Genomic DNA, 57,671 nt, shown 5'->3' with positions numbered 1-57,671 from the left:
CCTTGGACAGTCCGCGTCGGCAGAGGCGTTGAGCACATTCTCACAGTCAACTTAGCAACATGACCAGCATCATAAGAGACGTTCGAGCTGCGATTTCCGGCCCAGACCACACTGGTTTGACCTCCCCCGAAAGCCAACCGGCCAGCGCGACGCCTATTCATTTCGGACCAGCGGCTTCAGGCCAATCTGCGAATTCCATCTCGAATCGACCAAATCCGGCCGGCTTGGTCGTGAAATTGACGGTCTTTCCCGACAGAGCCGCCAATGAGCCGGATGCGAATTTAAAGACCATCTTACCGGACGCGGCTATGCCAAGAGATCTCTCGTCCCGCATGACAAGGAAGGCGATCCCCTCCAGGAGCTGTCCAACCGCAAATCCGTCGATCGTACGGTGAAGATCGAGAGACGCTAAAGATGTCCCTTTCTCACCGTTCAACTCGCTGACCGAAATCGCCGTAATGCCCGCATCTCGCAATGTCCCGTCGGCCACGTGACAGGTATATTGAAGGCTGACAATGACGTGCTCATCTCGATCACCTATTGGCTCTCGGTCAACCCCGTCTATCGAGCAGTCGTAGCGCCGGATCGTATCCGCAAGCGCTCCCCCGCCGAGCTCAAGCAAACTCAAAGCGGAACATAGCACGATCGCGAGAAAGGACGTCTTCATCTGCCTATGCCTTCGTGGGATATCCTCCGTTTGATGCGTACAACTTTACGCAGCGGCCGATTCAAGCGCCTTCGGCGGCTTGCGGCCCGGACGGTCGTCAGGTGCCCTCGGTCTCCGGCAGCGCCGCAGGATCGGAACGCGCCCAAGCGAACAGCTACGGTGAAAGGTCGCGTTCGGCCTGCGCACTTATGGGGTTTCCCGAGCTAGGCGTAGCACAGTGTTTTCGCATCGGACGCCAGACAACAAATGGCGGAGCGCGCCGCTTCCGCTGGCGTCACAACTCGGATGACGCGCAGCGATGCCGGTCTCCACGCGCTGACTTCCTCCATCGAGGCTGAAGTCCGCCATCGCTGCGGAAGAGCGGCGGCCCGCCGTTTTGGAAGGTCTCGCCAGTCTCGGTTATGAGGTCTCGGAAGGCTGATGACAGCATAGGTCACGGGCGGTCGGGTTGTTCTCCGAAAGCCCGCCAGTCCGAGATATGGGGTCCGAGCTTTCGGGCGTATCCCAAGCGGACAAGATGTAGGTAGCCGTCGGCATCGGAAATCCCACAGAGAGGCGCGATCCGGTCCGAGATGGGGACATGGAAACGACTTGGTACGGTGAGCTCGAACGCCTGCAGTCACTGGTCGCAAAAACGGGAGAAAACGTCTCCATTCAATCTGCCGGGCCCTTTGGCCAATATCCTCACAAAGTCGTTGCCGACCTCGCAACGCATCCGGCGGATAGTGACGCTATCGCGACGCGACAGCGTACGCGCTGAGCGGTTCATCGCTGATCTTGACCGTCGTGGGCGCGCGCGTAGTGTATGAAGCTGCTCGGGCCGCTCGATAGCGTGCTGCGATGTTGGCAATCCCCGCGTTTCCGTCATCGGTCGTGCCCCACCATGCTTGACTTTCGAGAATTAGGCTCCTCCTTTGCGGTCCGCCTCAAACGCTTGCTTCCCCTTTGCGGCCCTTCAGAGGAACGACGGTCTCCAGCATGGCCTCATCACTGCGCGCGCCGCCTTCCATGAAGAGGTCTGCCTGCCATTGGGCTCGCCCAGCCGCCGGCGATGAGTAAACAAGTCTACCTGCAGTCCAACGGCTTCGCGCTGATCATGCTTTGGTACGAGCCCGCGGACGATCCTGACTTCGACGCGGACGGCAAACGGACGGCAGAAGAACGCCTGCAGTATCGTCGGGGTTCTCCTGAATGCCGTCAGCGCCTTTTGGTCTAGGATGCGACGCGCCGGAGCGCGCAATCCGCAGCGATCGACTCTCGGTGCAGGTCACGGCCCCCTGAGTCCGACTGGCTCTTCTTCTAGATCCAACTGATTGGGAAGTAGCGGCTCTTCGCCGAACGGACGATTGATGATACTGAGCGCTTCGGTGGCGACATAAACGCGATTGCGCGAGTAACCGGTACGCTCTTTCAGAATACACGCTTCTTCCAATTGTGCGATCGCCTGATGGACCTGCGGCGGACTGATGTCCAGCAGTTCGCCAAGCCGCTTGGCGGTCACGATCGGATAGTTGTGAAGTTCGTCGAGAGCGCGCGCGGCCGCCGACGCCTTGCGGAATTTGCGGCGCTCCCGCCAGACATCGGATAATTCGGACAACGCCTCACGGGTCCGAATGAGTTCTTCAACCGTTCCGGTGACGGCGTCGGCCATGAAAGTGATGATCGGCTGCCAGTCCAACCGTTGTTGGGCATCCTTGAGCGAGGCGTAGTACATACCCTCTTTGCTCTCGATATATGGCCACAGGTACAACGGCACATGCTTCTCGGCCGCCATCATGAGCGGAAGGAGGAGACGACCGACACGGCCATTGCCGTCGCGGAAGGGATGGACCGCTTCGAAATGAGTATGCGCTATCGCCATTCGCGTGACGAATCCTTGTGTCATCTGCTGCATTCCCTCGTTCCGCAGAAAGTCGACGGTTTGAGCGAGGCAGCCGGGGACGTCTTCAGGCGGAGGAGGATTCACACTCGAATACGCGATGTCCTTATTTCCACCGATCCATACGACGCGCGTGCGAAGGTCGCCCGGAACGTCCTTATAATCCCGATCGTCCTTCATCACGGCGCGGTGGAGATCGCTGATCAGATCCATCGTGAACACGCCGTAACCGTCCTTTGCCGCCAGCGGAATGAATCCATCGAGTGCCACGGCGTAGTTGCGTACTTGACGCGCTTCATCCCTGGCGCCGTCGTCCCCCGTCTCCTCGACTGACAGCAGTTCGTCGAGAGTGCTCCGGGTACCTTCGATTGACGACGAGCTCACCGCCTCACGTCTGGTAAGCACGCGGCTGACGATGTAGGGGTCTTTCATCTGGGCGGCGATGGCATTGACCGTACCGAAGGCCACTTGAGCGGCATCCAAAGCTTTCGCCGCAGCGGCTACCGATACTCCCTCCTCCGGGGGTGCCGGTGGAATGATCCCGTAATGGGAATCGTACGGCGGCGGCAACCGTTTCAAGGTTTCCCGGATGGTATGGCTGAGGTCGCTACGGAAATCCAAATTAAGGGATATATTTTCTACGTATAATTAGGGTTTCCTGAAAAAGCCATAGCATGTTGCGATCTAAGGCCGCGAATGTAGGGGTCGGTTATAAGGTCTCCAGTTTTTGTCTGAAGATTGCCGCCGTTATAGTAGCAATCCCCGCGGTCAATCGGGATGACACCGATTGGAGTGACGCGTTACCCGCTCCCTTAAACGTCACGGTCCTACTTTGGCTGCTCTTCTGGGTATCGGATATCGTACGTGCACTTGCCGTTGACGTGCGCGTCAACCGCCGCATGGCGGAACTGTCAGGCAAGCTAAGATGGCAGGCAGGACGGCGGCTTAAGCTTGACGGTCGGAAACAGGAGATCGACACCGAGCATGCGAATGGAGCGGATGGCGCTGCATGCCGCCCACAAGTCGGAAGCGCAAAAGCCGTTTATCCGCGCTGCAGGCGCGATATTTGCTTTATTCGACCGTGTGCCAGGGCTGCGGTCGATGATCGCGCCGCTGCGCAGGAACCCAAGATCAATCCTGCTGAGCCGCGAGGCGCTTTTTCGTCCAGCGCAGCCAACGCGATGCCCGGTCATTGGCGGGATCCATACGCTTGGCCGGAGTGGCCCTATTGACCAGCTTCTGACCAATTGAACGTTTTTCACGAAATCTGCATTGGGAAATTGTTTTTCATGGGATATGATAGAAATTCGACCGGTGAGGGTTTCCGCGAAGGAAATTCGAGGTCAGAGATCCTTTTTCAGGAAACAACATGTGAGCGTGCATTTTTCAGGGACGGTGAGCGTTTTTCATGACCGGCGGCTGCCTGAAACGGCGGTCCCAGCGGGTTACTCTGCCCTGATCGACGCTTACAAGCTGCCCGTTCCCGTCCCTAGGACCCTTTCGGGGATTGGCACCAAGCACCGTATCATCGAGCAGGGCGGCTGGCGCATCTACACGCCGCGACACGCCCCAGAGGCATCCCTTGAGGGGCATCTGACTTTTGCCCTCAAAAACGAGGGGTTGGACCTGGCCGTTATGAAGCGGCTTTTCCTCGCCGTGAAGGAAGGAGAGGTCGCGGAGCTCGTACGGCAAAAGCCTACCGGCCTCTACAGCCGCCGCATCTGGTTCCTGTACGAGTGGCTGCTTGGCCGTGAGCTGAAGCTGCCGCCCGCCGGCAAAGTCTCATATGTGGACGCGGTCGATACCGAACTCCAGTTCGCAGGGACCGGCGAGAATTCGGCCCGGCATCGTGTCCGTAACAACCTTCCCGGTACGCCGGAATTCTGTCCGCTCGTGTTCAAGTCTGCTGCGCTGAATGAGTTTATTGCGCAGGACTGGAAGGAGCGCGCGCGCGCGGTCGTCAGCGCAGTTCCGAAGGACCTGCTCGCGCGGACGGCTGCGTTTCTTTTGTTGAAGGATTCGAAGTCCAGCTACGTGATCGAGGGAGAAAGGCCGCCACAGGATCGCATTCAGCGGTGGGGCCGTGCCATCGGCGAGGCGGGCCGTGCGCCGCTCGATGAGCAGGAATTTCTGCGCTTGCAGACCATCGTCATCGGCGATGAGCGCTTTGTGAAGATGGGCTTCCGCCAAGAAGGCGGCTTTGTCGGTGAGCACGACCGAGACACGCAGCGGCCCATTCCCGACCATATTGACGCCCGGCATGAAGACATTCCCTCGCTCATGGCGGGTTTGATTGCGTTCGATCATAGCGCCGAGAACGATCTTGATCCCATCATAGCCGCAGCGGTACTGGCATTCGGGTTCGTCTACATCCATCCGTTCGAGGATGGCAACGGACGCATCCACCGTTACTTGATGCATCACGTTCTCGCGCGTCGAGGGTTTAATCCTGCTGGACTACATTTTCCGATATCGTCGGCAATCCTGGACAGGATCACCGAATACAAGGGCGTGCTGGAGAGCTATTCCGCACGACTGCTTCCCTGCGTCCAATGGGAAGCTACGCAGAAGGGCAATGTAAAGGTCCTCAACGATACAGCCGACTTTTATCGGTTTTTCGATGCAACGCCGCACGCTGAGTTTTTGTACGAATGCGTGCGCCAGACGATTGAGCAGGATCTGCCGAACGAGACGAGCTTTCTCCGTAACTTCGACGCTTTTCGTGCAGGCATCGAGAGCATGATCGACATGCCGGAGCGAACGCTCAATGACCTGTTCGGCTTTCTGCGACAGAATGATGGAAGGTTGTCGAAGCGGGCACGAGAGAACGAATTCGCCGAGCTCACTCAGGACGAAGTCTCTACGATTGAGCAACTATACACGGACTCATTCGGTCAAAGCGGAGCCGCAAGTGGCTGACGGCGCATCTGGTTCAGATACAGGAAAGCCCACTCTTTCCAGCGGTGGCACGTCCCTTGAAGGGGATGGTTCGTCATTGGAGGGGTGATAAACGCATCAAGATCGACGCCGTAAAGCCAGGGGACATTCTCTTTACAGCGCTCCTGGAAAGATCAGCAAGACCATTCGGGTCACGACGATGTAGTATCTCACGCAATGATCTGCGTGCAGCATGGTTCCTTTATCGACTCGACTTCTAGCGGAGTGCAGGCACGTAATCTGCAGCGTGAGTTATTTGAAAACGATGAAAAGGCGTTTCACTTCCGTCTGAAGAATCCACCTGATCGCAAGGTGCTTGAGCAGATTGTTGACTATGCTCGATCTGAAATCGGTGCGCGCTATTCCATAAGCGAAGCGGCACGGTCAGTCGCCGCAGCCATCACCGGACGTATGAACTCCCGGATTTCGGACTTCGATGCGGGCGTGGCCGCAGCTTTATGAGCATGGCATTGCTGGCACAGATGCGGGACGCTCAAAATGAGCTGGGCAAGCGCGTTGATCAGCGGCTGGAAAGCCAGCGATGACCGTCGTGCCGGTGCAAAGCGACTGGGCCGCCTTTGTCCGAGAGCTCGGCGATGACTGGAAACAAGGTGAGCAGCGGGGCATTCATCGGCGCCGCTATGTGCGGCGCAAACCTGTGCCACGTCGGCCATCGATGCTCGATCCTTACATTTCCATCATCGAGGCTCGCCGCGGCCCCGCACTTGTCCGCGGTCGATCTTCTCTCCCGGCTGGAAGCGCATGCGCCCGGTCAGTTCAGCGGCCATCAGCGGCGTACGGTGCAGCGGTTGGTGAAGAATTCGCGATCAAAGGCCAGTCGACAGCTCAGCAGCACAGAAACCATACTATCGGTCCAAGCTTCGTGCCTCGGTGTCTAATCCCACGGGTTGCTTCGCCGAATCACCGCAAGCCGCTCGCTCGCTACGGCGCTTTGGAGGGCGCGCTTCGCGAGCGGCTTGCTCGGACTCGCGGCGTCCAATTCGGGCGACGGCAGGGGGCACTTCGGTAACATTGTCATCTGAGGCAATATGAGGGGGCAGTTCCGGGTGACGTTTGACACGCAGAAGTGGACGTTGCCTTTCAGTTTGTGGGGCAAAAGAATCTTTTCATCCCTTTGGCCTTCACCAACAAGTTGCTTTGGATTGACGGAACATCAAACACCTGCTCGCGATTGCTAGCATCGTCGAGCAAGGCGTAATGCCCATTCACGTCGCAGCCGGTTCTTCGGAAATGGCGTGATGGGAGCCGCCGCGGCGCGGCGTCACTTCGGTCGAGCAGCGTCAGGCCAATCTGTGAACTCCAACTCGAATCGACGGGAACCGACGGGCTTGGTCGTGAATTTGACGGTCTTCCCTAAAAGAGCCGCCAATGAGCCGGATGCGAACTTAAACACTGTCTTACCTGAAGCCGCGATGCCCGCGGCTCTCTTGTCCTGCATGACAGAGGAGCCGCTCCCCTCCAAGAGCTGTCCAACTGCAAATCCTTCGAGCGCTCGGTGAACGTCGAGAGAAGCCAAATACCTCCCTTTCTCGCTATCCCACTCGCTGACCGATATTGCTGTAATACCGGCGTCCTTCAACGGCCCATCCTCGACGCGGCAGGTATATTGAAGGCTGACGACGACATGCTCGATCCGATCGCCGATTGGCTCCCGATCAGTCCCGTCGATAGTGCAATCGTAGCGCCGGATTGTGTCCGCGAGCGCACAGCGCTTCACCTCGAGCAGACCGAAAATGAAAAGCACTACAATCGCAGAAAAGAGCTCCTTCATTTGCCTATGCCTTCGCGGGTAGCCATACTTTATATGTACAACTTGACGCCACGACCGATTCAAGCTCGTTCCAATGGCTCCTCGCGTGTGGACATCTCGCCCAACCTCGAAATCCTCGGCGCTGCGGCAATCGAGACGCTCGAGGGCTTTGCATAGTGAGAATGAGAGGTTAGTGGGGCCGGCCTGCAATAGTGCAGACATAGCTTTCGCAGATGTACTGACCACGCTGTCACAGCGTAGTCGGCGAATGAAGCATGCTGGATTTCATAGCAATACGACGCAAAGGCCGGCGCCACATTGTAAATCGTGACGGCGCGTTCAAACCATTCGAGCTGCTGGGTCAGCCGGTCCAAGCACCGGCTGAGCACTGCCTCCATTCCTCCGAAATGTCCGGCGACAAGAATCTTCGGGATGTCGCCTCAACAACGAATGCCTGGGAACTCGCTTGCGGCAGTACTTAACCTCAATTGTCCTAGCTTTGGGTGTGGCAATTCCCTAATTCGTCCTGAACGGCCTAAGTCTGTTCCTTGTCCTCTTCACGGTTGCCGGCGTTCGGCCAACTTCAGTTCATGTCCGAACAGACTAGCCCGTTATACCTAAGCACTCACGAACTTTTAGCGAACGCGAGGGTCCGCCAAACGTACAGTCTAATTATTTCCGGCGTATGGTAACTCGAGCGGCGCAGACCCGAGCTCAGCCCCAAGAGATCGACGTCCCCGACTTTGATGAAGCGTCGCAATGCGCCGAGATGAGCTGCTACCCCCTGCGAATCGTAGGCGGTTGCTCGAATCTCGGGCCTCGCGCCGGCCCAGCTTCGACCATCTTTGAACGGGTCTGCGTTGAACGCGCCGGTTGGCCCGTAAGTCTTTCGAAGAATTCGGACAGTTCGATGTGGTCGGCGAGCACCACTCGTTCTCCCAGCGCAAACTCCACCGCACCTGAGAGGAGGTGGACAGCCCCCTATCGCACTCGACATCGGGATGTTCATAGCTGGTTCCTGACCACTGCTGGGCGTCCAAGGGCAGATTTGACGAACGCGAGCAGTTCCCGCGGAAGCGGGCCCACCGCGTGCGCGGCCGCGAAAGCAGTGGGCACAGCGCGCGAGTTGTCGCTGAATGGCTTGCTGCGTAAATGTGTGGTGCAACCTCGCAGCGCCCGCGCACGCTGATGATCAAGAAAACGATCCACGAGCAGAATGGTCGGGATGGCTTTTCCAGATGCCACCAGATGCTTGTAGAGCTGGAGCCCGCTCATTTCGGGCAGTTGCATGTCCGCGATCAAACAGGACGTTCTAAGACGGCATTCTGATTCCAAGAACTCCTTCGCCCCCTTGAAAGGTTCTGCGACATAGCCTGCCGAAAAACAAAGCGCCGTCAACTCTTCGCGCAGCTCTGGGACGGCATGCACGATGGAGACGACCTCCAGCGAGTGTGCCCTTCGCACCAGATCCATGAGGGACTTCCCGGGCATTTTACACTCGGCCCTACTGCACAACCCACGAAGCAATCGACAGGGCCGGCGCATATGGTACGCGCGATCGGCTCCGGACTGGTCGCGAACCTGCGTCACGCGGGAGCGGTGCCTCAATCGTACGGACGTAAGTGGGTTTTATAAAAAGGGTTGTGAAAATCATACCCTCGTTTGGTCGGAAGCGCCTACCAGAGCAAGCGCACCGTCGTCGCATTGCGCGGGCGGCATGCAGGCTACATCGGAGCCAGACGGGAGTGAATGAAGTGGAGCTGCGCCTCCGGCTATACTCGGCGCGCAACCGAGAGCTTGCCCCCGACCCAGAGCAACGATCGACGATCATTGGAACCTGCCTCAGTTCAAGTTCTCTAAACTGGCGTTTGCTATCTCCTTTTGGTTGAATTGGTAAAATCGATTGTTTGGATGGAGCACATCCAGCTAACGGATAAACCAAAACAATGCGTTTCAACGGCCTCGATGTTAACCTTCCCGTCGCGCTCGATGCTCTGATGACTGAGCGCAATCTCACGGCTGCGGCCCGCAGCATCAACCTCAGTCAACCCGCAATGAGCGCCGCAGTCGCAAGACTGAGCGCTCATTTTGGCGATGAACTATTCACGATGAGGGGGCATGAACTTGTCACGACCGCGCGAACTGAAGGGCTTACTGCTCCCATTCGCGAGGCCCTGGTGCACATTCGGCTGTGCATTATTTCGCCTGATGCATTCAATCCAGCGAAGTCGAATCGCCGCTTTCGAGTCGTTCTCTCTGATTTCATGACTGTCGTATTCTTTCGTACGGTCGTGGATCGTGTGCGAGAGAGGTTCCCTTCGTCAGCTTCGAATTGCTAGCACTCACTGATGAACCCAACGAGCTACTCCGCGAAGTGACGTCGATTTTCTTGTCATGCCGGAAGTATTCATGGCGAATGTGCCCCCTAAGCGGCCCTATTCGAGGAGACGCTAGTGTGCGTGGGCTGTCATACAAACAAGCAGCTATCCGGCCAGCTCTCATTTGACCGATACGTGTCGATGGGACACGTTGCGGCGAGATTCGGGCGGACACTGAAGCCTTCGATTGAGGAATGGTTCGTGCTCGAGCACGGCATCAAGAGCCGCATCGAGCTAGCCGTACAAGGCTTCAGCATGATCCGCCCATGCTGTCGGGGAACAGAGCGTATAGCAACCATGCCATCTCGGCTGGCCACCATCTTGCGAAGACGATGCCTATAAAGATCGTCTCACTTCCGCTTCCCCTTCCCGCATTCACCGAGGCTGTCCAATGGCCAGTGATTCACAACAGCGTTCCGGCCAGCATTTGGACGCGCCGGGTTTTGTTGGATGAGGCATCTAAGATGACCGCGCCGCTCGAGCCCGTCAGACCTCGCAGGCGGCGCTGATTCGGAAAATACTTTCGTCCCTGGCAAGGCTCGAGCTGCTCTTGAGTGCACGAGGGGTCGTCTGCACCCTCCTGGTTGGAATGCATTTTCGTCGACAGCAGAAAGCTACAATTCGCCGCGGCAGCAGCGGAGCAGTCGGTCCTGCGTAAAGTGATGATCGATTCGGTCGTGCTGCCCAACGAACCGGTCGCAGCCCGAACAGTTTTGTCGCATGAGATTAGTCAAGCCGCGACAGTGATCCGATTCTCTTTAATTCATGCGAACGGTCTTTTGGCGTTATCGTGCCACAGCTGGCGCAAACTGTTTTCGGACCCGGCGAGATCGAAAAATGACAAGGCTCCGAGGATTTGGCGGACGGTCATGTCCGCCTAGCTCTGCCGGCGAATGAGGACACTTCATGTCAAGCGGCCATAGATTAGGATAAAGTCGGGCCACTCGAACAAAATCCCTTGAATCGGACGCTGCGTCAGGTTGTAGGACAGCCCGGCATTCGCGATGATCAAAGCTACAATGGCGCAGACGAAGACAACTTCGAGAGGCTGCCGGCACACTATTCCTAGCGGATCAGCGCCGACGTTCATGAGTGATCATGAATCGAGCAATCGCACCGTTAAGGGCGCACTCAAGACTAAGAAGCAGCCTGTCTTGTGGTCGCGCGCTGCTGCGAATCGGGCCGGTCTGACTAAAGCTGTCGGCGAGATGGCGCATGCGACGACAGTGGTCCGCCAGGAACCAACCTCTGTCCTACGCTTTGGGCGCTCTCGGCCATGAGACTGCAATCGCAAATGCAGGCGATTGAGTTGCTCAAACGTGCGACGCACCGCGATAAAACGGAGCAAGAGACGTGCGTTTTAAGGGTCTTGATCTAAATCTTCTGGTCGCGCTCGACGCTCTGATGACAGAGCGCAATCTCACCGCAGCAGCGCGCAGCATCAACTTAACGCAGCCGGCCATGAGCGCCGCAGTCGCCCGGCTGCGCGTCTATTTTTGTGATGAACTATTCACGATGAGGGGGCGCGAACTTGTCCCAACTCCGCGCGCCGAAGATCTCGCCGCTCCAATTCGGGAGGCTCTGGTACGCATTCAGGTCTCCATTATCTCCCGGACCGTGTTCAACCCAGTGGAGTCGACCCGCCGCTTCAAGATTATCCTTTCCGACTTCATGACGGTCGTCTTCTTCCGTAACATCGTCGACCGGGTCGCGCGAGAAGCCCCCGGCGTGCGTTTTGAATTGCTCTCACGCGCCGACGAACCCGATGAGCTTCTCAGGCGCGGCGAAGTCGACTTCCTGATTCTGCCGGAATTGTTTCTGTCCAGCGCGCATCCCAAAGCGCAACTGTTCGAAGAAACTCTGGTGTGTGTGGGCTGCCGCATGAATAAACAGCTGGCAGGCCAACTTACGTTCGAGAGATTCGCATCAATGGGACATGTTGCGGCCAATTTCGGACCGACCCAGAAGCCCTCCATCGATGAATGGTGCCTGCACGAGCATGGGCTCAAGAGGCGCATTGAGGTCATTGTTCAGGGCACTAGCATGATCCCGGCTATGCTATCGGGGACTGAACGAATAGCGATGCTGCCGTCGAGGTTAGCGAAGCTGGTCGCAGAGACGGCACCCTTGCGGGTTTTGCCGCCCCCATTGCCGTTACCAGCTTTCACCGAGGCCGTTCAGTGGCCTACACTTCAGAATGCAGATCCGGCAAGCATTTGGATGAGGCGCATATTATTGGATGAGGCGTCCCACATGGCTTGCGGTGCGTGAGACCAGTCAAATAAGTAGCCCTCCTAACGCAATCGAAGCGCCTCGTCACGCTCTATCGTCATACAAGCTCTAGCCGTTCGAGCGGCTCGAGGAACAACTATGTTCAAAAAGCAGACTCTTAGGAGACGATCAGAGAACGGCTTCGTTATTAGCAACATTTCCCCTTTCTGGCTTCTTTCGGATAATCGTCATTTTCGAAGCTCACGTTCGCGAAACACTCGCCGGGATCGGTCACAGGGCTCGGAAACTCTCGGAAGCATTCCTTGTGCAAGTGCAACTCTTCCGCCCAGAAGGTTGTAGGCGATGAGCTCGCCGCTTTGCACCTACCATTTTTTGGTGTTCTCTCGTTTAGAGTTCCGAGTGCTTGTGAACACAATGGTGCCGCGGCCGTGCGCTCTTGTTAATGTTGAGTCGCACCTCAGGAACCTGCAATAAGCGTCTTTGAAGCGTGCTATTCAGGTTATCGATCACAGCATCTCCACTCATGTCGAGCGCGAACTCGATTTGGGGTTAGCCGCTAGGTCTGAGGGAAGGCAAAAAACGCTCTGTTGCACGACTGCCTCACTCGAGCAGTGCTGCCGTGTTATTGGTGTACGCCGCAAGTCTGACTTGTTTTAGCCCTACCGGAGCCAAACGCCTTGGTCAGGTGCGCTATCGCGCGTTGGTAAGCAAGGACGCGAGCGTGCAGCAACGCATAGGTGTCTACGATCCAGAAAACCTCTCGCTCTTAGGAAAGATTTTTGACGAGACAATCGCCGCGCTGCCTTGTTGCCTCCCGGTCCTTGACGGGAGTCGACCACAGTTTTGGCGGAGTTCGAGATTCCACCTATGATGTCGCCGATTTCGGCAAGGGCAGCCACCGACTAAGACGCCGCTGCCTGAATGCCGTTGATGTGTTCGCTGATCTCAAGGTTCGCGTAGGCGGTTTGTGCAGCAAGAGATCTGAGTTATTCGACCACGACTGCAAACCCTTTGCCAGTACCCGCGGCTTCAAATCGCCGCGTTCAGTGCGAGCAAATTGGTTTGGCGCGCGATCGCGTCAATCAGCTGCACAACGTTTCCGATTCGCGCCCGCCCCTGCCGTCACACTCAGTATGCACTTGTCGCTGAGTGGCCTAGCGGACGGCTTCGCCGGCCAGATTGGCCACTTCCTCAACGGTCGGCCGATGTTGGTTATCGTGGCCACCATTTCGTCGGTCGCGGCCGCAACACGCTGAACATTAGCGGACGCATTCTCCGACGAGGAGGAGACTTCGACCGAGCTGCCGGCTCGATCCGCTGTCGAGGCCAGGTCGTGCGGAGCCTTCAACTTCTGAAGATGCAAGCTTCGGCCATTTGCCCAAGCTCATCTCTTCGGCCCAAGGCCCTGAACGACATCGGTGACCGTTGTCGAGCTGGCGCATTGCCGCTGCCATGGAAGTTCTGCCGGTGAGCTGACCAGCGTCCATTTCGACTAGTCTGGAGCAACTCGAGGAGTACGCGCGGAAACGTTCGCAAAGTTCCGGTTGAGATGCTGGTGGAGGGACTCCGTCGACTCTCAACCGATTCGCCGAGGCATTATTTCGAGAGCGCTCGTCAGCGCGGATTGCAGAACGAATCAGATTTCTCGCTCATTAATGAAAGCGCTCCAAAAGTGCAGCCTGTCCATGGCATCTGAAACTCCGAACGAGAGCATCCGGCAGGGTTTTTTACGACGAGCATAAGCAAGCATTTGAGCTATCATATCTCTTTACACGAAAGTCGTTTCTGATGTCACCAAGCCCGGTACCGGTCTCGATTCACCCACGATTGTTCTTTGTTTTGCGGAACTGGATCATTTGCTTCGCTTCTCGCAGTAGCCTTTGGAATCGACCTGAGCGCTGGAGCCTTTTAGCGGCGTTCGCGGCAACGGCGACGCCCCGAACTCGCGGAATAGATTTCATTCCTCAGTCGAACCGCTCGGCGTCACGAGCCGGTCTCCCGAAGATGATGCCCGAATTAGAAGAGCGCCGTGAGCCAGCCAAATGATATCGAGCGCGTCAAGCCGGCATCAAGCTTCGTGGTGCATAGGACTGACCGGGGGACATCCCCATACTAAATCCCGTGTGAATCGTCCCAGGTCGATCGGTGTTCCGGCTCGGCAAGCCGATACTGAGCGGTGCCGCTAAGCACAGTGGGCAACAAGGACTTGCAGAATGCAGGTGTGAGCTTGCCGCGGTGGACCACGACGTCCTCGTGACCCGTGGCGGCCCGGGCGTTCTGCCACTGCCGATTGAAGCCGCGTTGTGAATTGGACTTGACGTGGCAAGCGACGAAGTCAGCGTCGTCCAGCGTCGCTAACTGCCACCCATGTACCGGCCGCTTCGTATGGATGTGCACCCACATGGGATTCGGCATTGTACCATTGCGCAGCGCCTTGGGTTGCAGCTTGATCTCAAACAGCGCCCCAGGCTCGCCCTTTAGCGCGCGCGGTAGATCCGGGGATGCCAACTCCTCGGCCGTCCGCAACTGTTCAAGGTATTTCTGCGAGGGGAAGGCGTAGGTCTTCATGCAATCAATCCTGGTGGTGGCCTTTCGCTTTTCCAAAGAATCGGCAATCCCCTGAACTTGGGACGACACCTCTCTGAGTTCGACTATCTTGCTGTGTACTTGGGGCAGTTGTGCAGGCGTGAGTAAGCGCAGTCGACCTGGCTCCTGCAACGCGCCCACACAGGCCTGCATCTCGGCGACCTGCGTCTGCAGGCGCTCGACGACTGTGTCCACGACGTGGTCGGCATCCTCTGGTTTCATCTGGCGCGCTTCCGAGGCTGCCCGTTGCTGACCAGCCAGATCGAATTGCAAAAGTTCATCCAACCGGTTGAGGAGTTGGGGCAATTCTTCGATCGAAGGCGAGGCCTGCCAGATCCCCAACTGTGCCGTCAGCGACGATGATGCCCGCGCATGCGCTTCTTCCGCCCTCACGAGCTTCTTCGTACCTAAATCCGTGAGCACGACAACCTTAGCTGGTGGCGCGGTTGCCTCGTCGGCTGTAGCGGCCTGCGATTGCGCGCGCCCGTGAGCCGAGCTTTTGGCGCCACCGGCCGACGTGCGCTTGCTTTTCCCTTTTCGGCGCGCTGTTGCGCCTTCGGCCACTACAGCCTTCTGGGTAGTGTTGGCCGGTATCGCAGCTCCAGCGTCGGCCAATGGTGCGGTGGCCGGCGTCTTCGGCTGCAAGGCCAGGAGGCGCATGACCTCATGCGCAGTTACCCACGCGCCTTCGACGATCTGGCCCGAAAGTTCCGATGGGAGGACGGTATCTTTTCCGAGATCGCTTACGTTGGCAACGATGTCGTGCCACGCGGCCCCAAATTCAGAAAGCCGCTCCATGACTCCTTCCAGAACGGCACAGTGCTCTGCGTCGAGTGCGCGTCCTTTGCTCTGTAAGACAGCATCGCTCGTCGAGTTGAACGCCGGGAAAACGTCTCGGACGAAGGTCCCCAGCAGACGCGCCCGCCCGTTCTCATCCATGAGGATTTTTTCCGTGGTTGGTTCGAGCGTGCTCGCCAGCGGCTCAATCATGACCTGCGCGAGAGCGATCCGCTGCTGCAGATGCATGCACTTCGTATTGAGTGCCCAACCCGTTTGCAGGCGGAGTGCGGCTTCTTCAGCCTGCCGCATCTCGGCCGTTGAACTCGGGAAATTGGCAGTGGCGGCGCAGACGGACTGCATCCATTCCGAGCGCAATGCCTTCTTTCCCCACCACTCCATACAGGCCGCATAGTGCTTTGCTACACTGGAAACCGCTCGGCTCAGCTGGTCGGATGGAGCATCGGATTTGCGCAACCGGTCGAGCACGGTTGCCGCACTCACCCTCTTCTGCTCCAAGAGGTAGATTGTCGGGGTGGCCAGCTCGTTGCATCGGTCCGCCGCACGGAGCGCCTCGTCGCGGATTCCGCGAGCCTGATCGTCGGGCAAAATCCTACGCGCCACATGCGAAGGCAGGCTCGCGCGGTACTCCAGAACGTTTGAGCTTGCTTTGACAAGCTTATCGAGCTGCTCTTGCATCTCTGACGAGTTCTGCGGTTGCATGGCCGCGGTACGGCAAATGTCGAGCTCCTGAAGCAGCCTTTCCATTTCTCGCTTTGCCGCCTTGATATCGTCGGCTGACGACGAAATCGGGACTGCCATTCCCGAGCTTCGCGTCGTTGTATCTTGAGGCCCAGAGCGCATCCGCTCGACGACGGAATCGAAAAAATGGCTAGCTTCCCCAGGGGGACGACCCGACTCCGAGCGCGAACTGCTCGATACCCATGTGCTGTCGGCTCCAGTAGCCTCACCGTGCGAGTTGCCAGCTTGGCCAATGCCCTTCATACTCCACTCCGATGCAAGCGAATGCGCAGCCTGTTTAGATAAGGCGCCTGGCTGACAATTAGCTGACGAATGAGCCCGCCCCGTCACGGAAATCTCGTTCCTCCTCGTACTCTACGGAACCGCTCCTGGGTCTGCCCGGTCGAGGGGCGGACGAGCCTTTTGGTCGGCCGACGGGACGACTTTCCCCAAAGGAGGAGCGTCATTCCGTGAGTCCATTCCGCTATGCTAAATGCAGGCGTCTCGCTCTCGGGCGCAAGGTGCGAAACATACCAGTTCGCCTAAACTGAAGGCGACTGCGAGCAGGCTCGGGCAGAGCAGCACGAGGCCGGTCGCAGTCACTGCCAAGAGGCTGTCGGAGACATAGAGAATGCGCGTTTGCCCTTTGTGGAGCACTGTCGGCGTCATAAGGTCATGGCTTTTGCTTCAGAGCAAGCATGCAATCCAGCAAAACCGATAACTGAATCGTTGGCTCTTTAAAGAAATATGTCTGCACGCAACGAACAAAGCGCATCGTTATTTCAACGCTGCAATCGGAACTTTCGTGCGAAAGCGTTCCGGCTGCTTTGAACGGCGGGCCCAGGCGAGAATTGAGACGGCCCGCAAATGCCGAAGTGATTCACGATCTGCGAATGCGCATTCGTGCTCGCGCCGATCGCGACGGCGTGAGGTTTGGTTTCTTCGCGCTGCCATTGAGGTGTTCTCGCTGTGGGGTACCGCGACTGATCCCTCCACGAGACGAAGACTGGCTTTTACGTTAGCATGACCCTGGGCACTTGAGTCGCATTACCCGGTGGCCCCTTTTCCGCCCATGAGGGCGCGCTCACGATGGTTCAGCCCGCGCGAGCGCTTAGCTTGCGAGCTTGATCCTTGGGCCGATTTCGACCTCTTCGGAACGTGCTCTCGGACGCCGCAGATAAGATGGGCGTGTTCAATGACCCACTCGCGCCTGAGTGGGGTTAACTCGCCTCGGACTCATCCACATGACGGATTTAGTCCTGCCGAACGTCTCGCTAACCCGATTTGAGGGCGTGGGAAAAACGGCTGATCTGAAACGGTGATATGGCCAGAGCATTTGGATTGGCCGTAGGGCCCTTCGATTGGGTGCGATGAGAGAGAAATGACCGGTAAAGATTCAAAGCGGCGCGTGGCCCGCTCCGGCAGATCGCGCCAGGGATCCCCGCTCTGTGCCGGTACAGAGCCGCGTCGACGAACAGTCGATTGTCGGCGGCGGTTCCACCGACATGCCTTCGCGGCCCAGCACAAGATTGATCCGATGCGTAGAGTCGCATCGGCCGGTTCCTCCAAAAGCCGACACTCATAAATCACTCATTCCCTGATTGGGAATCCCTCAAGACAGGTTCCAACCTGAGAGACATCACCCGATCGCTCGCATTCGCCCGAGTTGGGGACGTTTGAGTTGCCGTTAGCGAATCGCGTGGCTTGGATCAGCAAACCGCGGCGCAAGGATCGAACACTAGATGAGATAAATGCAGACCACGCGTGTTTGGAGGCGGCAAACCGTGGCACCTCTCAGCGTAATGCATGGCAGACACATCCCTGCCGAACCTGTGGCGCTTATGATGATCCGCCTAAGCGCGCTCATCTGGGCTGCCGCCTAGTGGCTCTTCTGCCCGTTCCCATGAACGAGACCGCAGCTGCGCACCAAGAGCGCGCCATTGTGGACGCGTGAGGACTAAGTGCCAGGGGGCGGCCTGAGGTCCTCGGCTGACGTTTCCCACCCATTGCCGCGTGAGAGTGCTGGGCAGCATGCGTACGCGCGCTGTTCTGGTTCTGCGAATCATTGTTCTCGTCTAGGACCGCGCGTAAGAGCGGCCCTGGCAAAAAAGAGGCCCAACTTCGCCGTTAGGCCGAACAGCGTCGCCGACGCGGCAAGCCTCGTATCTAAAGGGGAGCCCGCCGCGATCGGCTCTCTTGTCGCACCATTCGAGTAGCGCTGATGAATGAGTCCGTCCAGCAGCTTATAAAGGTATCTGGTGCGCAAGCGCTCTGACTTGCGGTCCATGCGTGCGAACGCTGAGATACCCGGTGGGAAGCGACGGTTTTCATTGTGGACGGCGATGTCTCGGTGCGCCGCTCACTCACGGGCCTTCTTCGGTCGGTGGGCTAGATGTCCTTGCATTCGGTCGGCTCAGGAGTGCTTCAGAGCAAGCTCCCGCATGTCACCAGCTGCCTCGTCCTTGACGTCTGCCTGCCGGGAGTAAGCGGGCTCGAGCTCCAAAATGAACTTGCGAAACTGAACATTTCACATTCCAATAATCTTTATGACGGGGCATGGTGACATCCGAGGAGCGTCCAGGCCATGAAAGGCGGAGCCGTTGAATTTCTTGCGAAGCCGTTCCGCGGTCAGCAGCTGCTTGATGCCGTAGTCGCTGCGACCGAGCGGATCGCCAAAGTCGGGAAGCCGAGAAGATGACCTCAAAGCTGCACTCGCTCTTCTTTAAGCGGCCGCGAACAGGGGGTTTGAAACTGGTCGCTCGTGGCCCTATGAACAAGCAAATAGCCGCGGAAATAGGCTCGCGAGATTACCGTCAAGATCTATCGCGGACAGATGATGAAGAAAATGGGTGCCCAGTCTGTGGCCGATTTGATCAAATGACTGAGCGGCTGGGAATTGAGGCCACCCATTCCAGCACCCAAACCTGAGTACGATTTTACAATCTAGCCCCTTGGGCCACTTTCGGTCCAGGCGGCTTTACTCAGGCAAGTTGCCTTCTCCCTTGAGACGATCGTTTCGTCCACGCGCTCGACTACCGTTGTAGATGATGACGCGTCTATCCGTGCTGCAAAGAACATATTTTAAAGTCGTGCGGATACATCGTCCATACATTTGCGTCGCTGGACTTTTTGGTCCCCCGCACATGAACGAAACTGCATGTGTGATCACGGATGTGCGGATGTTCCCATGAGCGGTTGGACCTGCTGGCATGCACGTGCTCGTGGGTACCGCGTTCATTTTCATCACTTCCTTTCCAGATGATGACGTTCGCGCGATCCATTCGCCGGCTGGATGCATTACATAAAAACAATAGATTTTTCTCACCTTACCTGAAGGTCCATAAGGCAGTCGCCATTCTTTACAAGTAGGAGCAGGAACGTCGTGCGAACCGATTTCCCCTTCAGTTGGGCGGCTAGTTCGACCAGGTGGCCGATTCGCCAGACTTCACTGTCGACCGCAACGCGCTCGGATTTCGCTATGGATGTACGCTAGGCTATCGAATGCGAGTTCTCTTGGTTGATCGTGATGCGGCTTTTGCGCGCGCCGTAAAGACAGGGCTATTGGACCGCGGTTTTGCCGTCGATGTAATCGAGACTCTTGACGAGGCGCAGACCGCGCTAGATTGCGCGAACTTTCATATTGTCTTACTCGAATTGGTCTTGCCGGATGGAAATAGCTTGGACTGGCTGAAGCAGCTGAGACGCCAGGGATGTCCAACGCCAGCCATGATGATCAGCAACCTGAACGATGTAGCCACGCGGATTGAGTTCTTCAACGGCGGTGCGGACGATTTCCTGCGAAAACCGGTGTCTATTGATGAGCTTATCGCCCGTATGCGCGCCATTTTGCGGCGATCGACGCAAATGACGGCACCTGTCGTAAGCTTCGGCAATCTACATTTCGATCCCATCGGCCGGCAAGTTACAGTTGAAGGTCGGCCATTGCGGATTGCGCGCCGCGAAGTCTGCATTCTTGAACTTCTGCTCAGTCGGGCAGGCCGCACCGTGCCGCGAGCCTCTCTGGAGGAAGGTCTCTATGCGTTTAACGAGGAAGTCTCGACCAATGCTTTGGAGGTCGCGATCTATCGCTTACGCACACATTTGAGCCAGGCGGGTGCGACGCTACGAATTAAAACCGCGCGCGGCATCGGCTATGGACTTGAACTGAAGGTAGCATGCGCTTCCCAGCCGATCACCTTGAACACGAAGCAGCTACCTTGAAGTTCGCCCTTGATCCTCGCATAAGCGGACGGCCAATCGCCGTCACATCCGCTATTCTGCTCCGACTTCTGTATGCCTTTTGCACGGTCGCCCCCATATTTCCTCTCACTGCCGCAGCTCAGATAAAGCGGAATGGCAGTCAGGAGGAGCCGCGCGCAACTGCCGGCAGCGTTAGCGGAACTTTAAATCTTACCTCCTCTCAGGGAAAGACCGTCCATCTTTCGGCGGCGGCGGCCAGCATCTTTGTTGCCGACCCAACGATCGCCGACTACCAGGCGCCGTCGAACACAACCCTCTTCGTCTTTGGCAAAAAGTCGGGACGGACCAGCCTGTTTGCTTTGAACGATAAAGGCGAGGCGTTGGCCGAGCTTCGTGTTGTGGTCACCCAACCTGTCGAGGATCTTAGAGCCACCCTTAAGGCCGAGCTCGGAGACTATCCGATCCAAGTCACCTATACACCACGCGGCGCGATTCTGAGCGGGACAGCACCTAATGCCGAACTAGTCGACCAGGCGAAGAAGGTTACGGAGCAATTTCTGGGTGCTGGCGCGCTGGTCGTCAACAAGATCCAGGTGGCCGGCTCACTACAGGTCACTCTGAGCGTGCGCGTGGCCGAGGTATCGCGCACCGCCATGAAGGAGCTTGGCATTAGCCTCTCTGCGAAGGCGCAGAACGGGGCGGTTGTTTTCGGCTTCAACAGTGGCAAAGCGAGCAGTTCCGGCAGCAGTGGCGGTTCCACCACGAGCGGCGGCTCCGCCACGAGTAGCGGTGGCGGCGGCACGGCAAGTATCGGATTTGGCGTTCCCGGTGCGAACGTTAGTGCTGTTCTTGACGCACTCGCCGACGACCATCTCGCTTCAGTACTGGCTGAACCGAATCTTACCGCCATGTCAGGCGAATCAGCAAGTTTCCTGGCAGGTGGCGAATTTCCAATTCCGATCATGCAAGACAATCGGCAAGTCTCAGTGCAATTCCGTCAATTCGGGATCAGCTTGGAGTTCGTTCCGACCGTTCTAAGCAATAATCAAATCAATATTCACGTGAAGCCTGAAGTCAGCGAGCTATCAAAAGAAGGTGAGGTCAACGTCAACGGAATATCCGTGCCTGCTCTCTCGACGCGTCGAGCCAGTACTGTCGTGGAGCTTGCCAGTGGTCAAAGCTTTGCAATAGGAGGCCTCATCGGACGCAATTTCAACACTGACATTAGCACGTTTCCTTGGCTGGGCGATGTGCCGATTCTGGGTGCACTTTTTCGCTCCTCCTCATTTCAGAAGCAGGAGACCGAATTGGTCATTGTTGTCACTCCCTACATCGTGCGACCGGCATCGACCCCCGGCAACATGAGCGCGCCCACCGACAGAATCCGACCGCCCTCAGACGCGGGGCGTACGTTGACGAACACGCTGGCAAGTCCGCCGCGAGGCCGCAACGCGCCCCGCACGCCTAACCCAGGCGCGACAGAGGGAGCCGGCTTTATTATCGAATGAGGACCATGAATGAGCTTTCGACATCTGTGCCCCTTGATCGCTATTGCGGCAAGTGTAGGCGGATGCACAAACAGTGCTCCGATTTATTCTGCGCCAGCTGAACAAGCGATTGAAGTGGAGCAGAAGACCAGTGTGTTGCTATTGCAGCGCCTTCTTCGCAGCGAAACGTATCGTCTGCGGGATTTTATCGCAAATGCCAGTCGCGGTCGGCGGGATGCACTCCATCTCGAAGTCTCCGGCTCACCCCGACTTATGGCGCAGGTGGCCCATGAAGCGCGAGCGATGGGCGTTGCCCCCTACAATATACATCTGATGCCTTCCTCAGCCGATCTGTCTGGTCATTTCGGGGTACGAATCGAGGCGATTGTCTACCAAGCACGTCCTCCCGTCTGTCCATCGCGTCCGATTGTTGGCCCTTCCGTAGACGACAATTCTTTCGATCCAACGCTTGGCTGCTCGGTCCGAAGTAATCTCGGAGCGATGGTGAACGATCCCCGCGACTTGCTGGGCAATAGCGCAGTCAGGCCAACCAGCGGTGATCGTGCGGTGCTTCCCCTTAGCGCACACGAAAGCCTCCCGGCCGCCGACAAAAGCAACTTGCAAGACGATGCTCACAAGTCACAAACCCAATGAGCGGCCGAGCCCGCGAGCAGCGCTAAGCCATAGACTGGTCAATGAAGGTGTCGCGGAGGGGACTAGTCGCCATAGAGAGTGCGTTTCGCTTTCCACTTTTTTAAGAGTGCGCCGCTTGCATTTCAGGTTCCGCAAGTTGAGGTTGGTTGCTAAAAGGCCGGATTGAAGCCACTTTTTGCGCGCCGAGCTAAGCCAAGCCCGCGGCAAAGACTGCCTTTGCGACCCTCTCGAAACATTCGATCGGAACGGCCTTGCCCATCGTAGCCTTTCGGATCAGTTGCCGCGCCAAAATGGGGTCCTCGACGATACTCAGATTCAGCCCTCGCGCACGTTCAAGCAACCGTGAGCCAAGTTCGCCCTCACCGCGACACACTAATACAGGCACTCCAGTTTCGGCGCGAACGTAACGCAGCCCAACCAACAGTGCAGGCCCCGTTACGATCATTGTGGCGCGATGCACGCCAAGCGGCGACTCTTGCGCCGTCTCCCGACGGAGACGGCGATGTTCACCCTTTATCTGCGGATTTCCTTGTTGCTCCTTAGACTCGCGCTTCGCCTCACTCTGCGTCATGCGCATGTCGCGCAAGAATAACCACCGCTGGATTAGCAGATCGATCAAGCCGCCGATCAGGAACGCGCCGGCCGCAATTTCGATCAGAGCTCTGATATCCTTGAACACAAGGCCAAAACAATCCAAACCGCAGGCGGGTACGTATACCAGTGCTCTCCAACTTGCGAGTGCCGTGGAAAGAAGAGTAACACCGAGTATGAGCACTTTGATCAGCGATTTACCAAGCTCGAGAAGCGCTTTCTGCGAGACAATCCGCTTTAGCCCTTTGGTAGGATCCAATTTCTGAAGATTTGGCTTCAGCGACTCCAGGGAAAAGGTTAGCCCACCGGCAGCCAAAACACTGGCCAGAATGGCTGCAGCCACGGCGGCTGCGATGGTTGGGATGACGGTGATCATCGAAAGTTGGATCAATCCGAGCACTGCTCGCTGGACCGCACTGTTGAAGGGCTGCCCCTGGAGCTTGTCAATGAGCCGTACTGCTTCATGCCACTCATCTTCGATTGAGCTCGCTGTCAGGCAGAGGCAGCCGAGACCGGCCGATACGCTGAGCGCGCTCACAAAATCGGCGCTGCGCGGAATCTGCCCTTTCTTACGCGCATCGCGCAGCTTCTTGGGAGTTGGCGGAAGCTTTTTCTCTTCGCTCGAATCGTTCATCTCAAGAACTTCTCGAGCCACCCCAGCACGCCATGGAACTGGATAATCTCCGCTCCCATGTAGTCAATGAGGAAGACGGTGTAGCTGGTCATGACGATTCCAAAGGCGACATTCTTGATAGTCGGCGAGAGATCGTTCAGCTTGATTTGCGGCGCAAACCGCCCAAGCAACATAAGGCACACGTCGACCAGGAGCAGGAGAGCGACCACCGGCCCCGAGACGAGCAAGGCCGTATGCATGATATGATCGAGAAGGCGTAAGAATTCCATTGCCCCTTGCGTGCTCAGGGTAGGCAGTGCCCGATAGACAGGCCAGATCAGATAGCTGTCATAAAGGCATGTGACCACTGTCTGCAGACCGCCAGATACCACGAAAATCGTAACTGCAGCCGTCCCGAGAAAAAGGGCTGTGGCCGAGACTTGGCTGCGTGTCGCAGGATCGTCCACCTGGCTTGAAACACCTCGCTGGGTGTCGATGATGTCACCAACTGCCTGGATGCTCCATAGCGGCGTGCTCAGTAGGAAGCCAAACAGCAAGCCGATGAACATCTCCTTGAGACCGAGGAGCGCGACGGCGACCACACGGGTACCCGGATCTAGCGTCTGTAAGCCGTCCTTGATATGTGGCAGGCATGGCAGCCCGATCGCGATCGCTAAGCTTGCGCGGATCATCCCGCTAATGCGCGGGCGCGTAAATACCGGGAGCACGAACATGATGCCTAGGGCCCTAGCCGAACAAAGCCCTGCTGCAGCGGCGTAGTCGATAGCAGCCCTGACCACAGTTTGCGTCTCGGTAGGTGACAAGCCATCCATTTGAGGTGCTAGTTGCTTGCTTGTGGCAATAAGCCGGCTCCGCTCGACGTGCGGAGATGTTCGACCTCGAAGGGCTGAGGACAATCGGTTGCTGAGTTGCCATAACTGGTCAACAGAGCATCAGCCAAACTGCCCCTACGGGGGTCCGACGGTCTCTATACCCGCATGCTACTGACCCTACCTTTGCACTATCTGTCTCTTGGCAATTCATCACGGATGACTCTGACCAGACACTCAGCGGCCTCCTTCGAGGCATCAATAGTTCGCAGTGAGGATAGGGAAATCACTGAAAATCCGCTGAGCTTGTTCGATAAGCGGGGCGCTCAGTACCGGAGCAAACATCACGAGCACGCCGAGAACGACGAGAAGCTTGACAGTCAGGGGCAACGTTTGGTCCTGCAGCTGCGTTGCGGCCTGAACGATGCCGATCACCAGTCCGGCCACGAGAGCGGCGACGAGCGGCGGCAGGACCCAGATCATGAAGACAACGAGCGATCGGCTCAAGTGAGTGAGGATGCTAGCTTCATCCATGTTAACCTCCCGGCGTTGCGTAGCTTAGGACCAGCCCGTGCATGAGCCGCGACCAACCGTCGATCGTGACGAACAGAAATAGCTTGAAAGGAACAGAAATGAGTGTTGGCGTTACCATTGACATGCCCATAGCCATCAAGATCGTCGTCACGATCAGATCGATCGTGATGAATGGAAGATAGAGCAGGAAGCCGATTTCGAAGCCACGCTTAAGCTCGGAGATCAGAAAGGACGGTATAAGGATCGCGAAATCATCAGCGCTTGCGTTTGCGCGCATGTCGTCCGACCAGACACGTTCAGCGGATGACAGGAAGAACGTGCGCTGCTCCTCATTGGTAAACTTTTTCAGGTGGGCGCGCAGCGGCTCGCTCGCCTGCTTGGCTGCTGTTACCCAGTCGTCTAAACTTTGATAGTGAAGTTGCGGGTCGCTGACGCGGCTGTAGATCCCCTCTAACAACGGAGCACTGATGAAGACGGTAAGAATCAGTGCAGCGCCATACAGAACGATGTTCGGGGGTATGGACTGTGTCCCGAGCGCGTTACGAACGAGGAAGAGAACGACCGAGACCTTTATAAACGCCGTCGTGGTGACAACGGCAAACGTCAGTAGACCAAGGCCGACTGTTACCGAAATAAGCGCAAGGATGTTCGGTTGAATCTCAGTCATTGACCGCCAACTCGCCGCGTAGCCTGATAGCCAGTTGTTCACCGACACGCACGATATCGCCGTGGCCGATCACTCTTCCATTCGCAATAATATCGATCGGGCGATCGATGGAGCGGCCAAGTTCGAACACGTGGCCTTCGTTGATGGTTCTCAACGCACCCAGCGGGATGGGCCAACGGCCGCATTCAAAGACGAGCGTGATCTCAATGCTATCGACATCGGCTTCCGAGGGCGGCATTGCTGGCTGTGTTTGCGGTTGGTTTGTCATATCTGCGCACCTTAGTGGGTGGAATTGCCGGCGGAATGGGCCCCGCAGAATCGCTCCTCCACCAGCGACCTGCGAGGGGGCCCACAGCGTTCCGGCAGTGAGGATGAGCTGGCCGCGTGCAAAAGGAATGACGTCCGGCAAAAGCGCGTCGCCAGTTCGTGCTTGGCGAAGTAGCGCGAGGGGAATGCGCAACGAGCCAATCTCTGCGGCAAGCATCACAGGCAATTCCGGAGAAAGCTTGCGCCTCTCTTGCGGCAATTGGCCAAGCAACTTTCGCATCATAGAGAACGCGGACGGAACCAAACCGTCTAGTGACGAGAATAGGAACAGGCGCGCATTGCCCGTAAGCGGTCCACAGGCGATCTCGAGCTCCAGATACGGGCCTTGCATCGTTGCTTCGTCTATGCGGATTACTTGTACCTCCTCGGCTAGCAAGTTCTCCAGACGAGTGAGCCACGCTTCTAGGGCCAGTTCGAGAAGGAGAGAACGGGCTGGATCGGAAGGTAAATCAAGGTCATTCTGCACAATCGAGATCAGTGTCTCGACCATCGGGCGAGGCAACGACAACACAAGCTTTTCGGCTCCGACGCGGAATACACAGTCAAGCATGGACATGGCAGATGGCTGCGGTTGCCACACGATCCGGTTCACCCGAACTGACAGCGGCTTATCAGCAAGGCGACTCTGCAGGACCATCCGCTGATGCGCGATATCGTTCAGCCACAAGACCACCTCATGGGACAGTCTGAGCGCTGGCTCGAACGGTGCAGAGTCACCCCGCATACTCGCCGGCCTCATTCTGACACCGATACAAGAGGAGCAGTCATTAGATGGACTTGCCGAGCGTCTGGCTACGCGAACCATTCTGATATCGGACCAAGATCTCATCCTCTGTTTCGAGTTCAGCCGCGAATTCCGAATGCGCGGTGCTCGTGCGCTGAACGTCGCACTCGATCTGCTGCCACTTTTGACTCGCCGCCGAACGCGTGGCCCAAGTTGTCTGCGCCTCAACAAGCTCTGCCGTGACCTGCTCTTGAGCGATGCGCGCCTGCTCAACTGCTTGGCGTGCTAATGTGACCTCGGCTGTGAGCCTCTCAAGGGCGCGATGGCAGCGACGATCGAGTTCCGTTGCAGACATCGTGTCACACGATGTCAGCTCCAGATAAAGTTCAGTTTCGAATCTTGCGCGGCGCTGCTCGACCTTTGCAAGATCCTTTGAGGCACGGTCCATGGCATCGACCGCGATGCGGCGCTTGGCTTCCATGTTGGACAACTCACGTAGCGCGCTGCGCTCCCTCATGTCCTTCACACGCCGCAGTTTCGACGTTTGAACGGAAGTCAGGCGGTCAGATGCGACATCCACGTGATGGTCTCCTCAAAAGTGGACGGCTCGTCCTGCCCCTGGCGCAAGAACTTGTGTAATTCCTCGATGGAGGCGATTGCCCGATCAGTTAGCTGATCGGAACCCGGGCTGTATTCACCGACCTTGATTAGGAACTCAGTCTCGTTGTAGCGCGAGAGCAGATCACGGAATAAAGAGGCCGCCTTGCGATGTGGCACAGAGACGACGGCATCCATCACGCGACTTCGGCTCGATAGCACGTCGATGGCCGGGAAATGCTCACGGGAGGCGAGCGCGCGTGAGAGAATGATGTGACCATCGAGAATCCCCCGCGATTCCTCGGCGATTGGATCGCCCGTACCGTCTCCTTCGACAAGCACGGTATAGAAGGCGGTGATCGACCCGGTCTCGCCCATACCGGCGCGCTCTAACAAACTAGGCAGCATTGCGAAGACGGAGGGAGGAAAGCCGCGTCTGGTGGGCGGTTCTCCTGCGGCAAGGCCGATTTCGCGCATCGCGCGGCTAAAGCGCGTCAACGAATCCATCAACAGAACGACGCGCAGCCCCTGATCACGAAAGTACTCGGCGAGTGCAGTGGCCATATGAGCACATTGCGCGCGCTCCATTGCCGAGCGATCGGACGTTTCGACGACCGCGATTGTACGATCAATGGCATCTCCAATATGGCGCTCGATGAACTCGCGCACTTCACGCCCACGCTCTCCTATAAGCGCAACGATGGTCACGTCGGCAGCCGCGCCTTTTACGATTTGCGACATCAGCGTGGACTTGCCGCAACCGGCGTCCCCATAGATTCCTATCCGCTGGCCTTCGCCGCACGTCAGAAGCCCATCCAGCACACGGACGCCTAACGGAAAGGGCCGCTCGATGCCACGCCTCGTCATTGGGTTAGGCGCCCTGCCGCGGAGGGGGCGAGTGTGGGCCGTCTTTATTGGACCCTTGCCGTCGAGCGGACGGCCGAAGCTATCGATGACGCGCCCGAGCAAATTGGGGCCGACTGAAGCTTCCTGCATTCGCCCGGTGGGAACCACCTCCGCGCGGCTAGACAACCCCACCATATCGCCGATTGGCGTGAGTAATACCCCATCCGGCAGCAGACCAATGACCTCGGCTTCAAGCGACCGTCCGGTAGCTTGATCCTGCAGCAAGCACAGCTCTCCAACGCGGGCTCCTGGCAATACGGCGTGAATCAGCGTACCAATCGCCCGCGTGATGCGTCCGCGTACCGCACGCGTGTCGATATGCTTTGCTGTAGACCTCAGAGATGATAGCGCCGCATGCACAGATCCTTCGCCAACCGCATCGTCGTAGCTTGCTTGGTGGGTCGTCACGGTGCGCCCTCCTGGGAAGACGGATTAAGGCCGAGGCGCAATTCCCGGAGTTGGGCCGAAAGCCCTAGATCGACATTGCCAAACTCACTCCACAAGACGCACTGGTCCGGCGACAGAGCGGGGTCAGCATCAATGGTAACTTTTGGCCGACCATCCCTTCCATCGAATGCCGCGAACTCGCGTGTCAGTGCATCCGTTTTCACAGGAGACACACGAAGACACACTTCGCCACTGCCATATTTTTGGTCAATGGCGTGGCGAACGGCCTTCACCAGCATCTCACCGGGATCAAACGACCCTAACAAGTCGCTCAAGATTTCAAGGACGAGCTGGGGCAACGCCTGTTCCAGAGTGGCTTTCCGACGCGCCACCTCGCAAGCGGCTCGGGCAACGAGCCGCGCCATTTCGTCCGAGCCTGTCTTGAGGCCCTCAGCGTGGCCGCGCGCTCGCTCGCGCTCATAGGCTTTCGCTGCCCAGCTGCGAACCTGTCGTATATACCGCTCTGCTAGCGCGCCCGTTTGTACCGCATCGTACCAAATCCGCAGTTCCGCAGCTGGTATGAGTGGACCCAGCGGGCGTATCTGCGGGCTTTCCGGCAATCCAGGCTCGTTGGCGGTCATTCTGTCCCTGCCTCTCCGGCTAAATGGGCCATCACCAACGACAACAGCTGGCCTGCGGCCTTCTGGTGCTCGGCTGCCGGGGCGTCAGCGGCCGTTCCTACAGGTAAGCGGAGAAGCACGCGCCTACGGTCAAGCTCCGAGGCTTCCGCGAGCCAAGCGCCCAGGCAGGCATAACCGTCATGTTCAATCTGGTGCGTAAGTTGCTCCGGATCGACAATCGATTCCGTTGCGACGGCGTTCGATAAGTGTCTGATCGCGAACGCATGTGCTTCCGCACCAATGTCTTCGATTAGCAGTTCGAGATCACGCTTTGACACTCGCTTTACCAACGAACGAGCATGCCAAACACTGCCGGCTAGGAGTGCCGCCCGATGCGGATCATGCCCGAGCAGTACATCCCTTCCCCAGCTACCTTCATTGACCACCAGTTCACCGCCTAACAGCAATTTGGCTAGTCTTTCCTGCAACCTGGGAGTTTTCTGCAACTGCAACACTGTGGAAGGCGACAGCCGCGGATCAAGACGGCCGGCAATACGGCTCGGATCACTCAAAGCTGTAACCTCACGAAGGAGTTTGGAGCGTGGGTTGGGTGGATGGCTTGATTCCTTGGATGTCATCGATACCGACACTGGATTCCGCTCATCGCGCATCAAAGTTCAGCTTTTGCCGGGGGCTTGGGTGCGGGCATCCTCGCGCCTATGCCAAGATTTGCCAGTTTGCGCCAAGATTGACTGAGCCGGCGCGCACGTGTGCTCAGCAGGACGTAAGACAGAACGCCGAACGCAGCGCCAGCACCTCCGACGCCGACTGCAACAAAGGGAGTTGAGATGAACTTCGTTGGTTGAACCGAAACAGCTGCCGGCGCAGACGTGAGCTCACGTTGAGTCCGCTCGACCGGCACGAACACAACCGCCACTTTGTCGTATGCCAGCCCCTCAATGCTGTTGGCGACGAGCATCTTGATCTGGGGCAGCAAGGCTGAGAGCTTTGCATTGGAATCATGTCGGATGAACACCGAGGCCGAGGACGGGGTGGCATCTTGCCGCAAAAGGTCGTTCTTCGGCAGAACAACATGAACACGCGCGGAGATAACCCCGTCGATATCGCTGATCGTGCGCGATAATTCTTCGCTAAGGGCATAAACGTAGCGGGCGCGCTCCTCAACCGGGGATGCGACCAGGCCGGATCCCTTGAACACCTCGCCAAGGCTCTTGAAAGGTTGGCGGGGCAGGCCCTGGTCATTCAGCACGTCGATCGAAAAAGCCAGTTGCTTTGCTTCGACTTGAATCGTGCTGGTACCATCCTTGCCAACAACACGGACGGCATCGACCCCCTTGCTAAGGAGAACAGCAAGCATCTCGTTGGCTTCACGCTCCTGGACCTTCGTATAAAGATCGGTCTTGCAACCGCCTAACGACAGCAGAAGCGGCAATAAGGCTAAACCATAAAGCCGCCTCCCCGTGGCCACGCTACGGCCGATCTTTGTTTGCGCCAAGACAATCATCACCCGCCGCTCAGCCCGCTGACATCAGCTTATTCATAGAGGAGCCGACAGCACTGGCACCCTTGGAGATGAGCGACACCTGAATGACCCCCTCATAAACATTCCGCAGATTCGCCAATGTCGATTCGAAGTGATCCACGCCTTGCGACCCGCCGACCGGATGCACCTCGACTTCGTGCGAGCGCAGGACGGGCTGCGCAGCCGGCCCAGGCGGAATGCCCGCCACAATCGGCTCGCCACTTACCTGCGAGGGAAGTGCGCTGGCTGGCAATGGTGCGGCTCGGTGCACTGCAGAAAGATTCTGAAGAAGGCGATCGCCAAGCGGGCCGGCGTGCGGAATTGCACGCTCAAGTTCCGACACCGGCGCTGCGCTATGCTTCACGGAGACTAAACTCTCTTGAAACTTTGCCTGCGCGGACGAACAGGCATTGGAGAGACATTCGGCGGGGTTGGCAGAGATCGGCGTAACGCCTAACGTTGTGGATGAGATCATGCTCGCACGTGATGAGATTAGCTGTTCGTTGGCGTGAACGGGCACCCTAGAGACGCCAGCTGACAAAAAGCTGACGAGAATCAGGATCCAAAATTCACGCGCCGGTCCACCTAGCGACGAATTCTCCGCTCCCAATTTTGGACGAATTTTGGTGCGTCTTCTCGCGCGCGAAATGAGGAATCCTTACCGAGCCATGACGCTGCACATATTCAAGAACGTTCTGAATGTCGGGGTTTTCCTTTTCGTGGGCCTCGCCGGGCTGCACGGTGCTGAGCTGGCGCTCCCAACGACGCCTTATAGCTACACGGTCCTGGATCAGGATCTCGCGTCCGTACTGCAGGAATTCGGCAACAACCTAAAAATTCGAGTCAATGTCAGCCCAGAGGTCAAGGGACGGATTCGCGGGCGCATGCCGGATCTTGCACCGCGAGAGTTCCTCGAACATTTGGCCAATCTCTACAATCTTCAGTGGTACTACGATGGACTCGTACTTTACGTATCCGATGCGCACGAGGCGCAGAGCCGTCTATTTGTCTTGAATCCGATCACGTTCGATGCATTCAAGTCGGCACTGGATTCGCTTAAGATCTCCGATGAGCGCTATGTCGTGAAAGCGGCAACCGGAGATGGCGTCGTCTTTGCTTCCGGTCCGCCTCGGTTTATGGCGCTTGTGGAGGAAACGCTGAAAGGCCTAATGGCGGAGGCGCAGGCGCGGCGGAACCCTGCGCCAGTCGAAAAGCCGCGCGAATCGGCCTTGATGTTGTTTCGGGGGTCCTCAAGCATGATCATTCGTGGTGGACCGGAGAGTTTTCTCTCGCCCGACGCGCCGCATCAAGACAGCGTGATTCACGGGCCTGGTCTCAGCGAGAGATAAGCTGACGCCAAGACTGACATGCGAACGAACTCAATGCGCTCGCCTACCCTCTGTCCCTTCTTAGAAACCCAGTGCTGGCCTCACGATGGAGCGTTATGTACAGGATGATCAGCGCGGGCGCACAATGACGTTAACGTCGGGCCACGGATGCTCCAACTGGAACTCCGCCAACTGGCTGAGCATATATGAACGCGAAGTGAGCCCAATCAGCTTCGATGACTCAAGAGCTACTTCCTTCGCCCATTCCACAGCGCCAACGATCGCAATCATTAAAGCTATACACCGCGAACATCTCACGATGCCGAATTGCGCTGATTGGAAGGGCAGTAAAACAGCCTTGCAGGATTGCGCAGCCCTTGCGACGGCTAATCGGGCCTACCAAGAGGCCCCGCAGCTTCGGGCAAGACCGGTTTTGTGTCTCAATTCTTCTGAGCGCCGTCAGCTTCTGGAAAGCTAACTGGTCCTATCATAGCCAGAGGACGATCTAGATTGTAGCGGGACTGAGAGCTTAATCGGAAGTATCTGAGCTCTTGGACTCTGCCCGTCCACGCTATTTCTTCGTCTCGAGCTCCGGCCGCACCACATGACGGGATGTGGTGCAATTTCCTGTCAAAGGACACATTGATGTCAGTCACCAACTTATCCGTGACCAACGCAACTACGGCTTTCTACGGGCCTGCTCCCTCGGTGCAGGAGGTTTCGAGTTTCGAGGCGATGCTGGCCGGTTACTCCTTGAAAGACACGAGCTCCGATCATTCCGCACCGCCTGACGATGGCGCAGCAGAGTCGATCAAAGAACTTACGGCGGGGCTCTCGCAGGAGGCGCAGAATATCCTACCCCCAGATCTCAGGGCTGCACTGGAAGCATCTGCCCAGGCCCCGCAGCCATCCCCTGCTGCGAGCCCAGCTCCGATTGCGGCCGCGCCAGTGCCCAGCTCGAGGGTTACGTGGAACGGCGGCACCTTGACCAATTCCGAGTTGCAGATTGTATCCATTCTGAACCGCCACAAAGACAAATGTCCGCTCGATTGGAACTCTCTTGGAGATTTGGCCAATGATCCCACCACGCCTTCGGATCTGAAGGCGGCGATCCAGGGACTGCAGCAGGACCCGGAGCTCTTCTATGCCATAGGCTCGCAAGGCGACGGCCGTTGTGGCGGGAAGATCAAGGCAGGTGATCTCTCCGCCTTCTCCGATCATCACTCACAGGTTGCCGCATTCCAGGAGCAGCGGGCGCAGAACTACGAAAATAACTACATTCCTTCGGACGGCGCAGGCAATGGCCAGCCATCGGTCATGGCTGAAACCGATGCATTGCGTGAGCTATATCGGTATTCCGACAACCTGCCCAAGAACCTAAGTCTCGCCGATTTCAAGCAGATCGTCGATGGCGATGCCAAAACCGGTAAATGCCCGCCTCAGGTTCTCGCGGCCGCTCAATACTTCCTCAGCCATCCCGACGAGTGGAAACAATTGTATGGCGGCTCGGTAGACAAGGTCCACAAAGAGGACTTCTTGCAGGTTGCCTCATCAGCGATGAATCTGACGCAAGCCGAGCTGGACACGCTCGCTACGATCGACAGGAACCAAGGCGCCTTTTTTGGAAAGGGCGACCTGACCCGGGACAAGCTGGCGAGCATGGCCGATGACAAGAGGCTTGCCCCGGATGTGCGAAAGGCCGCCTCACAGCTGCTCTCGGATCCTCTCTTATTCGGATTGATCAACAATTCGATCACAGGCTACAAAACCCACCACAAGTTCTTCGACTTTGGCGGCGGCCATACCGTCGATTCCGGCAACATCAGCAATAAGGATTTCACGCACTTCTTCAACAATATGTCGGCCGCAAACCGCACTGCTCACCTGTCGAAGACGCACGTCGCTCAAACGACTGCCGAGCAATCTGCTGTTGCGGACATGGAGATGGGCGCGGCGGATCAGCCCGACATCAAGTCACCAAAGAAAAATGGAGGCGCCTTCATGCACGGACTTGATGACGTGCTGAAGGTTGGCTCAAAGGTCCTCGACTGGGCTGCCACGGCGGTTGGTGTACTTGGCTTCGTTCCAGGCCTAGGCGAATTAGCCGATCTGGCGTCAATGGAGCTCGAGAGCGAGGCGCAGATAGCAAATCTACTGCACACCGCGATCACAGGCGGAAATATCAAGCAAGCACTGGAAGAAGCGGGCCTCGGTATTGCAGCGCAGGCGGTCGGCTGCATCTCCGGACCGGAGGTCAAGCTGGCCATGCGCGAAGGCTTGGCGAAGCAGGCAATTCAAGAAGCCGCGACGGCCGGCGTCGACCTGCCGGTTTCGGTGGCCCAGTCCTACGCGGAGAATTATTTGCAGAACCTGAAGGAACGCGTTGCGTCCGAGCGTACCCAAGCTGTAGACGCTTACACCTAGTCAGAGCGACGCAAATCGTCTCAGATCACCGCCTGACAAAGACAGCTTGCGGAGCTCCGCCCGGTGGGTCCGCGAGTCACGCAAGCTTTGCCAGTCTCACGTTCTTTCGTCCAGGCCAGACGATTTTTTATCGCCCGTTGCGCGCCGCGTTGCTGTTAGCTGTATAGATCGCCGACTTCACGATCAGCTTCAACGCAGTCCACCGTTGCCACGATTCTTTGGAAGCCCGTCCGAAACCGGTCCCTTGACTATCGGCTCTTTTAGATGCGCCGAGGTAGAACTCGAATGAGCCAGTGTCGAGGACGAAGCGCCCAACAAAGCGGTCCGAAGCCGAATGTCACCACATGAGTTTTAGACGTCTGCGGCGGAGCGGCAAGCTGACCCATCGCAGTTCGGTTGATCGGGAACTATCGTTCTTCGCGCGCGGATCGTCTGAGCAAGCCTCATAGCTCATTTCTTATCGTATCGAGACAATTCGCTGGTTCTGGGAAGCAAATTCGCACAAGAGCTGCCACCGACGCCGGCCACGCTGTAATGGAGCCAAACGCGGCAATTAACCCTCGGCTCGATTGTATTTTCTTCGGAGCTCGTCAGCTTGCCGAAAGCTAACACGGACAGAATAGGGACAGCGGAGACAGCCTCCATCCGCATGACTTAAATTGCAAAGGAGAACCCGATGCGCATTTCCGGCTTAGGCCACCCCGCGCCAATTGACAGCGAGCTGCGTGCGGCTCATGGGCACAAAGAGCCTTCGCACGCAGCTGGCGCGCATGAGGGGCATCCCAAATCGCCTGTTGCAAGCAGCCCCCCTGCAAATGGCGCGTCGGGTCCGGATAGCAACAGCAACTCGCATGACGCAGCTATGCGCCAAGCATTCAACACCGTTCTCGGAGCCATTGCTTTCCAAATGGTAGATAGCCAAATGGCTTCTTTGTCAGATGCCATGACCGAGACGGAAGAAGATACCTGACGTCGCATGTCGTCGCCAGGTTATACGAGCCGCTACTAGCGGCGAACTCTCGATAAAACAGGAGAAACGATATGCCTCACTCACCCGTCAGCGGCTCGACTGCAGCCGAGACAGCTAACACAGCTGCCGCCACTGTTGGTTCCACGGCTTCCGACGTTGCGTCACAGGCTGCGTTCCAAAAGGAGCTCGCCGCTCTCACCGCCACGAGCTTGCAGGCCACTCAGCGAGATGTGGAGCTTCGCGTCGTCTCGACGAACCTTACGACCATCAAGAAAGTAGCCGACGAGCGCGTGCAGTAACAGACAAGGTGGGAGACACCGTCGTCCCACCTTTCCCGAGTAACGTAATCCGCCAAGTCGTAACGGGCCGTGCGGCTTCGCCGCACGGCTTCGTTCGCTCTTCAGGAGATCGACCGTGCATGAAATGAATTCCCCGCATTTTGAGGTGCTGTCGGGGCTTTACTGCGGGGTTACCGGCAAAACTGGTATGGGACCGAGCCTGATTGGTAGCGGCTTGGATGCTGACCTAGTCTTTATCGAGCAAGGGCTCGAACCGCATCATGTTCGTGTCACGCCATATCGCAATTCGATCGAAATCGAGGCTTTTGCGACGGAAGTTGGGATCGAGGGACGCGAGACCATTTCCCCGAACGAGCGCGTTCTTGTTCCTCTTCCGACGGTCATGCATTTGGGCGAGATGTCCATTCGCTGGTCCATTGAGGGTACTAAACAAACTGCCTCTACTGGTCGCTGGCTCGCGACCATCGCACTCGCCTCAGTCCTGATCAGTTCTGTCGCGGTCGGCGCAGTCTCAACCAGTTTCTCCCAGTCGGACGAGGTGGTTGGTTTGAGCGCCGATGTGGGCCGTGGCAACGAAGTTGCAATGAAGCCAACCCCCAAGGCTCCCTATGCTCTGATGACCGATGCAGCTGCCGAAGAGCTGCAACAGGAGGTCGAGCGCGCGGGGCTTTTCGATATCAAGGTCGGGTCTGGGGCGGGAGTTGTTACCGCTGATGGCACGGTTACGCCAGCTTCGCTGCCTAAATGGCAAGAACTCCAGCAACGGTTCGATGACCACGGCAACGGCGCTTACGTGCTCATCAACACAGTAGCGGTAAAGCAAGAGAAGGCGCCCTCCTCCATAGCTGTCGAGGCTGTCTGGCGCGGAAGTGACCCTTATCTGGTCATTGCTGGCCAGAAGTATTTCGTGGGCGCGCTGCTGAATAATGGATGGACCGTCAATGGGATCGAGGAGGGACGCGTGCTCCTTAGCCGGAATGGCCGGCTGGTTGCACTCCCCTATTAGAGTTTCCGGCCCGCAGCTCAGAAGGAAAGTGTCATGACTAGGCTGTCCCAGCATTCCGTCGCGCCTGGCGCCTCGTTTCAGGGGCTTACGGTGGACGATCATCTACCTGCCGCCTCGCCCACTATACGTCAAGCGAAGGGCACCGAACTCAAGGGAACGCATGCAAATAGCGGCCAGAGCTACAAGACTTTTCAGGATAGCCCCCCGCAAGTTCGGCTTGTAGACGCGACGGTCGAGACCGCATTGGAGCTACACTCGATTGATCGTGTCTCGCGCATCAACGTCAACGAGGCTCAAGTCCAGTCCGGTGAGATCAAGTCAGGCTCAGAACTTGCTTGGCTTACTGGTCCGAGTCTTGCGGAGAACCTGCTCTCCTTCGTTACACCGCGTTTACGCGATACGGGCGTCCTACGCCCAGAAAAACACAGCTTACTTGTGCAGGGTTTAGCCGATGCACTATCTACCGTGCCAGAAGCACCGATGGCGCGTGAAGGAATAGCGATTTTGCAAATGGAGCTGCGCCATTTGATCCTACTCCGGCAGAATAAGAACGGCTTGATCGAAGGCTAGAAAATGGGCGAGCCAGAGGAGCGCAACACATCTGCCCCGGGGCCACGCGGTTCAACAGCCGGTGATGTCTTGCTGATCTCGACCAACGAACGCGATTTACTTTGCGCGCTTTCGTATGTCCATCTTGCGTGCGGGCAGAGCGCACAGTGTCTCGCTTTATTGCGACTCGCAGCTCACGAAGGTTCTCAAGACGTCGACCTGCTTCGCATTCTGGCTTACGCTCTAATCTCTGAGGGCCACGGTGACGAGGCATTGGTAGCTTTGGATCGGCTGGACGAACTTGACGACCAGCCGTCTTCCCGTCTGCCTTTGATGCTCTTGCGCAGTCACGCTCTGCGTCAGGCCGGCCGCATGGCTGAGGCCCATGCCACATTCAAGAGCTATGTATCACTACGGGGCAGCACCGCTCCAATCAAGGAACAATAGACCCTTTATGCCCAACCTCCTGCGTAGTTTCATCGTACGCGCGCCGGCCAATCCGGACTTGATGGTCGCGTTGATGCTCCTTCTGGCGGTCGGAATGATGATCATGCCGATCCCGATCGTAGTGATCGACATGCTGATCGGTTTCAACCTCGGTTTTGCCGTACTGCTGCTGATGGTTGCGCTCTATCTCAACACACCAGTTGACTTTTCGTCCTTACCGGGCGTCATCCTCATCTCCACCGTCTTTCGTCTGGCTCTTACGGTGGCAACAACGCGCTTGATTCTCGCGGAGGGTGATGCGGGCAGCATCATTCATACGTTTGGCGATTTCGTCATATCAGGCAACATCGCCGTTGGAATTGTCATATTTCTGATCGTGACCATGGTGCAATTCATGGTTCTCGCCAAGGGGGCCGAACGGGTCGCAGAGGTATCAGCGCGTTTCACGCTTGATGCATTGCCTGGGAAGCAGATGGCCATTGACGCCGAGCTGCGCAACGGACACGTCGATCAGCACGAAGCTCGCCGTCGGCGCGCTGCGCTAGAGCAAGAGAGCCAGCTTCATGGAGCCATGGACGGCGCTATGAAATTCGTGAAGGGCGACGCCATCGCCGGGCTCGTAGTCATCTGCATCAACATGCTGGGCGGCATCACAATCGGTTTGCTCTCCAAGGGCATGTCGCTTGAAGATGCGCTCGATCAATATACGATCCTGACCATAGGTGATGCGCTAATTTCGCAGATTCCGGCTTTGCTGCTGTCAATTACAGCCGCAACCATTGTCACTCGTGTCAGCGGTCCTTCCAAGCTGAATCTTGGTGCCGACATCGTGAGCCAACTTACGGCCAGCACACAAGCGCTACGGCTAGCCGCCTGCGTGCTGGCTTTGATGGGCCTCGTCCCCGGATTCCCCTTGCCACCGTTCATGATACTGGCCGCACTCTTTGGCGGGGCGAGCCTTGTCAAGGCTGGTGCGCTGGGCGCCAACACCGCGGCCAAGGCGGACGCCAAGACGGGCACCGATATCACTGGTTCGGCTCCAGCTGCCGCACAGACTCAGACTAAAACCGTGCCTGCGGAGGCACTTCCGATCACACTATTCCTCGCACCAAACCTGACACATGCAATCGACAAAGAGGAGCTCGAGGGTTCCATCCGAGACGTTTCTGCGCTGGTCTCATCTGATCTTGGCATCACAATCCCACGTATTCCCACCCGAGTCGACCAGCGCCTATCGGACTCGCAATTCAGGGTAGATGTCGAGGGAGTGCCTGTTGGCGGGGATTTTGTTGACCCCACGCAACTCGTGCTCGACGACGACGTGGCGAACATTGAATTGAGCGGTATCCCCTTTCGGCAAGATCCAGAGAAGAACCGGATTTGGATCGAACAAAGTCATGCGCCAGCTCTCAAAGCTGCCGGAATAGGGCATCGCGCTCCAAGCGAAGCCATCGCCTTGCGAGTAAAGTCGGCGTTGACACGGTATGCACAGCGGCTGGTTGGCATCCAAGAGACGCGACAATTGCTGGCGCGAATGGAGCAGGAATATGCTGATCTCGTTAAGGAGGTGCTGCGCACGACCCCGATCCCCCGGATAGCCGATGTTCTACGTCGATTACTAGACGAGGGCATCCCTATTCGCAACACGCGCCTGGTCCTCGAGGCGCTGGCAGAATGGAGCGAGCGCGAGCAAAATGTCGCCCTGCTCACCGAATATGTTCGCTCCGGTCTCGGACGTCAGATCTGTCATCGCTATGCCAATGCCCACGGAGTTGTGGCTGCGTTCATTGTCGAGCGTGAAACCGAGGAAATCGTGCGCGCGGCGGTGCGCGACACCGCGGTCGGTCCCTACCTCGTTTTGGAGAACCACGAGAGCGAGATGCTGCTTTCACAATTCCGTCAGATCCAATCAACCATCGCACGCAGTCAGAGGCCGCCCGTCATTCTCGGGCCAATGGACATCCGGCGGTTTCTGCGGGGATTTCTCACGCGCAACGGGATCGATCTTCCGGTTCTGTCTTATCAGGATCTCGCCTCGGATTTCACGGTCCAGCCGATTGGATCCGTCAACCTCGGTGCCGCCAAGCATAAGATCCCCTCAGGAGCGCGCCTTGGCGCGACGGCCGATTAGCTAGCAGAGCACGGCAGCCGGTCGTAAGGTCATGTTATGAATTCATATCAGATGGATACCCCGCGGAAGTTGTGCTCCCGTACTGCGAACTTGCGCATAGCTATCCTCCCACTTCTGCTGCTTGGAAGTTGCACGAGCTGGGATAAGCCAGGACTTTCAACACAGCAGATGCCGGCACCAGAGCTACAGGGCACCAGGGAGATCGATGCTGCTACGCGCGAACGCTCTGCATGCGCCGTACGTGGGGACCTTGACGAGGAGGCTTTGCGTGATGCGTTGAAGAAGCGGCCCGACGACGTCGACGCTGCCATTCCCCTTGCGCGTGCTCTGCTGGCTCGAAATTGCCCGGATCAGGCGCTTGAGGTACTTGACAAAGTCTTACTCGCTGCCCCTGGCGACTTGCGCATATTGAACGCGAAGGGGGTTGTCCTTGACAGCGAGGGGCATCACCAAGAAGCACAAGCGCTATATCGGCAAGCTCTCGCAATGGCTCCTGACAGCCCGATGCTGACCAACAACCTCAAGCTCTCGCTTGCCCTCGATGAGAAGGGCAAAGCCGGGCGCCCGAATCTACAACCGCGGTCCGACTCGCCTAACCAGACAGTACAATAGCCGTAGTCGCCTCTTCGCCGCAGGTTCTTGCACATTAACCGCGCCGTCAGGTTTATGCCGCTCAGCCCTCATCCGCTTAGGTCTGATGGTCTCATGAGACCCTGGATGCAAACGGGATGATCCCGCGCCATTCTGATGGTGTACCGCACACAATAACTGGCCGGAAGCGGACACACTGGCGCTCGCACCCGCCATAGCCAATCTGCTCTTCCCGTCCGGGACGTGCAATCGAAAACCCCGGCCGAAAGCCGGGGTTTCCTGTTGCCCTGTTCATCGGGTCTCGTAACCGCCGCGGTGCGTCCGCATAGTGCACCTCGCGAATTCAGCCGAATTGGTTTCGGCTTCGTTCGATCCTAGACTCGATCGTAAGCCGCAGATGTTCGTTGGTCTGCGCTCCTTGCTCCACCTCCGTCACGGATTGGTGGAGATCTCACGTCACATAAAGTCTCCATCCGAGTCGGACGCTGCTGAAGATTCAGTATCGCTGGCCTCTTTGGAGAGATACCTCGAATGATGGGTTGCACGCTGCCAATCACCATCCCTGTAGTTCCAGGGTCCGGACCGGGTTGGGTCAAGTACCATATCGTCTCGGTCCACATGGACGAAGCCCATTTGTTCTGCACGGGTCCTCGCGTCATCATTCGCAGGACGCCAGTTCACCAGAGGCCGTTCGCCGTCTTGCCGAAGTTGATGCTCGAGCAAAATATCGCCGGCATTCGAAACGAGCGGATGAGCAACCTGGAAATCCACGATTGAGGTGACGTCAGTTCGTCCGGGGAACTGTTCTCGCCAGCCTTGGCTGTTGAAGTCAGTCATAGGAAATCCGCCTTCCGTTCTTTGGAGACCGACACTCCTATTTCCGAGTTGGTAGCTGTAATATCGGGCGGCGGGCGAATCTCTTCGGATGCCATACTCGCTAGCGACGTCCGATGTGCGCCTAGCCCTTTCGGATACACGTTCTGAGTATTCCTGTGGATTGTTGGCGATATGATTGATTTCGTCGCCATGAAAGGTCCTCACCTCTCGCCGGAATGTGGCCTGGTCGATCTCGACGATAGGAGGTCTTGAACTGTTGTAATAACTTGGACGCGAGGATGAGCTGGCACCGGAATCCTGCATTCGCATTCTAGCGAATGCGTCCGCGAAGTCGTCGGCATTCCCGTGCTCCGGGGAGCCTGCGCGATGATATTCATCATCGGATGGAACATCCGACCAATTGTTGATTCGACCGTACATGACGACCACACTCCTATGGATGTTGCATTGTGTTCAGGTCATTAGACCTGACTCCGCTGATAAGCAGCTTAGCTGTCCGTAAGCTGACGAGCCGCTAACCTCGATGCGTTTCCAAGCCAGGACGCACCGCATCGAAAAGTCATGATCACGGAAAGGCCTCAAGAAAGCACAACGAGACTCGTGCTTGAGGTGGATGATCTGATCCAACTTGACGCGAAACAAGTCGCCTTCCCCCGCCGTCTGCCGATGCGAGATTGCAGGCTTTTGAGGTCGGAGGGCCGGAAAGCTCGCAGAATCGCCAGCCGTGATTCCGTTCAGCGGAGGCGCGCAATGCGACCGAAGAAGCCGGAGCGGATGAGCGGAATCGATCGCATCAGGGCAACGTAGCTACGGACGAACTGGCGCAGCGTGCGGAGCTCAAAGTGTTGCACGAGCGCGAAGAGCGTCCCAAGAAGTATTCCGGTCAGGAAGACGGCAGCCATTAGGGAAAGCGAGAAGAGCAATCCTGGCGATAGATAGGGCCACGACTGTGCGATAATCGAGAACTCGAGGCCGTTTATTTCACGACCGCCATGCTGCCAAGCAGGGCACTTTGCAACTTCACGTCGTCAATATCTGATCCCTTGTCTTACTTACCCGGTGCGGTACCCGGGATCCGCACAGCTTTGTCGATGAACACGATCGTCTGGTAGGCGATCAAAGCGCTGGCCATCTGTGGTCTACTTAAAAAGAACTCCGAACATCGCGAGCCTCACAATTGCGGATGTACACGACGCTATGCTCCGCATGGTCGGTCGTCGTGCGCGCTGCGCCGGTACTAATCGATCGCGTCACCAAAATGCGCGATCCTCTCCTTCAACATGTCAGTAAGTGAAAAGGCATGATGCTCGCCCTTGGGCAGGATCAGGCTGCTGTCTACTTCGCGTGCGGCTTACCAAACCGGTCCATGCAAAGTCCTAAGCGGCGCTGAATGACTTTTTTGATTGGCGTTCGCGGATGAGATGCACCAGACGATCCATATCGTCGACCGTGTTGAGCATGCCGAACGATATGCGGATGCCGTCGCGTTCGGGGGAAATACGCACGCCATTCTCTTCGAGGTAGCTGAGCCAGTGTGTCGCGGGCAGACCGACGACATAGATGTGAGGCGAGCGATGTTGCCCGACTCGGACCAACGAAGACCAATGTCGAGCTCATCCAGTTGAGCGGTGAGATGATCGCCCAGATCGAAGCAATGGTTCTGAATGTTCTTCACGCCGATGTGTTCGACCATGTCGAGCGAGGCCCCAACGTCAATTGCAGGAAGATTGAAGTTTCTCAGCTCAAAGCGTGATGCGGTGGGAGACGGCGCCAAGCGATGCGCCTTCTTAAGGCCTCCTTGCCTTGCGCCTTCCACCGATCGATTGCGAGCAACAATGGATGGTTCGTTGTCGACCATTGTCCAAGCGTGATAGTTCGCAGCAAGCGCGGTGAGTTCGTATACGGCCCGACAGGCTAGAAGCTTCACGTGCTCGCGATCGTTTTCGCCGACAAGCCTTAGCATCTCGGTAAGGTCGTGCCGGCATCAGATCGTACCGTCACGATCATCACAACAGCAAGGAGTGTACTGACGCCGACGCAGCGATGGAGAAGTTGGAGAAGGCAATCCGCGAGGCCAACGACTTCGACGATCCGCTGGAGAAAGAACAGCGCGAGGCCGAAATTTCAGCCGCCCGGTGTCTGTTGAAGGCCACGCGGGTTCGCGTCGATGTACTGGTGGCGCTCCTGAACCCCATCATTACCCAGTATGGGACGAAGCTGAAGGACAGCCTGATCGGAATGGCTGTGCAGGGGACGATCGGCGCGCGCGGGTACCTCTTGGGGAAGATATTTTAGCTGTCAGCGATTTGGCGTAGTGACCGAAAAGCTGCGAGAATGTCAGCTAGTTCTCGATACGGATATTGATGCGGATCGAGTGTCGGCATCTGGATTCCTCCCGGCGCCACTACGGGCTGGTTATTTTCGTTGGTTGGGAGCGCTGTGCAACGAGGCGAACTAACGAATGTCGCTCGCAGCATCTTGAAGTGAAGGGGTTCGCCCTATAGTGCCCGACTTCTGGAATTTAGCGACCGGACGCGAGAGCTATAGCCCGCTTCGCCCCGACCAGTACCTGATATTCTGGACGCTGCGCGAAATGCGCAAGCGGCCATATAGCCGCATGGCCGAGCCGCCGGCTCAAATGGACTGCCCGATCGTTACCCGTGTAGACGGCGACATGGGCGCCCCAGGCGCTCTGATTCCGGTTGAAGAGCAGAAGATCGAGTGGCTGATATTGATCGACCTCGATCGTATATTCTGTATCGTCCCACAGATTGCTTGACCGCAAGCTGGGAACGTAACGGCTGAAATGCCGCAGCAATTCGTAGGCGAAGTTTTGGCAGTTTGCCCCGCATTCAATTCCCAACAGCGTTGGCGAGTCTGCGTCGTGGTTCGGGTCATACTATCTGCCAGAACCATTCGGGAATTTCAGGAACCAGATCTACAACTGACATCGACTTGAGGCATCTGCACAAAGGAATAAACTAACTCCCGCAATGTAACAGAAAAGATCCTCCTCTCCAGGTCAGCCGAATGACTTGATAGCGCTAACTTGAGGAGATCAGTTGCGGCAAGCGTTTGAACCTCGTACACGCAAAGGTTGATTGCGTGGGAAATAAAGTGGTAAATGTATCTGCTCGGCTCACAGCGAGATCGCATGACAGAACCTGTACCGCCCATGCTAGCGAACCCCTCAGGCGATGAGCTTGCACGCGCAAAGATGCTGGCCGAAACGATGGCGGCAGTGCTTATGGACGAAGACGTTACGGACGCGGCCGTTGCCATTGCACTCCTGACATGCAGCGTCGTCAATTACTATGCGCGCGATCGTGCCGACGCCGCCGAATTATTGAGCAAAATCCGCCGAGTCGAAGATTGGCTCTTGGCGAAGGCGGGGCAGGCCGCTAAGCCGACACTGCAATAATGCTCCTCACGCCCTACCGCTGCGTCGGTCGAAGGAAACATTCGGCCGCGGTCAGCCCGGGCTCAAACGTCCACAGATCACGAAAACATTTACTGATGGCGGAACGGTGAGGGAAGGATCCAGACGATTTCCGTTCAATCTGGCCGCACCTCGAAAGGCAACCTGTTTTCGAAATTTGACGAATTTAAAAGAGCATGGGTTGCAAGCGAGGCAGACGAACGTCTCTGCCGGATGATTAAGGGCTTCTTTTCGAGATCGCGACCTTCGGACTCAGGGCTTCGGTCAGGATCTCCTGGCCCTTGATCTACATCCGAAGTCTTGTGATTTGGCGGCGCCACGCGGACAGTTTCTTTTCAATATCCTTAGAAAGCAATTTCGTCTCATAGCGCGGTGGCTTCTCAAAGCCGGCATCCCAGGACCTTCGATTAAGCAATTGCCGCAAGAGTGCCGCCCAAGCTAACGCCAAAACGAACCTTGCTCTTCCGGCATCTCATTCAGCCAGATCAACGCCTCCCGCGCCTCAAGACGAAGAAGCCTCTCCTCGTTAAAGGCAGAACAGAATAACCCCTTGGTGAGATATAGAAGAAATCCGTGGTGATCGCGAAACAGCGCCTCCCGGGCTTCGAAAGGCAAAAGGGACTCCGTATCCAGCGCAGGTATACTGCGCGAGCAAATCAATTCCATTGAATTAATCCGCGGCAGAGCTAGGCGACCTGTCGGAATGCAACGCGCGTTCACCACGAGTCCGACTCATTACGAATTCGACTCCGACTTCGGAGCCGTCCAGCCGGACCAACTCGCATCTGCGGTAGACCAACCCCGTCGTCGAAAGCAGCAAGAAGAACTGCCGCGCCTTGAGGACTTCAGGCGATCCATCTATCCGAAGCCGTGCTCCCGTTTGGGAAACATCAAGGAGAACGCAATTGCGGCGCCATGTGCCGTCGGCGCCTACCAAAGTTGCGTGATATCGATGATCGAGCTGAACGCGTTTGGCTTTTCGCTGATCCCAACCCATAGACTTAAAGCGACCTCGGCCGCCCCCCTGAAAAAATCTTCTGAAAAACTTAACCGGTGCCGTAGAACCAAAACGGCTCCCTCGACGGCTTAATCTTAAAAAACGATGACGCGAATCGAACCAGTCAGCCTATTACCAAGCGCAAGTTAACAACCCTTACCAGCACGTAACTATCGGCGAGCCGACGCACAGTGCGTTGTACGAATATCGGGATAGTGCGAAGGGTATTTGGTTTCGGCTATTACTTCCATTCGGAAAGATTTGAGCACGACCAAAGGCGCTACGCACAAAAAGCGCACATTTCGAGAAATCGCGAAGAGAAACTGCGTCTCGACATTAGTAACGCTAATTCGCCAGCTCCGGAGTGCAAGGGCTTCGAACTCGCCAGCGTAACAACACCCGGGGCGACTTTTCTAGTCGATCCTGCCAGCGCCGATATGCCACCCCGATGAGCCGGTGCTGACGGTCTAAGGCATCGAGCGAATTACGACATGTTGGCGTCTGCAGGGTGCGTTGGCGGATGATGCCGCTGGCAAGGGGTCACGCAGCTCGGTGTACTCATCGATTCGGAACGCGAGCTTGATCGCGCGCGGTGTATAAAAGTGATGTTGGTATTACCCGGGCTTAGAACGGCTTCTGCTTCTTACCCGTCTTCGCCTACATCGCTTCATAACTTTCGATTCGGCTTTCGTATCGGCCACTAACGATCCGATAGTCACAAGCAGAGCAAGCGCCAACCTATGCAGATTCAGGAAGCACCGCCCGCTGTGATAGCGCTATCGGCGATCGACCTTGAACTTTCGTTTGTGGATGGCTCCAACGCCGAACAACAATGATCGCGCTTCTGGTTTCGGAAGCACGACCCCATTGAGAAAAGCCTATTTGAACATATGAGAGCTCGTGCTAAGCGAGCGCCGTTTCAAGCAGGCCGCGAGAACGCTGGATGCGATTGCGATTGAAGCAGGTCTGAGAGCGAAAATCATCGTTTGTGATCGTCCCTCCTCGGCGGTCCTGGGTCGCCGCGTCGGCTGACAGCGAACTCTCGTTGCTCGGGACACAAGGCTTCAGGCATGTGAGCTCCGCGGCTTCTGCTAGGGCTGCTCCGGCATGGAAGTTGCAGCGCTTGAGAGCGTCACAGCGCGATCAGCCGATGCAGGTGCCTTCGCGACTTGGCATCGTTCAAGAGACGTTTTCTACCCGCAAGGATCTTTCGTGGTGAAGCTCACCTCCAAAGCATGGCCTCCAACTATGCGGTACGATCGGATCGACGCCCGCATCCTGGAGATCCTGCAGAAGAACAACCGCCTTACGACGGAAACCATCGGCGAACTCGCCGGCCTTTCTTCTACGGCGTGTCAGCGCCGTCTGAAACGGCTGCGTTCGGAGGGCATCATCGAAGCCGATATCTCGATCGTTTCGCCAAAAGCGGTCGGCAGATCCATCCAGGCGCTTTTGCTCGTGAGCCTGGAGCGAGAGAGCTCGGAGATCATTGACGGGTTCAAAAAGGCCATCAAGACTTCGGCTCAGGTTGTGAATGGGTTCTATGTGACCGGAGAGGCTGACTTCGTCCTCTACGTTACCGCGCGCACAATGGACGATTATGAACAGTTCACCCGCCGTTTCTTACAGAAAAACCTCCATATCAAAGGATTCAAAACCATGGTCGTCATGGACCGGGTGAAGGCGGGCTTTGCCATTCCAGTGGAGCCTCCCTTCGCCGACTGACGACACGCTCATGAAAGATGTCTCGTCCCCCCAAGGTGGCAGATGGTGGTCGGGCCTAGGCGAAGGGCCGAAGGGCTCCGACTGATGCGCCAGCTCGATCTGTCGTTTCAAGCTCCTGCTGTTGTGCAGCGGCAACAGGCTAATATGATTGCTTTCCTTACCGAAATGCGTCGGTGACTGAACTGTCGACCTCCAACGACCACGCCGCCCATAGTGCGCTCACCGAGCCCGGCCCTACGCGGGCAATCCCTCTTCAATGCCGGTGCTGCCGATCCTGTTTTCGCCATTGCATGATTTGACCAGGACGCGACGACAATTCGCGGATCGCCTCAGGCTGGTAAAGAAACAATCCAACCTGCTTCCTGCCTTGGCCGAAAAAAGCCCGGCCGCTGGTTGGTATGCGACCGTCCTTTGACCAGCGACGAAGCTCGGCGCTGGAGACCGCGAGAATCTCTTCGACCATCTTGGCGGCGAGCGGCTCGTTCTTCAGCCGCTCCAGTTTTTGCTCGACGACAATGCATAAATTCAGGATTGCACACTCAGTCGCCTCCGGGCATTCGATAACGATGCCCGATTTGACTTGCGTCACGAGGCATTTGAATTCGTCGCGAAACGTCGCTTTGACCAGCCTAATTGCCTGATTTGCCTTGTGCGTGCTGCCCGCAGTCAAATGCTCAGAAGGAAAGAAGCCGACGAGATGCGCGGCAACGTCAGATGTGTCCAGATAGCGGATATGGGCGGATTCCTCGCGCATGCGTCATTGGAATTTGGACGCTGCATATGGCGAAAAGAACGACTGCCTCTCGTCTATCATCAGGGAACGCCCGACCGGGGGAAAAGCGCGTTGCGGACAATCGATACGTTCGCACACCTTACATCCCATGCCAATGGGGACCGCTGACGCAGGGTCGTGAGCGTCCAATCCTCGTGAATAGACAAGCTCTCCCGCGTGCCTGACGTCGCACCCCAGGGCCACGGCGAAGGTCTTGCTCAGAGATTCATAACCACCGCTCCTGCGAGAGACGGTTCGTGCGATCCAGAGATAGGCGCGGTCGTCGGGCATGCGGGCAAACTGGATCACAATGCGGCCTTGGGACGCGAACGCCTCGTAGACGTTCCACAGCGGACAAGTGCCGCCAATCCGCGAGAAGTGAAAGTCCGTCGCCGACTGACGTTTCGAAATGTTTCCCGCGCGGTCCACGCGGATGAAGAAGAACGGCACACCGCGCGCGGACGGCCGCTGCAGCGTGCTCAGGCGATGGCAGATCGTCTCGAAGCCGACTCCAAAGACTTCACCGAGCATGTCGATGTCGTAGCGCTGCACCTTCGCTTCGGCCAGGAATCGCCCGTAGGGCATGATTAGCGCGCCCGCGAAATAGTTGGCAAGCCCGATGCGTGTGAGCCCGCGCGTCTCCTGATTGGTAAATCCCGCAGCATCGACGAGCGCACCCAGTTCGCGATCCAGGCTGAGCATCGCAATCTGAGTCGCGAGCTGGAACGCGCGCTGCCCGGGTTCGAGCCTGCGCGAAAGATGCAGCGTCCTGTTCTGCGGATCGTAACGGCGATGGACATCGTCAGCCGCGTCACCGATCAGGACCGTGACGTCGAATTTGGCCCGGAGGTGGTCGCTCAGAATGGCGGGAGTGATCGCGTCCGACGGCGCCAAGTCCTGCGCCAGACGTTCGGCAGCTTCATCGAGCTCGGCGATGTAGTTGTGGCGCGCATAGAAAAAATCGCGCACCTCTTCGTAGGCCGTCGACGGAAGGATTGCCGTCTCAGCCTGCCGATCCTCGCCGAGCCGCGCCGCGAGCGCCGCACTTTGCTCGATCGCCTGCCGATAGCGGCGACTGATGCTGACCACGGCCCTCCCCAGCGCCGGCATGTTGAGCGCGAGCTCCCGCAGCTCAGCGGACGATATCGTCTCGCCGATCTCGGGATCGGACAGCGCCTCCCGCAAATCGGCGACGAGCCGGGCTTCGTCATCCTCCGAGAACAACTGAACGTCGACGCCGAAGGCGGCGTTGAGCTTGAGCAGCACAGCGATGGTGAGGGGCCGCTGATTGTTTTCGAGCTGATTGAGATAGCTCAGGGAAATTCCAATGGCCGAAGCGAGCGCCTGCTGTGTCAATCTGCGCTCCTCGCGCAGACGCTTCAGGCGCACGCCCATGAATGCCTTCTTCATCCGGCGTCCCCTGTCGACTTTGCAAACTTTGCAAATTCACGACCTCGGCTTCGCAAAGCTTCACCTTTTCAGTGCTATACGCGGGTTTTGGCTTTGCAGATATTGCGAACAGCAGACCGAGTTGCAAGGGTCCTTGAACAAGGGTCATCGGATATCGCGCCATGCAGGCCGCTCTCGAACCAGCCGCCGGACCCGAACGAGCCGACACGCTTCGTCGAGGTCGTCTTCCCCGAATAAGCCAACCATTTTGGCACCTTGTTCGGCGGCAACGCCCTGAGCCTGATGGGCAAGGCAGCATTTGTCGCGGCCAACCGCCGAGCCCGTTGTGCGGTGGTGATGGCGACCTCCGACAAGGTGCAATTCCACGAGCCCGTCCGCGTCGGCGAACTCGTCGAACTAACCGCGCAGGTCGAACGCCTCGGCCGTTCGTCGATGACGGTCGCGGTCGAGATCGTCGCAGAAGCGCTCGCCGCCGGCTCTCGTCGGATCGCCATGCAGGGCTCGTTCGAGATGGCCGCGGTCGACGCGGCCGGAAAGCCGACGCCGTCGATTCGCTCTCTTCCAACAACGCCTTGAGGATTCCCGATCGTGAAATCGCACAACGTCCGCACCTACAAGTCCTCCGAGCATCTGGCACGGGCGGACCAGCTCGCCTGGAAGATCGCCGAGGTCGCCTCTGATCCGGTCGCGGTCGAGCCGGCCGTGATCGAGATGATCGGCAACCGCATCATCGACAACGCCGCCGTTGCCGCGGCTTCCATTGCGCGTCGGCCGGTGGCGAGCGCACGCGCCCAGGCCGTCACGCACCCTTTCAAGCCCGGTGCAACAGTGTTCGGCTTGCCGCAAGTCCAGCGCATCTCGCCGGAATGGGCCGCCTGGGCCAACGGCGTTGCGGTTCGCGAACTCGACTTCCACGACACGTTCCTCGCCGCCGACTATTCGCACCCAGGCGACAATATTCCACCGATCCTGGCAGCGGCCCAGCACTGCGGCCTCGACGGCGCCGCGCTGATCCGGGGCCTTGCGACCGGCTATGAGATCCAGGTCAATCTGGTGAAGGGCATCTGCCTGCACGAGCACAAGATCGACCACATCGCCCATCTCGGCCCGTCGGCCGCCGCCGGCATCGGCACCGCGCTTGGCCTGCCGATCGAGACGATCTATCAGGCCGTACAGCAGGCACTGCATGTCACCACCACTACGCGCCAGTCGCGCAAGGGCGAAATCTCGAGCTGGAAAGCCTACGCACCGGCCTTTGCCGGCAAGATGGCGATAGAGGCGGTCGACCGCGTCATGCGCGGCGAAGGCGCGCCCTCGCCCGCCTGGGAGGGCGAAGATGGATTTATCGCGTGGCTGCTGTCAGGTCCGAAAGCACAATACGTCGTCCCCTTGCCGGAGAAGGGCGAGCCGAAGCGCGCCATCCTCGATACCTACACCAAGGAACATTCGGCGGAGTATCAGAGCCAGGCCCTGATCGATCTGGCGCGCCGGATGGGCCCGAAGATCGGTGATCCCACCAAGATCGAAAGCATCGTGATCCACACCAGCCATCACAGTCATTACGTGATCGGCACCGGCGCCAATGATCCGCAGAAGATGGACCCGAAGGCCAGCCGCGAGACGCTCGACCATTCCATCTTGTACATCTTCGCGGTCGCGCTCGAAGACGGCGGCTGGCATCACCAGAAGTCCTACGCCCCGGAGCGAGCGGCGCGTCCCGAGACCGTCGCACTGTGGCACAAGATCTCGACGGTCGAAGATCCCGCCTGGACACAGCGCTATCACAGCCACGATCCTAAGCAGAAGGCATTCGGCGGCCGCGTCGTCGTCACGCTCAAGGGCGGCTCCATCGTCAGCGACGAGCTTGCTGTGGCGGATGCGCACCCGCTCGGCGCGCGCCCGCTCGCGCGGCCGCAATATGTCGCAAAATTCCGCAGCCTCGCCGACGGCGTCATCGCACCGGCCGAGCAGGATCGCTTGCTCGGCCTGGTCGAGCGCCTGCCCGAGCTGAAGGCCGGCGATCTCATCGGGCTCACCTTCACCGTCGATTCATCGCAGCTCGGCGCTAAGGGATCGACCGGCATCTTCGATTGGTCGGGCCGCTAAGGCTAACTCAGCGCTTTCGTAAATCAAGGGATTGGCATCATGACGAACGAAGTGTCTTCAAAGCCGGCGCCCAAGAAATCGGTTGCGCTGTCCGGCATCGTTGCCGGCAACACCGCGCTCTGCACCGTCGGCCGCACCGGCAACGATCTGCACTATCGCGGCTATGACATCCTCGATGTCGCAGAGACCTGCGAATTCGAGGAGATCGCCCATCTGCTCGTGCACGGCAGCCTGCCGACGCCGGCTGAGCTTGCCGCCTACAAGGCCAAGCTGAAGGGCCTGCGCGGCCTGCCGAACGTCGTGAAGGCTGCCCTGGAGGCCCTCCCCGCCGCGGCGCATCCGATGGACGTTATGCGCAGCGGCGTCTCCACGCTCGGCTGCGTGCTGCCGGAAGCCTCCGATCACAATCATCCAGGCGCGCGCGACATCGCGGATCGCCTGATGGCCTCGCTCGGCTCGATGCTGCTCTACTGGCACCACTTCGCCCAGAATGGCCGGCGCGTCGACGTCGAGACCGACGACGACACGATCGGCGGACATTTCCTGCATCTTCTGCACGGCCGTAAGCCGTCGGACTCGCATGTCCGTGCCATGCATACCTCGCTCAACCTCTACGCCGAGCACGAGTTCAATGCCTCGACCTTCACCGCCCGCTCGATCGCCGGCACCGGAGCCGACATGTATTCGGCCATCACCGGCGCGATCGGCGCGCTGCGCGGGCCGAAGCATGGCGGCGCCAACGAGGTCGCATTCGAGGTGCAAAAGCGCTACGGTGACGTGGACGAGGCCGATGCTGACATCCGCCGCCGGATCGCCGCCAAGGAGGTCGTGATCGGGTTCGGCCACCCCGTCTATACGATCGCCGATCCCCGCAACAAGGTGATCAAGGAGGTCGCACGCCGCTTGTCGCACGAGGCAGGCTCGATGAAGATGTTCGAGATCGCCGACCGGATCGAAGCCGTGATGGCCGAGACCAAGAAGATGTTCGCAAATCTCGACTGGTTCAGTGCAGTGTCCTATCACATGATGGGGGTGCCGACCGCGATGTTCACACCACTGTTCGTGATCGCCCGCACGTCGGGGTGGGCTGCCCACGTCATCGAGCAGCGCATCGACAACAAGATCATCCGGCCGTCGGCAAATTATGTCGGCCCGGAGAACCTGATCTTCGTGCCGCTCGCACAACGCAGCGGATTGCGCTCGTCGATCCGCGCCGCCTGAGGAACTGCCAGATGCCCTATCTCGTTGCCGCCGATCTGCCACAAGAGGCCGCTGGCCTCCGCTTCCGCGCGTTGCTGAAGCGGCCAGGCATCCTGAGACTTCCCGGCGCACACAACGGCATGGCGGCGCTCCAGGCCAAGACAGCCGGCTTCGAGGGGCTGTATCTCTCGGGCGCTGCGATGACAGCATCGATGGGTCTGCCTGATCTCGGTATCATCACCGTGGATGAAGTCGCCTTCTTCATCCGCCAAATCGTCCGCGCATCGGGCCTGCCCCTTCTCGTCGACGCCGACACCGGCTACGGCGAGGCGCTCAACGTCATGCATGCCACGCGCGTGTTCGAAGATGCGGGCGCGGCCGCGCTTCATCTCGAAGACCAGGTCCTGCCGAAGAAATGCGGCCATCTGAACGACAAGAAGATCGCCGATGCACATGACATGGCGGCCAAGGTCGCAGCCGCGGCGAAAACCCGTCGCAATCTCGTGATCATCGCCAGGACTGATGCTGCCGCAAGCGAAGGCCTCGACGGGGCGGTCGCCCGCGCCAAGCTTTACATGGAAGCGGGGGCCGATGCGATCTTCCCCGAAGCGCTCAACACTGCCGAGATGTTCCGCGCCTTTGCCGAGCGCATGCCCGGCGTGCCTCTGCTCGCCAATATGACCGAGTTTGGAAAGACGCCGTTCTTCACAGCCGCGGAGTTCGAGGCGATGGGCTACGCCATGGTGATCTGGCCCGTGTCCTCGTTGCGCGTGGCAAACAAGGCGCAAGCAGAACTTTATGCTGCGATTTCGCGCGATGGTGGCACGCATAAGCTCGTCGACCGCATGCAGACGCGTGCGGAGCTCTACGCCACGATTGGACTGCACGACTACGAGGCACTGGATTCATCGATCGTAAGAACGGTCGTTCCGGCCGGTATGCCACAGCGCAAGTGAACGGCGAGAGGTTGACGGCACCCCATCGATGCAGATAATCGAAAACGTCGAGGTTCTCCGGGTCCCGCTTGATCTGGAGCTAAGAGGGAAGCCGGTGCGCTCCCGGTCCGTTCGGACTGAAGCAATGCCGGCGCTGCCCCCGCAACTGTAAGCGGCGAGCTCGCATCCAATCGTGTCACTGAAGCGAAAGCTTCGGGAAGGCCCGGGTGCAGGCGACGACCCGCGAGCCAGGAGACCTGCCCCGACAACATAATCGTCCACGGGCGGGGTGTCCCGGTGGTACGCCAAGCAGCTGCCGCATCTGCGGCTGCCCTGCCTGCGTCCGCCATGGCCTTTTGCCCCCACCACAATGGGGTTAAAGCTATGACTTCTCTTTCACTTCCAGTCGCAACACTCGGCACGCCCCGCATCGGGCCACGCCGCGAACTCAAGCTCGCGCTCGAAGGTTTTTGGGCCGGCAAGATCAGCGAGCAGCAGCTTCTCGAAGCCGCAGCCGGACTCCGTGCTGCCAACTGGGCACGCCAGAAATCGCTCGGCGCAACCATCATCCCGTCGAGCGATTTCTCGCTTTACGACCAGGTGCTCGACACCAGTGTCATGGTTGGCGCCATCCCCGATGCCTACGGCTGGAAGGGCGGCCTGGTCTCGCTCAAGACCTATTTCGCGATGGCACGCGGATCACAGGGCGACGCACACGACGCGAGTTGCGGTCACGCCCATCATGGCCATGGTGCAACAGCGCAGGAAATGACCAAGTGGTTCGACACCAACTACCACTACATGGTTCCGGAATTTCACAAGGGCCAGACCTTCAAGCTCTCCTCGCGCAAGGTGATCCAGGAGTACGATGAAGCCAAGGCGCTCGGCTATCAGACCCGTCCGGTGCTGGTCGGTCCCGTCACCTTCCTGAAGCTCGGCAAAAGCCATGACGCGGCGGTCGATCCGATCTCGCTGCTCGATGGCCTGCTGCCCGTCTATGTCGACGTTCTCCAGGAGCTCGCCAAGCGCGGCGCTGAATGGGTCCAGATCGACGAGCCTTGCCTAGTGCTCGATCTCAATGAGATCGAGCGGAACGCACTCCAGCGCGCCTATGCGCGCTTCGCCAAGGACGTGCCCAACGTCAAGATCATGCTCGCCACCTATTTCGGCGCGATTGGCGACAACCTTGCAACCGCTCTGGCGCTCCCGGTAGCCGGGCTGCACGTCGACCTGATCCGCGCGCCGCAGCAGCTGAGCCAGGTCGAATCCGGCGCCCGCGCCGACCTCGTGATCTCGCTCGGTGTCATCGACGGCCGTAACGTCTGGCGCTCCAACCTGTCGGCGCTGATCGACCGCTACAAGCCGATCATTGCCAGGCTCGGCGCCGGCCGCGTGCAGATCGCGCCGTCCTGTTCGCTGCTGCATACGCCGATCGATCTCGAGCTTGAGACCGGCCTCGATCCCGACGTCAAGAGCTGGCTTGCCTTCTCGGTGCAGAAGATCGCGGAGCTGTCCACGCTAGCGAGGGCCCTCGCAGGCGATGACAGCGTCGCCGATGCCCTCGCCGCTTCGGACAAGGCCGCGAAAGCCCGCCAGATCTCACCCAAGATCCACGACGCGGCGGTCGCCAAACGCATGGCGGCGATCGACGACGCCATGCGCCGTCGTACCAGCGCTTTTGCGAGCCGCGCGGAGATCCAACGCAAGCGCTTTGGCCTTCCGGCCTTCCCGACGACGACGATCGGCTCGTTCCCGCAGACCGCGGACGTGCGCAATGCCCGCGCCGCGCATGCCAAGGCAAGCTGACCGACGCACAGTACGAGCAGTTCCTCAAGGAGGAAACCGCCCGCACGGTGCGCTGGCAGGAGGAGATCGGGCTCGACGTGCTCGTCCATGGCGAGTTCGAACGCAACGACATGGTGCAGTATTTTGGCGAGCAGCTCTCCGGCTTCGTCTTCACCCGGTATGGCTGGGTGCAGTCCTACGGCTCCCGCTACGTCCGCCCGCCGATCCTGTTCGGCGATGTCTCGCGGACAATGACGGTCGACTGGTGGCGCTATTCGCAGTCGCTGACGAAGAAGCCGATGAAGGCGATGCTCACCGGGCCGGTGACGATCCTGAACTGGTCATTCGTGCGCGACGATCTTCCGCGGAGCGACACCTGCCGGCAGATCGCGCTCGCGATCCGCGACGAGGTTACCGACCTCGAACAGGCCGGAGCGACCATGATCCAGATCGATGAAGCCGCGCTTCGGGAGGGTCTGCCGCTGCGTCATTCCGAGTGGAACACCTATCTCGACTGGGCCGTGGAGAGCTTCCGCATCTGCTCGACCGGCGTCGCAGACGCCACGCAGATCCACACCCACATGTGCTATTCGGAGTTCAACGCCATCATCGACGCGATTGCGGCCATGGACGCCGACGTCATCTCGATCGAGACGTCGCGCTCGAAGATGGAGCTGCTCGATGCTTTCACCAGCTTCAAATATCCGAACGACATCGGCCCGGGCGTCTACGATATCCACTCGCCGCGCGTCCCCGAGACCAGCGAGATGCGGGATCTCATCACGCTGGCCCGGAAGCGACTGTCGGACTCGCAGCTCTGGATCAATCCCGATTGCGGCCTGAAGACCCGCAAATGGGAAGAAGTTCGACCTGCACTCGTCAACATGGTCGCCGCCGCACGCGAATTGCGCAAGGCGTCTTGATGCCGACGTAGCCTTACCTCCCGTTCCTGCACGGAGACTGCCGATGCGCTTCTGGATCAAATGCACCCGTTTTGGCGGCGGCAAGCCCTATCACGTCAATTTCTCGTTAATCGGCGGGATGTGGCGCGATGGCGACAAGACGATGCTGGAGTTCGTCGGCAGTGGGGAGCAGCGGATCGAGGTTCGGGAGACTCCTGAAGAGATCCTCGCCATCCACCTCGGTACATCGGAGGTGTCCGCTTCGTGAAGCCGGTAACGAACCCGCCGGCATCGGCGCAAGTCCGGTGTCGGCCGACCTTCGGAAGATCGGCTCGCACCCCGAACACCGGTATCGCCTGGCGTGGTCGCATGAGGTGAATCGCGGATCTGCCTTTGCTTCCTCGTTTGCGGGCGAGCCCATCGTCATTGTTCGCGCCGACAATGGCGATCTGTTTGCGCTGGAAGATCGCTGCGCCCACCGGTGGGTTCCGCTGTCGAAGGGCGTTGTCAGGAATTGCCACCTGCACTGCTGCTATCACGGCAGGAGCTACGACTCCTCGGGTCGCTGCGGGTCGCTGCGTCGACGTTCCCTATCTCGGCAAGGGCTTCCCAACGGCGTGCGCGCCTATCCGTGCTGCGAGCTGGATGGCGTCGTGCTGGTATGGCCGGGCCACCTGCCGCCAAGCCGCTGCCCACGACGCTTAGCGCCGCCGCGGATCGCGCCTACAAGACGCGACGGTTCGGACGGGTCGTCAATTGCCATTACACTTTCATGCACGAGAACCTGATGGACATGAACCATCCTGCACCGACGAACCACCGGAAAGGTCGGCCCTCGCTATCTCGGAGCGATCCGGTCAGGGTCTCGCGACGCAGCAAGTTTAATCCCGCCCCGCCTCCATGATCGCGCGCGCCAGCCGGGCCGGATCGGAGAAGCACAATTCGTGGCTGCCCGGCACCTGAACCAGTCGGAATAGCCCGAGCTTCTCCGACAACCGCGGATGCCAGGGATAGCCGTGCGGCAGCGCGGTATCCTCGGTGCAGTTGATGTAGGACTTCGCCAGCTGCATCTCGGCCGGGTTGGTCTTCAGCACGACCTTGTCGCTGAACGTCTTGAGCGGATGCGGATTGAGGATATCGTAGGCCTTCCGGGCCAGTTCGAGATCGGCA

Annotated in this window: 49 protein-coding genes, 6 pseudogenes and 1 riboswitch; of the genes and pseudogenes, 29 read left to right on the top strand and 26 right to left on the bottom strand. The window is 58.2% G+C overall.

Going from position 1 to position 57,671, the window contains the following annotated elements; genetic code table 11:
- Window positions 1-157: 157 nt before the first annotated feature.
- Entirely contained in the window at window positions 158-667 is a 510-nt protein-coding gene (locus SO139_RS22855) for a hypothetical protein (RefSeq protein ID WP_498540601.1), read from the bottom strand.
- 1,051 nt (window positions 668-1,718) lie between these two features.
- On the opposite strand from SO139_RS22855, the gene SO139_RS22850 reads away from it, so the two are divergent.
- Window positions 1,719-1,883, top strand: coding sequence for a hypothetical protein (locus SO139_RS22850; RefSeq protein WP_498540600.1), 165 nt, complete (start codon window positions 1,719-1,721; stop codon window positions 1,881-1,883).
- A 51-nt stretch (window positions 1,884-1,934) separates the two neighbouring features.
- On the opposite strand, the gene SO139_RS22845 is transcribed toward SO139_RS22850, so the two are convergent.
- The gene (locus SO139_RS22845; RefSeq protein WP_498540599.1) at window positions 1,935-3,125 is read right to left on the bottom strand and encodes a Fic family protein; all 1,191 of its coding nucleotides are present in this window, start codon (window positions 3,123-3,125) and stop codon (window positions 1,935-1,937) included.
- A 411-nt stretch (window positions 3,126-3,536) separates the two neighbouring features.
- Between SO139_RS22845 and SO139_RS22840 the strand changes: the two genes are divergently transcribed.
- The 4 genes from SO139_RS22840 (at window position 3,537) to SO139_RS22825 (ending at window position 6,382) form a co-directional block, all read left to right on the top strand.
- Complete coding sequence (locus tag SO139_RS22840; protein ID WP_498540598.1) at window positions 3,537-3,797, top strand: hypothetical protein; 261 nt, start codon at window positions 3,537-3,539, stop codon at window positions 3,795-3,797.
- A gap of 45 nt (window positions 3,798-3,842) precedes the next feature.
- Window positions 3,843-5,465, top strand: coding sequence for a Fic family protein (locus SO139_RS22835; RefSeq protein WP_498540612.1), 1,623 nt, complete (start codon window positions 3,843-3,845; stop codon window positions 5,463-5,465).
- 195 nt (window positions 5,466-5,660) lie between these two features.
- The gene (locus SO139_RS22830; RefSeq protein ID WP_498540597.1) at window positions 5,661-5,945 is read left to right on the top strand and encodes a hypothetical protein; all 285 of its coding nucleotides are present in this window, start codon (window positions 5,661-5,663) and stop codon (window positions 5,943-5,945) included.
- Window positions 5,946-6,079: 134 nt separating this feature from the next.
- A complete protein-coding gene (locus SO139_RS22825) occupies window positions 6,080-6,382 on the top strand; it encodes a hypothetical protein (protein ID WP_498540596.1) in 303 nt (100 codons plus the stop codon).
- Window positions 6,383-6,765: 383 nt separating this feature from the next.
- Here SO139_RS22825 and SO139_RS22820 read toward each other — a convergent pair whose 3' ends face one another.
- From SO139_RS22820 to SO139_RS22810, 3 genes and pseudogenes are all read right to left on the bottom strand, one after another.
- Complete coding sequence (locus tag SO139_RS22820) at window positions 6,766-7,275, bottom strand: hypothetical protein (RefSeq protein ID WP_498540595.1); 510 nt, start codon at window positions 7,273-7,275, stop codon at window positions 6,766-6,768.
- Window positions 7,276-7,957: 682 nt separating this feature from the next.
- Window positions 7,958-8,231, bottom strand: a pseudogene (locus SO139_RS22815) (GNAT family protein); the annotation flags it as partial.
- 28 nt (window positions 8,232-8,259) lie between these two features.
- A complete protein-coding gene (locus SO139_RS22810) occupies window positions 8,260-8,727 on the bottom strand; it encodes a response regulator (RefSeq protein ID WP_449378463.1) in 468 nt (155 codons plus the stop codon).
- Between the two features lie 473 nt (window positions 8,728-9,200).
- On the opposite strand from SO139_RS22810, the pseudogene SO139_RS22805 reads away from it, so the two are divergent.
- A pseudogene (locus SO139_RS22805) lies at window positions 9,201-10,141 on the top strand (LysR family transcriptional regulator).
- 844 nt (window positions 10,142-10,985) lie between these two features.
- Window positions 10,986-11,903, top strand: coding sequence for a LysR family transcriptional regulator (locus SO139_RS22800; RefSeq protein ID WP_498540594.1), 918 nt, complete (start codon window positions 10,986-10,988; stop codon window positions 11,901-11,903).
- Window positions 11,904-13,976: 2,073 nt separating this feature from the next.
- Here the strand turns inward: SO139_RS22800 and SO139_RS22795 are convergent.
- Together SO139_RS22795 and SO139_RS22790 are read right to left on the bottom strand one after the other, a co-directional pair.
- Window positions 13,977-16,232 carry a T3SS effector XopP-like protein gene (locus tag SO139_RS22795; protein WP_498540593.1) on the bottom strand — a complete coding sequence of 752 codons (2,256 nt, stop codon included), beginning with the start codon at window positions 16,230-16,232 and terminating at the stop codon, window positions 13,977-13,979.
- Window positions 16,233-17,381: 1,149 nt separating this feature from the next.
- Window positions 17,382-17,476, bottom strand: a pseudogene (locus SO139_RS22790) (IS5/IS1182 family transposase); the annotation flags it as partial.
- Between the two features lie 777 nt (window positions 17,477-18,253).
- On the opposite strand from SO139_RS22790, the pseudogene SO139_RS22785 reads away from it, so the two are divergent.
- The 4 genes and pseudogenes from SO139_RS22785 (at window position 18,254) to SO139_RS22770 (ending at window position 22,309) form a co-directional block, all read left to right on the top strand.
- Window positions 18,254-18,896: pseudogene (locus tag SO139_RS22785) on the top strand (response regulator transcription factor).
- Window positions 18,897-19,469: 573 nt separating this feature from the next.
- Window positions 19,470-20,189 (top strand): response regulator transcription factor, encoded by a 720-nt coding sequence (locus SO139_RS22780; RefSeq protein ID WP_498540592.1) that lies wholly within the window; start codon window positions 19,470-19,472, stop codon window positions 20,187-20,189.
- Window positions 20,144-21,676, top strand: a complete 1,533-nt coding sequence (locus SO139_RS22775; protein WP_498540591.1) for a type II and III secretion system protein family protein — start codon at window positions 20,144-20,146, stop codon at window positions 21,674-21,676. The genes SO139_RS22780 and SO139_RS22775 overlap by 46 nt, the downstream gene beginning before the upstream one ends.
- A gap of 9 nt (window positions 21,677-21,685) precedes the next feature.
- Entirely contained in the window at window positions 21,686-22,309 is a 624-nt protein-coding gene (locus tag SO139_RS22770; protein WP_498540590.1) for a CpaD family pilus assembly lipoprotein, read from the top strand.
- Window positions 22,310-22,496: 187 nt separating this feature from the next.
- Here SO139_RS22770 and SO139_RS22765 read toward each other — a convergent pair whose 3' ends face one another.
- The 11 genes from SO139_RS22765 to SO139_RS22715 form a co-directional block, all read right to left on the bottom strand.
- The gene (locus SO139_RS22765) at window positions 22,497-23,534 is read right to left on the bottom strand and encodes an EscU/YscU/HrcU family type III secretion system export apparatus switch protein (protein WP_498540589.1); all 1,038 of its coding nucleotides are present in this window, start codon (window positions 23,532-23,534) and stop codon (window positions 22,497-22,499) included.
- Window positions 23,531-24,346, bottom strand: coding sequence for a type III secretion system export apparatus subunit SctT (gene sctT / locus SO139_RS22760; RefSeq protein WP_449378455.1), 816 nt, complete (start codon window positions 24,344-24,346; stop codon window positions 23,531-23,533). Before sctT ends, SO139_RS22765 begins: the two co-directional genes overlap by 4 nt.
- 255 nt (window positions 24,347-24,601) lie before the next feature.
- Window positions 24,602-24,877, bottom strand: a complete 276-nt coding sequence (locus SO139_RS22755) for an EscS/YscS/HrcS family type III secretion system export apparatus protein (RefSeq protein WP_449378454.1) — start codon at window positions 24,875-24,877, stop codon at window positions 24,602-24,604.
- Window position 24,878: 1 nt separating this feature from the next.
- Window positions 24,879-25,544, bottom strand: coding sequence for a type III secretion system export apparatus subunit SctR (sctR, locus tag SO139_RS22750; protein ID WP_449378453.1), 666 nt, complete (start codon window positions 25,542-25,544; stop codon window positions 24,879-24,881).
- Window positions 25,537-26,544, bottom strand: coding sequence for a type III secretion system cytoplasmic ring protein SctQ (gene sctQ / locus SO139_RS22745; protein ID WP_498540611.1), 1,008 nt, complete (start codon window positions 26,542-26,544; stop codon window positions 25,537-25,539). The genes sctR and sctQ overlap by 8 nt, the downstream gene beginning before the upstream one ends.
- A 94-nt stretch (window positions 26,545-26,638) precedes the next feature.
- Complete coding sequence (locus tag SO139_RS22740; protein ID WP_498540588.1) at window positions 26,639-27,175, bottom strand: hypothetical protein; 537 nt, start codon at window positions 27,173-27,175, stop codon at window positions 26,639-26,641.
- The gene (sctN, locus tag SO139_RS22735) at window positions 27,151-28,506 is read right to left on the bottom strand and encodes a type III secretion system ATPase SctN (protein WP_498540587.1); all 1,356 of its coding nucleotides are present in this window, start codon (window positions 28,504-28,506) and stop codon (window positions 27,151-27,153) included. Before sctN ends, SO139_RS22740 begins: the two co-directional genes overlap by 25 nt.
- Window positions 28,503-29,126, bottom strand: a complete 624-nt coding sequence (gene sctL, locus SO139_RS22730) for a type III secretion system stator protein SctL (protein WP_498540586.1) — start codon at window positions 29,124-29,126, stop codon at window positions 28,503-28,505. Before sctL ends, sctN begins: the two co-directional genes overlap by 4 nt.
- On the bottom strand, window positions 29,123-29,677 hold the full coding sequence (locus SO139_RS22725; protein ID WP_498540585.1) for a nodulation protein NolU: 555 nt from the start codon (window positions 29,675-29,677) through the stop codon (window positions 29,123-29,125). The genes sctL and SO139_RS22725 overlap by 4 nt, the downstream gene beginning before the upstream one ends.
- 98 nt (window positions 29,678-29,775) lie before the next feature.
- Window positions 29,776-30,630 (bottom strand): type III secretion system inner membrane ring lipoprotein SctJ, encoded by an 855-nt coding sequence (gene sctJ, locus SO139_RS22720; RefSeq protein WP_449378501.1) that lies wholly within the window; start codon window positions 30,628-30,630, stop codon window positions 29,776-29,778.
- A 10-nt stretch (window positions 30,631-30,640) separates the two neighbouring features.
- A complete protein-coding gene (locus SO139_RS22715) occupies window positions 30,641-31,123 on the bottom strand; it encodes a nodulation protein NolB (protein ID WP_498540584.1) in 483 nt (160 codons plus the stop codon).
- Window positions 31,124-31,316: 193 nt separating this feature from the next.
- Between SO139_RS22715 and SO139_RS22710 the strand changes: the two genes are divergently transcribed.
- The 7 genes from SO139_RS22710 (at window position 31,317) to SO139_RS22680 (ending at window position 40,414) form a co-directional block, all read left to right on the top strand.
- Entirely contained in the window at window positions 31,317-31,997 is a 681-nt protein-coding gene (locus tag SO139_RS22710) for a secretin N-terminal domain-containing protein (RefSeq protein ID WP_449378447.1), read from the top strand.
- A 714-nt stretch (window positions 31,998-32,711) separates the two neighbouring features.
- Complete coding sequence (locus tag SO139_RS22705; protein ID WP_498540610.1) at window positions 32,712-34,400, top strand: HrpF/NolX family T3SS translocon protein; 1,689 nt, start codon at window positions 32,712-32,714, stop codon at window positions 34,398-34,400.
- Window positions 34,401-35,076: 676 nt separating this feature from the next.
- Window positions 35,077-35,370, top strand: a complete 294-nt coding sequence (locus tag SO139_RS22700) for a hypothetical protein (protein WP_449378446.1) — start codon at window positions 35,077-35,079, stop codon at window positions 35,368-35,370.
- A gap of 423 nt (window positions 35,371-35,793) precedes the next feature.
- A complete protein-coding gene (locus SO139_RS22695; protein WP_498540609.1) occupies window positions 35,794-36,675 on the top strand; it encodes a SctD/MshK family protein in 882 nt (293 codons plus the stop codon).
- 33 nt (window positions 36,676-36,708) lie between these two features.
- A complete protein-coding gene (locus SO139_RS22690) occupies window positions 36,709-37,245 on the top strand; it encodes a hypothetical protein (protein ID WP_449378444.1) in 537 nt (178 codons plus the stop codon).
- A gap of 433 nt (window positions 37,246-37,678) precedes the next feature.
- A complete protein-coding gene (gene sctV / locus SO139_RS22685; protein ID WP_498540583.1) occupies window positions 37,679-39,802 on the top strand; it encodes a type III secretion system export apparatus subunit SctV in 2,124 nt (707 codons plus the stop codon).
- A gap of 264 nt (window positions 39,803-40,066) precedes the next feature.
- Window positions 40,067-40,414 carry a tetratricopeptide repeat protein gene (locus SO139_RS22680; protein ID WP_498540582.1) on the top strand — a complete coding sequence of 116 codons (348 nt, stop codon included), beginning with the start codon at window positions 40,067-40,069 and terminating at the stop codon, window positions 40,412-40,414.
- Between the two features lie 435 nt (window positions 40,415-40,849).
- Here SO139_RS22680 and SO139_RS22675 read toward each other — a convergent pair whose 3' ends face one another.
- From SO139_RS22675 to SO139_RS22665, 3 genes are all read right to left on the bottom strand, one after another.
- Window positions 40,850-41,533: an effector protein NopP gene (locus SO139_RS22675; RefSeq protein WP_498540608.1), complete on the bottom strand. Its 684-nt coding sequence runs from the start codon at window positions 41,531-41,533 to the stop codon at window positions 40,850-40,852.
- Between the two features lie 431 nt (window positions 41,534-41,964).
- Entirely contained in the window at window positions 41,965-42,132 is a 168-nt protein-coding gene (locus SO139_RS22670; protein ID WP_498540581.1) for an ABC transporter permease, read from the bottom strand.
- Window positions 42,133-42,606: 474 nt separating this feature from the next.
- Window positions 42,607-42,735, bottom strand: a complete 129-nt coding sequence (locus tag SO139_RS22665) for a hypothetical protein (protein ID WP_498540580.1) — start codon at window positions 42,733-42,735, stop codon at window positions 42,607-42,609.
- A gap of 538 nt (window positions 42,736-43,273) precedes the next feature.
- Here SO139_RS22665 and SO139_RS22660 point away from each other — a divergent pair.
- The 3 genes from SO139_RS22660 to SO139_RS22650 all read left to right on the top strand — a co-directional run bounded on the left by SO139_RS22660 (window position 43,274) and on the right by SO139_RS22650 (window position 44,651).
- Window positions 43,274-43,525 carry a hypothetical protein gene (locus tag SO139_RS22660; protein WP_498540579.1) on the top strand — a complete coding sequence of 84 codons (252 nt, stop codon included), beginning with the start codon at window positions 43,274-43,276 and terminating at the stop codon, window positions 43,523-43,525.
- A gap of 208 nt (window positions 43,526-43,733) precedes the next feature.
- Entirely contained in the window at window positions 43,734-44,009 is a 276-nt protein-coding gene (locus tag SO139_RS22655; protein WP_498540578.1) for a hypothetical protein, read from the top strand.
- Window positions 44,010-44,354: 345 nt separating this feature from the next.
- Window positions 44,355-44,651, top strand: a complete 297-nt coding sequence (locus SO139_RS22650; RefSeq protein WP_498540577.1) for a hypothetical protein — start codon at window positions 44,355-44,357, stop codon at window positions 44,649-44,651.
- 456 nt (window positions 44,652-45,107) lie between these two features.
- Here SO139_RS22650 and SO139_RS22645 read toward each other — a convergent pair whose 3' ends face one another.
- The gene (locus SO139_RS22645) at window positions 45,108-45,335 is read right to left on the bottom strand and encodes a hypothetical protein (RefSeq protein WP_498540576.1); all 228 of its coding nucleotides are present in this window, start codon (window positions 45,333-45,335) and stop codon (window positions 45,108-45,110) included.
- Window positions 45,336-45,339: 4 nt separating this feature from the next.
- Window positions 45,340-45,666 carry a PilZ domain-containing protein gene (locus SO139_RS22640; protein WP_498540575.1) on the bottom strand — a complete coding sequence of 109 codons (327 nt, stop codon included), beginning with the start codon at window positions 45,664-45,666 and terminating at the stop codon, window positions 45,340-45,342.
- Window positions 45,667-46,914: 1,248 nt separating this feature from the next.
- Between SO139_RS22640 and SO139_RS22635 the strand changes: the two genes are divergently transcribed.
- The gene (locus SO139_RS22635; protein WP_449378499.1) at window positions 46,915-47,391 is read left to right on the top strand and encodes an Lrp/AsnC family transcriptional regulator; all 477 of its coding nucleotides are present in this window, start codon (window positions 46,915-46,917) and stop codon (window positions 47,389-47,391) included.
- 253 nt (window positions 47,392-47,644) lie between these two features.
- Here SO139_RS22635 and SO139_RS22630 read toward each other — a convergent pair whose 3' ends face one another.
- Both SO139_RS22630 and SO139_RS22625 read right to left on the bottom strand, forming a co-directional pair.
- The gene (locus tag SO139_RS22630) at window positions 47,645-48,145 is read right to left on the bottom strand and encodes a hypothetical protein (protein ID WP_498540574.1); all 501 of its coding nucleotides are present in this window, start codon (window positions 48,143-48,145) and stop codon (window positions 47,645-47,647) included.
- 3 nt (window positions 48,146-48,148) lie between these two features.
- Window positions 48,149-49,573, bottom strand: coding sequence for a short-chain fatty acyl-CoA regulator family protein (locus tag SO139_RS22625; RefSeq protein ID WP_498540573.1), 1,425 nt, complete (start codon window positions 49,571-49,573; stop codon window positions 48,149-48,151).
- Window positions 49,574-49,828: 255 nt separating this feature from the next.
- Between SO139_RS22625 and SO139_RS22620 the strand changes: the two genes are divergently transcribed.
- The 7 genes and pseudogenes from SO139_RS22620 to SO139_RS22590 all read left to right on the top strand — a co-directional run bounded on the left by SO139_RS22620 (window position 49,829) and on the right by SO139_RS22590 (window position 57,289).
- Complete coding sequence (locus tag SO139_RS22620; RefSeq protein ID WP_498540572.1) at window positions 49,829-50,149, top strand: acyl-CoA thioesterase; 321 nt, start codon at window positions 49,829-49,831, stop codon at window positions 50,147-50,149.
- 12 nt (window positions 50,150-50,161) lie between these two features.
- Window positions 50,162-51,679: an MmgE/PrpD family protein gene (locus SO139_RS22615; protein WP_498540571.1), complete on the top strand. Its 1,518-nt coding sequence runs from the start codon at window positions 50,162-50,164 to the stop codon at window positions 51,677-51,679.
- Window positions 51,680-51,718: 39 nt separating this feature from the next.
- The gene (prpC, locus tag SO139_RS22610) at window positions 51,719-52,900 is read left to right on the top strand and encodes a bifunctional 2-methylcitrate synthase/citrate synthase (RefSeq protein WP_498540570.1); all 1,182 of its coding nucleotides are present in this window, start codon (window positions 51,719-51,721) and stop codon (window positions 52,898-52,900) included.
- 11 nt (window positions 52,901-52,911) lie between these two features.
- Entirely contained in the window at window positions 52,912-53,835 is a 924-nt protein-coding gene (gene prpB / locus SO139_RS22605) for a methylisocitrate lyase (protein ID WP_498540569.1), read from the top strand.
- A gap of 33 nt (window positions 53,836-53,868) precedes the next feature.
- A riboswitch (cobalamin riboswitch) is annotated at window positions 53,869-54,093 on the top strand.
- A gap of 105 nt (window positions 54,094-54,198) precedes the next feature.
- A pseudogene (gene metE, locus SO139_RS22600) lies at window positions 54,199-56,522 on the top strand (5-methyltetrahydropteroyltriglutamate--homocysteine S-methyltransferase).
- A gap of 43 nt (window positions 56,523-56,565) precedes the next feature.
- Entirely contained in the window at window positions 56,566-56,769 is a 204-nt protein-coding gene (locus SO139_RS22595) for a hypothetical protein (RefSeq protein WP_498540568.1), read from the top strand.
- Complete coding sequence (locus SO139_RS22590) at window positions 56,684-57,289, top strand: Rieske 2Fe-2S domain-containing protein (RefSeq protein ID WP_498540567.1); 606 nt, start codon at window positions 56,684-56,686, stop codon at window positions 57,287-57,289. The genes SO139_RS22595 and SO139_RS22590 overlap by 86 nt, the downstream gene beginning before the upstream one ends.
- A gap of 93 nt (window positions 57,290-57,382) precedes the next feature.
- Here SO139_RS22590 and SO139_RS22585 read toward each other — a convergent pair.
- Window positions 57,383-57,671, bottom strand: a pseudogene (locus tag SO139_RS22585) (alpha/beta hydrolase); the annotation flags it as partial.

This window comes from Bradyrhizobium sp. UFLA05-89, assembly GCF_059803475.1.
This window is presented reverse-complemented; position numbering and strand designations above follow the sequence as displayed.

What these genes read in the sequence shown, in the direction of transcription:
- SO139_RS22855 (WP_498540601.1), bottom strand. Translation starts at nt 667, where the DNA reads ATGAAGACGTCCTTTCTCGCGATCGTGCTATGTTCCGCTTTGAGTTTG.
- SO139_RS22850 (WP_498540600.1), top strand. Translation starts at nt 1,719, where the DNA reads ATGAGTAAACAAGTCTACCTGCAGTCCAACGGCTTCGCGCTGATCATG.
- SO139_RS22840 (WP_498540598.1), top strand. Translation starts at nt 3,537, where the DNA reads ATGGAGCGGATGGCGCTGCATGCCGCCCACAAGTCGGAAGCGCAAAAG.
- SO139_RS22835 (WP_498540612.1), top strand. Translation starts at nt 3,843, where the DNA reads ATGATAGAAATTCGACCGGTGAGGGTTTCCGCGAAGGAAATTCGAGGT.
- SO139_RS22830 (WP_498540597.1), top strand. Translation starts at nt 5,661, where the DNA reads ATGATCTGCGTGCAGCATGGTTCCTTTATCGACTCGACTTCTAGCGGA.
- SO139_RS22825 (WP_498540596.1), top strand. Translation starts at nt 6,080, where the DNA reads ATGACTGGAAACAAGGTGAGCAGCGGGGCATTCATCGGCGCCGCTATG.
- SO139_RS22820 (WP_498540595.1), bottom strand. Translation starts at nt 7,275, where the DNA reads ATGAAGGAGCTCTTTTCTGCGATTGTAGTGCTTTTCATTTTCGGTCTG.
- SO139_RS22810 (WP_449378463.1), bottom strand. Translation starts at nt 8,727, where the DNA reads ATGGATCTGGTGCGAAGGGCACACTCGCTGGAGGTCGTCTCCATCGTG.
- SO139_RS22795 (WP_498540593.1), bottom strand. Translation starts at nt 16,232, where the DNA reads ATGAAGGGCATTGGCCAAGCTGGCAACTCGCACGGTGAGGCTACTGGA.
- SO139_RS22780 (WP_498540592.1), top strand. Translation starts at nt 19,470, where the DNA reads ATGCGAGTTCTCTTGGTTGATCGTGATGCGGCTTTTGCGCGCGCCGTA.
- SO139_RS22775 (WP_498540591.1), top strand. Translation starts at nt 20,144, where the DNA reads ATGCGCTTCCCAGCCGATCACCTTGAACACGAAGCAGCTACCTTGAAG.
- SO139_RS22770 (WP_498540590.1), top strand. Translation starts at nt 21,686, where the DNA reads ATGAGCTTTCGACATCTGTGCCCCTTGATCGCTATTGCGGCAAGTGTA.
- SO139_RS22765 (WP_498540589.1), bottom strand. Translation starts at nt 23,534, where the DNA reads ATGAACGATTCGAGCGAAGAGAAAAAGCTTCCGCCAACTCCCAAGAAG.
- sctT (WP_449378455.1), bottom strand. Translation starts at nt 24,346, where the DNA reads ATGGATGGCTTGTCACCTACCGAGACGCAAACTGTGGTCAGGGCTGCT.
- SO139_RS22755 (WP_449378454.1), bottom strand. Translation starts at nt 24,877, where the DNA reads ATGGATGAAGCTAGCATCCTCACTCACTTGAGCCGATCGCTCGTTGTC.
- sctR (WP_449378453.1), bottom strand. Translation starts at nt 25,544, where the DNA reads ATGACTGAGATTCAACCGAACATCCTTGCGCTTATTTCGGTAACAGTC.
- sctL (WP_498540586.1), bottom strand. Translation starts at nt 29,126, where the DNA reads ATGACCGCCAACGAGCCTGGATTGCCGGAAAGCCCGCAGATACGCCCG.
- sctJ (WP_449378501.1), bottom strand. Translation starts at nt 30,630, where the DNA reads ATGATTGTCTTGGCGCAAACAAAGATCGGCCGTAGCGTGGCCACGGGG.
- SO139_RS22715 (WP_498540584.1), bottom strand. Translation starts at nt 31,123, where the DNA reads ATGATCTCATCCACAACGTTAGGCGTTACGCCGATCTCTGCCAACCCC.
- SO139_RS22710 (WP_449378447.1), top strand. Translation starts at nt 31,317, where the DNA reads ATGACGCTGCACATATTCAAGAACGTTCTGAATGTCGGGGTTTTCCTT.
- SO139_RS22705 (WP_498540610.1), top strand. Translation starts at nt 32,712, where the DNA reads ATGCTGGCCGGTTACTCCTTGAAAGACACGAGCTCCGATCATTCCGCA.
- SO139_RS22700 (WP_449378446.1), top strand. Translation starts at nt 35,077, where the DNA reads ATGCGCATTTCCGGCTTAGGCCACCCCGCGCCAATTGACAGCGAGCTG.
- SO139_RS22695 (WP_498540609.1), top strand. Translation starts at nt 35,794, where the DNA reads ATGAATTCCCCGCATTTTGAGGTGCTGTCGGGGCTTTACTGCGGGGTT.
- SO139_RS22690 (WP_449378444.1), top strand. Translation starts at nt 36,709, where the DNA reads ATGACTAGGCTGTCCCAGCATTCCGTCGCGCCTGGCGCCTCGTTTCAG.
- sctV (WP_498540583.1), top strand. Translation starts at nt 37,679, where the DNA reads ATGCCCAACCTCCTGCGTAGTTTCATCGTACGCGCGCCGGCCAATCCG.
- SO139_RS22675 (WP_498540608.1), bottom strand. Translation starts at nt 41,533, where the DNA reads ATGCAGGATTCCGGTGCCAGCTCATCCTCGCGTCCAAGTTATTACAAC.
- SO139_RS22670 (WP_498540581.1), bottom strand. Translation starts at nt 42,132, where the DNA reads ATGGCTGCCGTCTTCCTGACCGGAATACTTCTTGGGACGCTCTTCGCG.
- SO139_RS22660 (WP_498540579.1), top strand. Translation starts at nt 43,274, where the DNA reads ATGGAGAAGTTGGAGAAGGCAATCCGCGAGGCCAACGACTTCGACGAT.
- SO139_RS22650 (WP_498540577.1), top strand. Translation starts at nt 44,355, where the DNA reads ATGTATCTGCTCGGCTCACAGCGAGATCGCATGACAGAACCTGTACCG.
- SO139_RS22645 (WP_498540576.1), bottom strand. Translation starts at nt 45,335, where the DNA reads ATGGAATTGATTTGCTCGCGCAGTATACCTGCGCTGGATACGGAGTCC.
- SO139_RS22640 (WP_498540575.1), bottom strand. Translation starts at nt 45,666, where the DNA reads ATGGGTTGGGATCAGCGAAAAGCCAAACGCGTTCAGCTCGATCATCGA.
- SO139_RS22635 (WP_449378499.1), top strand. Translation starts at nt 46,915, where the DNA reads ATGCGGTACGATCGGATCGACGCCCGCATCCTGGAGATCCTGCAGAAG.
- SO139_RS22630 (WP_498540574.1), bottom strand. Translation starts at nt 48,145, where the DNA reads ATGCGCGAGGAATCCGCCCATATCCGCTATCTGGACACATCTGACGTT.
- SO139_RS22625 (WP_498540573.1), bottom strand. Translation starts at nt 49,573, where the DNA reads ATGAAGAAGGCATTCATGGGCGTGCGCCTGAAGCGTCTGCGCGAGGAG.
- prpC (WP_498540570.1), top strand. Translation starts at nt 51,719, where the DNA reads ATGACGAACGAAGTGTCTTCAAAGCCGGCGCCCAAGAAATCGGTTGCG.
- prpB (WP_498540569.1), top strand. Translation starts at nt 52,912, where the DNA reads ATGCCCTATCTCGTTGCCGCCGATCTGCCACAAGAGGCCGCTGGCCTC.
- SO139_RS22595 (WP_498540568.1), top strand. Translation starts at nt 56,566, where the DNA reads ATGCGCTTCTGGATCAAATGCACCCGTTTTGGCGGCGGCAAGCCCTAT.